The 57,457-nt window shown below is 71.6% G+C and carries 53 protein-coding genes (1 of these 53 running past the window's edge); 12 read left to right on the forward strand and 41 right to left on the reverse strand.

Annotated elements, in window-relative coordinates; translation table 11 throughout:
* Positions 1-599: pullulanase-associated domain-containing protein (locus ABD747_RS15115; protein WP_344805984.1), on the forward strand; the 599-nt coding region annotated here is incomplete at its 5' end.
* A 115-nt stretch (positions 600-714) separates the two neighbouring features.
* On the opposite strand, the gene mutM is transcribed toward ABD747_RS15115, so the two are convergent.
* The 9 genes from mutM to ABD747_RS15160 form a co-directional block, all read right to left on the reverse strand.
* A complete protein-coding gene (gene mutM, locus ABD747_RS15120) occupies positions 715-1,569 on the reverse strand; it encodes a bifunctional DNA-formamidopyrimidine glycosylase/DNA-(apurinic or apyrimidinic site) lyase (RefSeq protein ID WP_344805986.1) in 855 nt (284 codons plus the stop codon).
* Positions 1,570-1,594: 25 nt separating this feature from the next.
* Positions 1,595-2,323, reverse strand: a complete 729-nt coding sequence (gene rnc / locus ABD747_RS15125; RefSeq protein ID WP_344805988.1) for a ribonuclease III — start codon at positions 2,321-2,323, stop codon at positions 1,595-1,597.
* Between the two features lie 2 nt (positions 2,324-2,325).
* Positions 2,326-2,517: a 50S ribosomal protein L32 gene (gene rpmF / locus ABD747_RS15130; RefSeq protein WP_344805990.1), complete on the reverse strand. Its 192-nt coding sequence runs from the start codon at positions 2,515-2,517 to the stop codon at positions 2,326-2,328.
* A gap of 86 nt (positions 2,518-2,603) precedes the next feature.
* A complete protein-coding gene (locus ABD747_RS15135) occupies positions 2,604-3,140 on the reverse strand; it encodes a YceD family protein (RefSeq protein WP_344805992.1) in 537 nt (178 codons plus the stop codon).
* A gap of 219 nt (positions 3,141-3,359) precedes the next feature.
* Positions 3,360-3,836: a hypothetical protein gene (locus ABD747_RS15140; protein WP_344805994.1), complete on the reverse strand. Its 477-nt coding sequence runs from the start codon at positions 3,834-3,836 to the stop codon at positions 3,360-3,362.
* Positions 3,837-3,840: 4 nt separating this feature from the next.
* Entirely contained in the window at positions 3,841-4,353 is a 513-nt protein-coding gene (gene coaD, locus ABD747_RS15145) for a pantetheine-phosphate adenylyltransferase (protein WP_344805996.1), read from the reverse strand.
* A gap of 24 nt (positions 4,354-4,377) precedes the next feature.
* Entirely contained in the window at positions 4,378-4,998 is a 621-nt protein-coding gene (gene rsmD, locus ABD747_RS15150) for a 16S rRNA (guanine(966)-N(2))-methyltransferase RsmD (protein WP_344805998.1), read from the reverse strand.
* A gap of 150 nt (positions 4,999-5,148) precedes the next feature.
* Positions 5,149-7,437: an ATP-dependent DNA helicase RecG gene (locus ABD747_RS15155; protein WP_344806000.1), complete on the reverse strand. Its 2,289-nt coding sequence runs from the start codon at positions 7,435-7,437 to the stop codon at positions 5,149-5,151.
* Positions 7,434-9,146: a DAK2 domain-containing protein gene (locus tag ABD747_RS15160; RefSeq protein WP_344806002.1), complete on the reverse strand. Its 1,713-nt coding sequence runs from the start codon at positions 9,144-9,146 to the stop codon at positions 7,434-7,436. Before ABD747_RS15160 ends, ABD747_RS15155 begins: the two co-directional genes overlap by 4 nt.
* Positions 9,147-9,299: 153 nt before the next feature.
* Between ABD747_RS15160 and rpmB the strand changes: the two genes are divergently transcribed.
* A complete protein-coding gene (gene rpmB, locus ABD747_RS15165; RefSeq protein WP_344806004.1) occupies positions 9,300-9,485 on the forward strand; it encodes a 50S ribosomal protein L28 in 186 nt (61 codons plus the stop codon).
* Positions 9,486-9,697: 212 nt separating this feature from the next.
* On the opposite strand, the gene ABD747_RS15170 is transcribed toward rpmB, so the two are convergent.
* A complete protein-coding gene (locus tag ABD747_RS15170; protein WP_344806006.1) occupies positions 9,698-10,612 on the reverse strand; it encodes an NAD(P)-dependent oxidoreductase in 915 nt (304 codons plus the stop codon).
* Between the two features lie 151 nt (positions 10,613-10,763).
* Positions 10,764-12,446, reverse strand: a complete 1,683-nt coding sequence (locus ABD747_RS15175; RefSeq protein WP_344806008.1) for a ribonuclease J — start codon at positions 12,444-12,446, stop codon at positions 10,764-10,766.
* Between the two features lie 219 nt (positions 12,447-12,665).
* On the opposite strand from ABD747_RS15175, the gene ABD747_RS15180 reads away from it, so the two are divergent.
* Complete coding sequence (locus ABD747_RS15180; protein WP_344806010.1) at positions 12,666-13,241, forward strand: GNAT family N-acetyltransferase; 576 nt, start codon at positions 12,666-12,668, stop codon at positions 13,239-13,241.
* Between the two features lie 197 nt (positions 13,242-13,438).
* Here ABD747_RS15180 and ABD747_RS15185 read toward each other — a convergent pair whose 3' ends face one another.
* Together ABD747_RS15185 and dapB are read right to left on the reverse strand one after the other, a co-directional pair.
* Complete coding sequence (locus tag ABD747_RS15185) at positions 13,439-14,194, reverse strand: LmeA family phospholipid-binding protein (protein ID WP_344806012.1); 756 nt, start codon at positions 14,192-14,194, stop codon at positions 13,439-13,441.
* The gene (gene dapB, locus ABD747_RS15190; protein ID WP_344806014.1) at positions 14,181-14,921 is read right to left on the reverse strand and encodes a 4-hydroxy-tetrahydrodipicolinate reductase; all 741 of its coding nucleotides are present in this window, start codon (positions 14,919-14,921) and stop codon (positions 14,181-14,183) included. Before dapB ends, ABD747_RS15185 begins: the two co-directional genes overlap by 14 nt.
* A gap of 71 nt (positions 14,922-14,992) precedes the next feature.
* Between dapB and ABD747_RS15195 the strand changes: the two genes are divergently transcribed.
* Entirely contained in the window at positions 14,993-16,315 is a 1,323-nt protein-coding gene (locus ABD747_RS15195) for a sensor domain-containing phosphodiesterase (protein WP_344806016.1), read from the forward strand.
* Here ABD747_RS15195 and ABD747_RS15200 read toward each other — a convergent pair.
* Both ABD747_RS15200 and ABD747_RS15205 read right to left on the reverse strand, forming a co-directional pair.
* Positions 16,225-18,576: a putative bifunctional diguanylate cyclase/phosphodiesterase gene (locus ABD747_RS15200; protein ID WP_344806018.1), complete on the reverse strand. Its 2,352-nt coding sequence runs from the start codon at positions 18,574-18,576 to the stop codon at positions 16,225-16,227. The two genes, ABD747_RS15195 and ABD747_RS15200, sit on opposite strands and share 91 nt — an antisense overlap.
* A complete protein-coding gene (locus ABD747_RS15205; RefSeq protein ID WP_344806020.1) occupies positions 18,573-20,654 on the reverse strand; it encodes a glycosyltransferase in 2,082 nt (693 codons plus the stop codon). The genes ABD747_RS15200 and ABD747_RS15205 overlap by 4 nt, the downstream gene beginning before the upstream one ends.
* A 105-nt stretch (positions 20,655-20,759) precedes the next feature.
* Between ABD747_RS15205 and ABD747_RS15210 the strand changes: the two genes are divergently transcribed.
* Entirely contained in the window at positions 20,760-21,392 is a 633-nt protein-coding gene (locus tag ABD747_RS15210) for a class I SAM-dependent methyltransferase (protein ID WP_344806022.1), read from the forward strand.
* A gap of 262 nt (positions 21,393-21,654) precedes the next feature.
* On the opposite strand, the gene ABD747_RS15215 is transcribed toward ABD747_RS15210, so the two are convergent.
* The 4 genes from ABD747_RS15215 to ABD747_RS15230 all read right to left on the reverse strand — a co-directional run bounded on the left by ABD747_RS15215 (position 21,655) and on the right by ABD747_RS15230 (position 28,188).
* The gene (locus ABD747_RS15215; RefSeq protein WP_344806024.1) at positions 21,655-22,962 is read right to left on the reverse strand and encodes a M16 family metallopeptidase; all 1,308 of its coding nucleotides are present in this window, start codon (positions 22,960-22,962) and stop codon (positions 21,655-21,657) included.
* A 93-nt stretch (positions 22,963-23,055) separates the two neighbouring features.
* Positions 23,056-25,257 carry a polyribonucleotide nucleotidyltransferase gene (locus tag ABD747_RS15220; protein WP_344806026.1) on the reverse strand — a complete coding sequence of 734 codons (2,202 nt, stop codon included), beginning with the start codon at positions 25,255-25,257 and terminating at the stop codon, positions 23,056-23,058.
* 317 nt (positions 25,258-25,574) lie between these two features.
* Positions 25,575-25,838 (reverse strand): 30S ribosomal protein S15, encoded by a 264-nt coding sequence (gene rpsO, locus ABD747_RS15225; protein WP_344806674.1) that lies wholly within the window; start codon positions 25,836-25,838, stop codon positions 25,575-25,577.
* 322 nt (positions 25,839-26,160) lie between these two features.
* A complete protein-coding gene (locus tag ABD747_RS15230) occupies positions 26,161-28,188 on the reverse strand; it encodes a serine/threonine-protein kinase (RefSeq protein ID WP_344806028.1) in 2,028 nt (675 codons plus the stop codon).
* A 335-nt stretch (positions 28,189-28,523) separates the two neighbouring features.
* Here ABD747_RS15230 and ABD747_RS15235 point away from each other — a divergent pair, with 335 nt between their 5' ends.
* Both ABD747_RS15235 and ABD747_RS15240 read left to right on the forward strand, forming a co-directional pair.
* A complete protein-coding gene (locus ABD747_RS15235; protein WP_344806030.1) occupies positions 28,524-29,462 on the forward strand; it encodes a 1-phosphofructokinase family hexose kinase in 939 nt (312 codons plus the stop codon).
* A 236-nt stretch (positions 29,463-29,698) separates the two neighbouring features.
* Positions 29,699-31,210 carry a glycosyltransferase family 2 protein gene (locus ABD747_RS15240; protein ID WP_344806032.1) on the forward strand — a complete coding sequence of 504 codons (1,512 nt, stop codon included), beginning with the start codon at positions 29,699-29,701 and terminating at the stop codon, positions 31,208-31,210.
* A 131-nt stretch (positions 31,211-31,341) separates the two neighbouring features.
* On the opposite strand, the gene ABD747_RS15245 is transcribed toward ABD747_RS15240, so the two are convergent.
* Positions 31,342-32,235 carry a bifunctional riboflavin kinase/FAD synthetase gene (locus tag ABD747_RS15245; protein ID WP_344806035.1) on the reverse strand — a complete coding sequence of 298 codons (894 nt, stop codon included), beginning with the start codon at positions 32,233-32,235 and terminating at the stop codon, positions 31,342-31,344.
* A gap of 109 nt (positions 32,236-32,344) precedes the next feature.
* Here ABD747_RS15245 and ABD747_RS15250 point away from each other — a divergent pair, with 109 nt between their 5' ends.
* Complete coding sequence (locus ABD747_RS15250; protein WP_344806037.1) at positions 32,345-32,539, forward strand: hypothetical protein; 195 nt, start codon at positions 32,345-32,347, stop codon at positions 32,537-32,539.
* Here the strand turns inward: ABD747_RS15250 and ABD747_RS15255 are convergent.
* From ABD747_RS15255 to rimP, 11 genes are all read right to left on the reverse strand, one after another.
* Entirely contained in the window at positions 32,536-33,063 is a 528-nt protein-coding gene (locus ABD747_RS15255; protein ID WP_344806039.1) for a pyridoxamine 5'-phosphate oxidase family protein, read from the reverse strand. The genes ABD747_RS15250 and ABD747_RS15255 overlap by 4 nt on opposite strands.
* Before the next feature lie 156 nt (positions 33,064-33,219).
* Entirely contained in the window at positions 33,220-34,143 is a 924-nt protein-coding gene (gene truB, locus ABD747_RS15260) for a tRNA pseudouridine(55) synthase TruB (RefSeq protein ID WP_344806041.1), read from the reverse strand.
* Entirely contained in the window at positions 34,124-34,567 is a 444-nt protein-coding gene (gene rbfA / locus ABD747_RS15265; RefSeq protein ID WP_344806043.1) for a 30S ribosome-binding factor RbfA, read from the reverse strand. Before rbfA ends, truB begins: the two co-directional genes overlap by 20 nt.
* Positions 34,568-34,704: 137 nt before the next feature.
* The gene (gene infB, locus ABD747_RS15270) at positions 34,705-38,067 is read right to left on the reverse strand and encodes a translation initiation factor IF-2 (protein WP_344806046.1); all 3,363 of its coding nucleotides are present in this window, start codon (positions 38,065-38,067) and stop codon (positions 34,705-34,707) included.
* Between the two features lie 212 nt (positions 38,068-38,279).
* The gene (locus ABD747_RS15275; protein WP_344806048.1) at positions 38,280-38,540 is read right to left on the reverse strand and encodes a YlxR family protein; all 261 of its coding nucleotides are present in this window, start codon (positions 38,538-38,540) and stop codon (positions 38,280-38,282) included.
* A gap of 68 nt (positions 38,541-38,608) precedes the next feature.
* Positions 38,609-39,184 (reverse strand): OmpA family protein, encoded by a 576-nt coding sequence (locus ABD747_RS15280; protein ID WP_344806050.1) that lies wholly within the window; start codon positions 39,182-39,184, stop codon positions 38,609-38,611.
* Complete coding sequence (locus ABD747_RS15285; RefSeq protein WP_344806052.1) at positions 39,168-39,782, reverse strand: hypothetical protein; 615 nt, start codon at positions 39,780-39,782, stop codon at positions 39,168-39,170. The genes ABD747_RS15280 and ABD747_RS15285 overlap by 17 nt, the downstream gene beginning before the upstream one ends.
* Positions 39,783-39,869: 87 nt before the next feature.
* Positions 39,870-40,367, reverse strand: a complete 498-nt coding sequence (locus tag ABD747_RS15290; RefSeq protein ID WP_344806054.1) for an OmpA family protein — start codon at positions 40,365-40,367, stop codon at positions 39,870-39,872.
* Between the two features lie 141 nt (positions 40,368-40,508).
* Positions 40,509-41,165, reverse strand: coding sequence for a hypothetical protein (locus tag ABD747_RS15295; protein WP_344806056.1), 657 nt, complete (start codon positions 41,163-41,165; stop codon positions 40,509-40,511).
* Positions 41,166-41,295: 130 nt separating this feature from the next.
* The gene (nusA, locus tag ABD747_RS15300) at positions 41,296-42,288 is read right to left on the reverse strand and encodes a transcription termination factor NusA (protein WP_344806058.1); all 993 of its coding nucleotides are present in this window, start codon (positions 42,286-42,288) and stop codon (positions 41,296-41,298) included.
* 1 nt (position 42,289) lies between these two features.
* On the reverse strand, positions 42,290-42,772 hold the full coding sequence (rimP, locus tag ABD747_RS15305; RefSeq protein ID WP_344806060.1) for a ribosome maturation factor RimP: 483 nt from the start codon (positions 42,770-42,772) through the stop codon (positions 42,290-42,292).
* A 103-nt stretch (positions 42,773-42,875) separates the two neighbouring features.
* Here rimP and ABD747_RS15310 point away from each other — a divergent pair, with 103 nt between their 5' ends.
* The gene (locus ABD747_RS15310) at positions 42,876-43,922 is read left to right on the forward strand and encodes a DUF4439 domain-containing protein (RefSeq protein WP_344806062.1); all 1,047 of its coding nucleotides are present in this window, start codon (positions 42,876-42,878) and stop codon (positions 43,920-43,922) included.
* A gap of 105 nt (positions 43,923-44,027) precedes the next feature.
* On the opposite strand, the gene ABD747_RS15315 is transcribed toward ABD747_RS15310, so the two are convergent.
* The 4 genes from ABD747_RS15315 to ABD747_RS15330 all read right to left on the reverse strand — a co-directional run bounded on the left by ABD747_RS15315 (position 44,028) and on the right by ABD747_RS15330 (position 48,358).
* The gene (locus tag ABD747_RS15315; RefSeq protein WP_344806064.1) at positions 44,028-44,831 is read right to left on the reverse strand and encodes a sulfite exporter TauE/SafE family protein; all 804 of its coding nucleotides are present in this window, start codon (positions 44,829-44,831) and stop codon (positions 44,028-44,030) included.
* 91 nt (positions 44,832-44,922) lie between these two features.
* Positions 44,923-46,731, reverse strand: coding sequence for a proline--tRNA ligase (locus tag ABD747_RS15320; RefSeq protein ID WP_344806676.1), 1,809 nt, complete (start codon positions 46,729-46,731; stop codon positions 44,923-44,925).
* A gap of 82 nt (positions 46,732-46,813) precedes the next feature.
* Positions 46,814-47,467, reverse strand: a complete 654-nt coding sequence (locus ABD747_RS15325; RefSeq protein ID WP_344806066.1) for an SDR family oxidoreductase — start codon at positions 47,465-47,467, stop codon at positions 46,814-46,816.
* Between the two features lie 135 nt (positions 47,468-47,602).
* Entirely contained in the window at positions 47,603-48,358 is a 756-nt protein-coding gene (locus ABD747_RS15330; protein WP_344806068.1) for a VOC family protein, read from the reverse strand.
* A 65-nt stretch (positions 48,359-48,423) separates the two neighbouring features.
* On the opposite strand from ABD747_RS15330, the gene ABD747_RS15335 reads away from it, so the two are divergent.
* Positions 48,424-48,780, forward strand: a complete 357-nt coding sequence (locus tag ABD747_RS15335; RefSeq protein ID WP_344806070.1) for a hypothetical protein — start codon at positions 48,424-48,426, stop codon at positions 48,778-48,780.
* A gap of 16 nt (positions 48,781-48,796) precedes the next feature.
* Here the strand turns inward: ABD747_RS15335 and ABD747_RS15340 are convergent, their stop codons facing one another.
* Complete coding sequence (locus ABD747_RS15340; RefSeq protein WP_344806072.1) at positions 48,797-50,326, reverse strand: YfcC family protein; 1,530 nt, start codon at positions 50,324-50,326, stop codon at positions 48,797-48,799.
* Between the two features lie 18 nt (positions 50,327-50,344).
* Positions 50,345-51,688, reverse strand: a complete 1,344-nt coding sequence (locus tag ABD747_RS15345; RefSeq protein ID WP_344806074.1) for a M20/M25/M40 family metallo-hydrolase — start codon at positions 51,686-51,688, stop codon at positions 50,345-50,347.
* Positions 51,689-51,847: 159 nt separating this feature from the next.
* On the opposite strand from ABD747_RS15345, the gene ABD747_RS15350 reads away from it, so the two are divergent.
* A complete protein-coding gene (locus tag ABD747_RS15350) occupies positions 51,848-52,060 on the forward strand; it encodes a hypothetical protein (RefSeq protein WP_344806076.1) in 213 nt (70 codons plus the stop codon).
* Positions 52,061-52,482: 422 nt separating this feature from the next.
* Here ABD747_RS15350 and ABD747_RS15355 read toward each other — a convergent pair whose 3' ends face one another.
* Positions 52,483-53,361, reverse strand: coding sequence for a GNAT family N-acetyltransferase (locus ABD747_RS15355; protein ID WP_344806078.1), 879 nt, complete (start codon positions 53,359-53,361; stop codon positions 52,483-52,485).
* Positions 53,362-53,365: 4 nt separating this feature from the next.
* A complete protein-coding gene (gene ispG / locus ABD747_RS15360) occupies positions 53,366-54,520 on the reverse strand; it encodes a flavodoxin-dependent (E)-4-hydroxy-3-methylbut-2-enyl-diphosphate synthase (protein WP_344806080.1) in 1,155 nt (384 codons plus the stop codon).
* A 537-nt stretch (positions 54,521-55,057) separates the two neighbouring features.
* Between ispG and ABD747_RS15365 the strand changes: the two genes are divergently transcribed.
* The gene (locus ABD747_RS15365) at positions 55,058-55,468 is read left to right on the forward strand and encodes a (deoxy)nucleoside triphosphate pyrophosphohydrolase (RefSeq protein WP_344806082.1); all 411 of its coding nucleotides are present in this window, start codon (positions 55,058-55,060) and stop codon (positions 55,466-55,468) included.
* Between the two features lie 147 nt (positions 55,469-55,615).
* On the opposite strand, the gene ABD747_RS15370 is transcribed toward ABD747_RS15365, so the two are convergent.
* Both ABD747_RS15370 and ABD747_RS15375 read right to left on the reverse strand, forming a co-directional pair.
* Positions 55,616-56,440, reverse strand: coding sequence for an alpha/beta fold hydrolase (locus ABD747_RS15370; protein WP_344806084.1), 825 nt, complete (start codon positions 56,438-56,440; stop codon positions 55,616-55,618).
* A gap of 109 nt (positions 56,441-56,549) precedes the next feature.
* Positions 56,550-57,457, reverse strand: partial view of a M50 family metallopeptidase gene (locus tag ABD747_RS15375; RefSeq protein WP_344806086.1) — the 3' portion only. It continues 391 nt past the right edge of the window; 908 of the gene's 1,299 nt are visible here — the last part of the coding sequence; the start codon falls outside the window, past its right edge — the gene reads right to left on this strand; the stop codon is at positions 56,550-56,552.

Here is a 57,457-nt window from a genome sequence, read left to right on the forward strand (position 1 = left end):
GGCTGCAGGTGGCGACCGAGGTCAGTGGGCGGCCCGAGGTCGTCGCGTCCGTGTCGGGCGACTCGATCTACCAGGCGTCGTTCTATGCCGACGCCGGCGACGGCTGGCGGCTGCTGGGCACGGACGACAGCGCGCCGTACCGGGTCTTCCCCGATGTCGCCGGCTATCCGGCCGGCACCCGGCTCCGGCTGGCCGTGGTGGTGAAGGACGACGCCGGCACCGGGGGCAGCGCGCAGGGCACGACGACGGTCGTGGCGCCCGCGGCGAGCACGGCGACGACAGCGGTCGTCCACTATCGCCGGGCGGACGGGGACTACGCCGGCTGGGGGCTCCACGTCTGGGGCGACGGGGTCGCCGACGGCGCGGCCACCGACTGGGCCGCGCCGCGGGCGCCGAGCGGGCGCGACGACTTCGGTGACGTGTTCGAGGTGCCGCTGATCGACGCCACGCCGGCGCTGAGCTTCATCATCCACCAGCCGAACGGGTCGACCGTCCCGTCCAGCCAGGAACCCGGCGGGAACCAGGCGTTCGTGCCGGCGGAGCAGCGCGAGGTCTGGATCGTCAGCGGCGACCCGACCCTGCACACCACCCGCCCCTGACGCCCGACGTGCGCACCTCCGCCCCGGAAACTGTGCGCGTCCTGCGGCGACACGCCGGGCGGCACGGCAACAGCTGCACAGTTTCCGAACCCGGCGGGGCTGCCGGCGGGAGGCGTCAGAAGCGGGGGTGGCGAGGCGTGCGCTGGCAGCGCGGGCAGCGATAGGAGGAGCGGTTCATGAAGGGCTCGCGCCGGATCGGGGTGCCGCACCGCTCGCAGGGCAGGCCCTCGCGGCCGTACGCCTTCAGCGAGCGGTCGAAGTAGCCGCTGGAGCCGTTCACGTTGACATACAGCGAGTCGAAGGAGGTGCCGCCCTCGCCGAGCGCGTCGCGCATCACCACACCGGCCTGGTCGAGCAGGTCGGTGGCCGCCTTGCGGCTCAGCTCGTCGGTCGCCTTGGCATAGTGCAGCCGGGCCCGCCACAGGGCCTCGTCGGCGTAGATGTTGCCGATGCCGGAGACCAGCGTCTGGTCGAGCAGGGCCCGCTTGATGCCGGTGTGCTTGCGGCGCAGCCGGGCCACCGTGGCCGCCCGGTCGAACTCCGGATCGAACGGGTCCCGGGCGACGTGAGCGATCTCGGCCGGCAGCTCCGCGCCGCCGGGCGACAGCGACAGCCCGCCGAACATCCGCTGGTCCACGAACCGGACCTCGGGTCCCCCGTCGTCGAAGCTGAACCGGATCCGGGTGTTCCGCTGATCCGGCACGCCCGCGTCCGCGACCAGGAACTGACCGCTCATCCCGAGGTGGGCCAGGATCGCGTCACCGTCGGTGAGGGGCAGCCACAGGTACTTTCCGCGCCGGCGCGGTTCTGCGAACGTACGTCCGACCAGGGACGACGCGAAGTCGTCGGCACCGAGCAGGTGGCGCCGGACCGGCCGCGGGTGAAGCACGTCGACACCGGCGATCCGCCGGCCGGTCAGCGCGGTCGCCAGTCCGCGGCGGACGACCTCGACCTCGGGCAGCTCGGGCACGCGTCGTGTCGCTGGGTGTCGGCGATCAGTCCGGCGGGGTCGCCGACTGGGCGGTCTTCAGCGCGGCGAAGGCGGTCGCCGCCGCGTTCTGCTCGGCTTCCTTCTTGTTGCGGCCGGCACCCGGGCCGAACCGGCGGCCGTCGATCAGGACCATCGCCCGGAACGACTTGGCGTGGTCGGGACCGGACTCCTCGACCTCGTACATCGGCACGCCGAGGCCGGTGACCGAGGCGATCTCCTGCAGGCTGGTCTTCCAGTCCAGGCCGGCGCCGCGGGTGGCGACCTCGACCATCAGCTCGTCGAACAGGTGGTGGACGAAGACGCGGCCGGCGTCGATCCCGTGGGCCAAGAACACGGCGCCGATCACGGCCTCCATCGTGTCGGCCAGGATCGAGGACTTGTCCCGGCCGCCGGTGGTCTCCTCGCCACGACCGAGCCGGAGCATCGCGCCGAGGTCGAGACCGCGCGCGACGTCGGCGAGGGCGCGCGAGTTCACCACGGCGGCCCGCAGCTTGGCGAGCTGCCCCTCGGACAGCTCGGGATGGGTGACGAAGAGGTGCTCGGTGACCACCACGCCCAGCACCGAGTCCCCGAGGAACTCCAGCCGCTCGTTGGTCGGCAGCCCGCCCTGCTCGTACGCGTACGAGCGGTGCGTGAGCGAGAGCTCGAGCAGCTCGGGGGGCACGGCCAGCCCGAGCCGATCGAGCACCTCTACGACGGAGAGGCGAGGGATGCTCACCTCGGTGTCGGACATGGTCAGGAGGAGAGCACCTGACGGCGCTGGCCGCGCGGACCGTACTGTCCGCAGGACGGGCAGGCCGTGTGCGGCAGGTGCTTCTCGCGGCACGCCGGGTTGGCGCAGGTCACGAGGGCCGGCGCGGTCGTCTTCCACTGGGAACGGCGATGGCGCGTGTTGCTGCGCGACATCCGCCGCTTCGGTACTGCCACGATCTGTCTCCTACTCGTCTCCGGTCCCCCGGAGAGCCTCATTCTCACCTTGGGCGCGATGCCCAGGGTAAATCTCCCACACCTGCTCAGTCGAGCGTGGACAGCTTTGCCCACCGCGGGTCGATCGGCGCGTCGTGTCCGTGCTCCGGGTCGGCGTTGAGGTCCGCGCCGCACTCGCTGCACAGCCCTCGACAGTCCTCCCGGCACAACGGCTGGAACGGCAGATCCAGCACCACCGCGTCCCGGAGCAGCGGCTCGAGATCGATCAGATCGCCCTCCAGCCGGCCCGCTTCCTCCTCGTCCGCCTCACTGCCGGGATGGACGTACAGCTCGGTGAGGTCGACCACGATCTGGTCGGAGACCTCGGTCAGACATCGTACGCACTCCCCGCGCAGCTGCGCGGTCGCGGAGCCGGTCACCAGCACTCCCTCGACCACTGCTTCGAGCATCAGGTCGAGGTCGATCGGTGAGCCGGGTGGCACCGCGATCACCTCGATACCGAGATCGTCCGGAGCCCCGACGGTGCGCGCGAGCCGTCTCATCCCGCCCGCGCCGCGACCCAGCTCATGGGTGTCGATGACGAACCCAGAATGTGGATCGAGCGGGCGATGCGGCGACCTCATCGCAAACCCTCCAAGCCGAACGGTCCTGATGCCCAGATGACCGACCGACAAGCTTACCGGGTCGGTCTCGACGGACCAAAAGCCGTCCTCCCGGTGCCCGAAAACTGTGCAGCTGTTGCGGCTCTCGTCGGCGTGTCGCTGCACGACGCGCACAGTTTCCGCGCGGAGGGTGCGGCGCAGGAAGCGGGTGCGCGGCAGGTCAGTGGGTCAGGCGGCAGGTCAGTGGGTCAGGTCGAGGCCGGAGCGCTCGGCGAGCCGGGCTCGGGCCGTCTTGACCTGGCTGGTGGTCTTGTGCAGCACCGACTCGAAGCTGGCCATCCGCGCGTCGATGAAGACGTCGGTCTCCTTCCGCAGCGCGGCGGCCTCCTCCTCGGCCTCGGCCACGATCCGGGCCGCGCGCTCCTTCGCCACCCGGACGATCTCGGAGTCCTCGGCCAGCTCGGCGGCCTGCTCGCGGGCGTCGGCGACGATCTTCTCGGCCTCGGCCTCACCCTCGCTGACCTTGGCGCTGGTCGCGTCGATGACCTCCTGGGCCTCGGCGATCTCGTCCGGAAGGTGGTCGATGATGTCGTCGATGACGGTGAGGACGTCGCCTCGATTGATCACGCAGGACGCCGACATCGGCATCGAGCGTGCCGTCGCGATCACCTCGCGCAGGTGCTTGAGCTTGTCCTCGGCGCTCTCGCGCTCCACCATCCGGCTACTCCTTCTGCTCGCCCGGCGCCGCTCGTCCGGCTCGCTCGTGGGCCCGAGCAATCGTACGTTCGGCGATGCCCTCGGGCAGGAACTGGTCGACGTCGCCGCCGAGCAGCGCGACCTCGCGGACCAGGCTCGAGGACACGTACGACCACTGAGCCGCGGTCGGCAGGAACAGCGTGTCGACCCCGCTCAGCTGCGAGTTCATCTGCGCCATCTGCAACTCGTAGTCGAAATCGGAGACGAACCGCAGGCCCTTGACGATCGCGTCGGCCTCGACCTGGGCGCAGAAGTCGACCAGCAGCCCCGAGAACGTGGTCACCGTGACCCCGTCGAGCTCGGCGCACGCCTCGTTGAGCATTTCGACCCGCTCGTCGGGGGTGAACAGGGCGTTCTTGCTCATGTTCGTGCCGACCGCGACGACCACGTAGTCGAACAGCGCGGCCGACCGGTTGACGATGTCGAGGTGTCCGTGGGTGACCGGGTCGAACGAGCCTGGACAGACGGCACGGGACATCGAAGGCTCGCTTCCTCGCTCGGGTCAGTCCTCGGTCGCGCGCACGTCGGGCTCCGCATCACGCGCGCCGCCGAAGATCAGGGTCGTCTCACCGTAGTCGCGCCGCCAGCCCTCCTCGAACCCCGGTGGCCAGCTCAGCCCGGCGTCGCGCCGCGAGCGCTCCACCACCACCAGGCCGTCGGGTGCGACCCAGCCGCTGCCGACCACGCCGGCGAGGATGTCGGCGAGCGCCGCCTCCGCGAAGGCGTAGGGCGGATCGACGAAGACCACGTCGTACGTCCGTGCCGGCCGCGTACGCACCAGCCGCTCGACCCGTTCGATCCGGGCGGTCACCTGGCCCCCGAGGCCGAGCTCGGTGACGTTGCGGGCGATCACCGCCCCGGTGCGGGCCGACGACTCGACCAGCAGCACCGGGTCCGCTCCCCGGCTGGCCGCCTCCAGGCCGACCGCGCCAGATCCGGCGAAGAGGTCGGCGACCGCGAGCCCGCGCAGGCTCGCCTCGGCGCCCGCGTCCGCCGTGCCCGCCCAGGCGGCGATCGCCGAGAACAGGGCCTCCCGCACCCGGTCGGTGGTCGGCCGGGTGGCGTCGCCGGGCGGCACCGCGATCCGGCGGCCGCGCCGGCTGCCCGCGATGATCCTGGTCACGAGCGGAGCTTCTCGGGAGTGAAGAGCGATTCCGGTCGACATGCTGTTCCGTCGGCCGGAATCGGGACGAACGAGCGAGATCGCGCGGAGCTCGTGACCGCGGAGCGCGGAGCGCGACCATCGAACACGGTCACGGCTCCTTCCGCTCGCTCACGTGCGCTCCAGCCAGTCCCCCGCCGCCTGCCGCTCGACGTGGGTGACGATGTCGGACAGCCCGGGATCGATCAGTTCCGGGTCTGCGGCGACGCACGCCTCGGCGATCTCGCGTGCCTCGGCGATCAGGTCGGCATCGTCCAGCACCCGGAGCAGCCGCAGGCTCGATCGGCCGCCGCTTTGGCTGGCGCCGAGCACGTCGCCCTCCCGGCGCTGCTCGAGGTCGACGTCGGCCAGCACGAAGCCGTCCCGGGTGCTCGCCACCGCGTCGAGCCGGTCCCGCGCGGTCGTCCCGGCGGCGGTCTTGGTCAGCAGCAGGCAGACCCCCGGGTGCCCGCCGCGACCGATCCGGCCGCGGAGCTGGTGCAGCTGGGAGATCCCGAACCGGTCGGCGTCCAGGATCACCATCATCGAGGCGTTCGGCACATCCACGCCGACCTCGACCACGGTAGTCGCGACCAGGACGTCGGTCTCGCCGCTGGCGAACCGGCTCATGGCCGCGTCCTTCTCCTCGCTGCTCAGCTGCCCGTGCAGCAGATCGACCCGCAGGTCCTTCAGCGGTCCGCCGCTCAGCTCCGCATACACGTCGACCGCCGCCGCGGCCGGCTCGATGTCCTCCCCGCCCGGATCGGTGTCCAGGTCCTCGGCGTACGCGTCGGTGGACTTGCGCTTGGGCTGGCTGGAGATGCGGGCGCAGACGACATAGGCCTGTCGACCGGCGCCGACCTCCTCGATCACCCGCTGCCAGGCCCGCTCGACCCAGCCGGGATGGTTCTTCGCGTCGACCACGACGGTGCCGACGTCCGCACGGCCGGCCGGCACCTCCTTGAGCGTGGAGACCTCCAGATCGCCGAACACCGTCATCGCGACCGAGCGCGGGATCGGGGTCGCGGTCATCACCAGCACGTGCGGCTGCGCGGCGGCCTTGGCACTCAGCGCGGCCCGCTGCTCGACTCCGAACCGATGCTGCTCGTCCACCACGACCAGACCGAGATCGGCGAACTGCACGCCCTCGCCGAGCAGCGCGTGCGTACCGATCACGATGCCGGCCTCGCCGGCGGCGGCCTTCAGCTTGACGGCACGCTTCTGCGCGACCGGCATCGAGCCGGTCAGCAGGACGACGTCGGTGGACGGGCCGGCCCCGGCGAGCAGGCCACCGCCCGCGAGGTCGCCGAGCAGCTTCAGAACCGTCTGGTAGTGCTGGGTGGCGAGCACCTCGGTCGGCGCCAGCAGGGCGGCCTGACCGCCCGCGTCGACCACGGCCAGCATGGCCCGCAGTGCCACGATCGTCTTGCCCGAGCCGACCTCGCCCTGCAGCAGCCGCTGCATCGGCTGGGGCCGGGCGAGCTCGCTCATCAGCTGTTCGCTGACCTCGACCTGACCGGCGGTCAGGGTGAACGGCAGCCTCGCGTCGAACGCGGCGAGCAGTCCCCCGTCGCGCCGCACCCGCGGGATCGCGCCGTGGGCCTTGGCGTCGGCCCGGCGGCGAGCCATGGTCAGCTGCAGCGCAAACGCCTCGTCGAAGCGCAGCCGTTCGCGCCCGCCGTCGATCTCGTCCTTGGACTGCGGCTGATGCACCGCCCGATAGGCCTGTTCGAGCCCGATCACCCGAGCCTGCCGACGCACCGCCGCGGGCAGCGGGTCGGGCAGGCCGGCGAGCTGGTCGAGGGCGAGCCCGACCGACTGCGCGATGGTCCAGGTGCGCAGCTTGGCGGTGGCGGGATAGAGCCCGATCAGTGGTTGCCGGGTGACCTCGGCGAGCACGGCGTTGCGCTTCGCGCCGCCGACGATCTCGCCGTGGTCGCCGAGGATCACGAAGTCGGGATGGGTGAGCTGTCGGGTGCCGCGGAACTCGCCGACCTTGCCGGCGAAGATGCCGCGCGCGCCGGGGGTGAGCTGGCGCCGCCAGTAGTCCATCACCTGCGGCTTGCCGAAGAACGTCAACTCGAGCCGGCCGTGATCGTCGCTGATCACCGACGTCAGCCGGCTGTTCATCCCACCGCGGGCGCTGCGACCGCCGTGCCCCTGATGGACGTCGGTCCGCAGCACGCGGGCCAGCACAGCTACCTCCTCGCCCACCCGGAGCTGGCTCAGGTCGCTGAGCTCGGTGCCGGAGAAGTAGCGGCGCGGCACGTGCAGCATCAGGTCGCCGACCGTCCGCACCCGGAGCTTCTCGAACTCCTTTGCCGTCGCCCCCAGAACGCGATCGAGCCGCTCGTCCAGCCGGGCGAAGGTCTCGGTGCGCCAGCCGGCGCGACGGGCGGGTTCGGTCGAGGTGGTGCTCACTCGAGCCCGACCAGCACCAGATAGCGGCTCTGGCCCCCCTCGATCCGTTCGATCTCCAGGGTGCGACTCGCGGCGATGGCGCGGCGGGCCAGCTCGTCGACCAGCCCGACCGGGGCACGCTCGCCGCTGATCAGGGTGAGCAGCTCGCCACCGCCGGCCAGCAGCCGGCCGATCACCCGCGCGCCGACCTCGACCACCGAGTCGCCGATCTCGACGAAGTCGCCCTGGACCAGGCCGAGCACGTCACCCACCCGGCAGGGACCGGCCATCGTCATCGCCGGCCGCTCGGCGACGGTGACCGCGCCGTGCCGCGCATGCCCGGCGGCACTGCTCATCGCGACCACGGTGGCGTCGAAGTCCGACGACGGCTCGTGCACCGCCAGCGCGGCCAGTCCCTGGACCTGGGCGTTGGTCGGGATCACCGCGATCCGCCGGGTCTCCGTGCGCAGCTGACCGGCGAGCTTCCTCGACAGGGACAAGGTCGCCGGGTCGTTCGGCAGCACCACGACATCGCCGTGCGCAGCGGCCATCACCCGAGCCAGCTCGTCGGAGGAAACCGCCTCCGAGGGCCGATGGACGACCGGCACCGCCCCCATCGCGGCCGCGGACTCGGCCAGCCCCGGGCCGGCCACGACGGCGACCAGGGTGCGGCCGCCGACCGACGGCTCCTCGGGCAGCAGCGGGCCGAGCGCGGTGACCCGGATCCGGCTGAGCGCGCCGCGGTCGAGCGCGGCCTCGATCGCGGCGCCGGCGTCGACGAGATGGACGTGCACCTGAGCAACCGCCTCGTCCCCCACGACGACGACGCTACGACCGAGCACCGACAGTTCCCGGCGGAGCTCGTCGAGGGTCGCGGTCGGGGTGCCGCGCAGGGCGTACATCACCTCGTACTCCATCGGCGCGGCATCGCCCGCCGCCGGTGTGGCCGGCCGGCTCGACACGGTCAGCGGCTCGGCCGCCGGCCCGCCGAGCACCTCGACCAGGACGTCGACCAGCAGGACGAAGGCCTGTCCGCCCGCGTCCACGACGCCGGCGCGGCCGAGCACGTCGAGCTGCTCGGGCGTCCGGGCCAGCGCGTCGTGCGCCCCGTGCTGGGCGGCGATCGCGACCGCCAACGGATCGTTGCTCCGGGCCGGATCGCGCGCCGCTTGCGTCGCGGCGCTCGCCGCCTCGTCGGCTACGGTCAGGATGGTGCCGACCACCGGCTCGGCAACTGCCTGGTTGGCGGCGTCGGAGACGGTCCGCAGCAGGGCCGCCACCACGGCCCCGGGCGGCAGCACAGCCAGCTGCTCGGGCGTCCGGGCCAGCGCCCGGCAGACGCTGGTGAACATCTCCGCGACGATCGCGCCCGAGTTCCCGTGCGCGGACAGGATCGCCGCCTGGACGACGTCATCGAGGGTCCCCCGCTGGAAGCGGGTCACGCTGGACGCGATTCCACCGATGGTCAGCTCCAGGTTGGAGCCGGTGTCGGCGTCGGAGATGGGGAACACGTTCATCGCGTTCAGCGCGTCTGCGGAGTCGGAGATCACCCGGGCGGCGCGGCGGAGCCAGGCGTCACCCAGCAGCCACAGGCTGGGCGGGCGCTTGGGTCGGACTCGCGGGTCGGGGGCTGGTTCGGCGGTCGAACGTTCCTCGGGCGTACGCTCGTCCATCGGTCGGCCCTCAGCGCTGCGGGTCGGCGACGGGTTGCGCCGGGCGGGCGTGGGCACGTCGACCACCCTATCCAGGTGGCCGCCCCGGTCCGGGATCTGACGATTCGCCAGCGCAGACGCCGGTCGGGTATTCTGTTCCGGTTGCCCTCGCGGCGACCCCGTCTGTACCGAATGACCCGTGTGTTTCGATTTGTGTGGGAGTGACTTCCGATGGCTGCCGTGTGTGACATCTGCGCCAAGAGCCCCGGCTTCGGCCACAACGTGCCCTGGTCGAAGAAGAAGACCAAGCGCCGCTGGGACCCGAACATCCAGCGCGTGCACGCGAACGTGAACGGCACCTCGCGCCGGCTGAACGTCTGCACCTCCTGCATCAAGGCCGGCAAGGTCACCCGCTGACCTGACCGCGCGACTCGCGCAGGCCCGCTCCCGATCCGGGGGCGGGCCTTCTGCGTTGCTCTGCCCGGCCCGATCTCCCCGTGGACGGTGGGACATACGCCTGGCCCGGCCGACTCCGCACCCCGGCAGTCGACTCCGCACGCTGCGCGCAAGGTGCGGAGTGACCGTTCGCCGTGCGGAGTGAAGTTCGAGCGGCTCGGCGAGGAGGCTGCTCACGGCGAGACCGACCGGCACCGGGCCTGGATCGCGGCCAGCACGCCGACCATGTCGTCGCGGCCGTGGCCGAGTGCCTCCGCCTCCGCGAACAGGTCCCGGCTGACGTCCAGCAGCGGCGAAGCGATCCCCACCTCGCGCGCGCGGTCGGCGACAAGCCGGCTGTTGTAATGCACGTCGGCGATCGCGGCCTGCACGGTGAAGTCCCCGGCGACCAACTTGCCCAGCTTCAACCGCGAGATGTCGCTGGCCATCTGGCCGCCGTCCAGCACGGCCCGGAAGGCGGCCAGATCCAGTCCCGTCTCCGCCGCGAAGTGGTACGCCTCCGCGAGGCCGCTGACCAGCGTGATCAGGTACAGGTTCACCGCCAGCTTGGTGCCGAGCGCGTTCGGCACCGGTCCGCAAGCCACGACCTGCGCACACAGCGGCTCGATCAGCCGCGACACCTCGGCCACGTCGGCGTCGTCCCCGGCCACCATCGCGACCAGCCGTCCCGCCTCGGCCGGTGCGCGCGAACCGGACACGGGCGCCTCCACGAATCGGCCGCCGGCGGCCACCACCTCGCGGCCCAGCGCAACCGAGTACGCCGGGCTCGTGGTCCCCATCGTCACCACGGTGTGCCCGGCGACGCGGCGGGCGAACGCCGGCCCGCCACGACCCAGCACCTCGTCGACCGCCTCGCCGTTCGCGAGCATCAAGACGACGATCCGGGTCCGTGCGAACAGGTCGTCGATGTCGCTGGCAACCGCCGCCCCGGCCTGCCGCGCCGGCTCGGTCTTGTCGGCGGTCCGGCTCCACACCACCAGCGGCACCCCCGCCCGGACCAGATTGAGGGCCATCGGCCGGCCCATCACCCCGAGCCCGGCGAAGCCGACCGCAGCCCGCTGCGCTGTCTCTCCCGTCGCGTCGTCCACGCCGCAAGCGTGGCCGACGCATCCATCCGCTGCCAAGATCCGGATCCGCAGAACTGGACCCGAGCCCGCCGCGCCCACGCCGGGTCGGCTTCATCCCGCCCCGCCCAGAAAGCAGGAGCAGCGAGCCGGGCCGGCGAGCGCCGCCGAGAAGCTACGCCTGGATGACCAGGGGAATGATCATGGGCCGGCGACGGTGGGCGTCGCTCACCCAGCGGCCGATCCGGCGGCGGATGATCTGCTGCAGCTGGTAGCTGTCCTCCACCCCGTCGGCCAGGGCCGCCTCCAGGTCGGAGACGATCAACTTGATCACCGGGTCGAACACATGGTCGTCCTCGACGAACCCACGGGCGTGGATCTCCGGCCCGCTGACGATTTTGGCCGAGTGCGTGCTGATCACGGTGATGACCGAGATGAACCCTTCCTCACCCAGGATCCGCCGGTCTTTCAGCGACGCCTCGGAGATGTCGCCCACCGACGCACCGTCGACGAAGATGTAGCCGGCGTCGACGCTGCCGACCGTCCGAGCGCGACCCTGCTGGAGGTCCACCACGGTGCCGTCCTCGGCCAGGATGACGCGGTCCCGGGCGACCCCGGTCGCCACCGCCAGGTCGCCGCAGGCGATCAGGTGCCGCGACTCGCCGTGCACCGGCATCACGTTCCGCGGCCGGATCACGTTGAAGCAATAGAGCAGCTCGCCGGCGGCGGCGTGGCCGGAGACGTGCACCAGGGCGTTCCCCTTGTGCACCACCCGGGCGCCCTGCCGGCTGAGCCCGTTGATCACCCGATAGATCGCGCTCTCGTTTCCCGGGATCAGTGAACTGGCCAGGACGACGGTGTCGCCGGGCTCGAGCGCGATCACCGGATGCTCGCGGTTGGCCATCCGGGACAGCGCCGACAGCGGCTCGCCCTGGGAGCCGGTGGAGATGATCACCACGTCCTCGGGCCGGTAGTTCTCGATGTCGCGCAGTTCGATCAACGTGTCGCCGGGCACGTGCAGGAAGCCGAGGTCGCGCGCGACGCCCATGTTGCGGACCATCGATCGGCCGACGTACACCACCTTGCGACCGTGCGCCACGGCCGCGTCCAGCACCTGCTGGACGCGGTGCACGTGGGAGGCGAAGCAGGCCACGATGATGCGCTGCCGGCTGGTCGAGAAGACCCGGTCCAGGGCGGGTCCGATGTCGCGTTCCGGGGTGGTGAAGCCGCGTACCTCGGCATTGGTCGAATCGATCATCAACAGGTCCACGCCCTCCTCGCCCAGTCGGGCAAAGGCGCGCAGATCGGTGATCCTGCCGTCCAGCGGCAGCTGGTCCATCTTGAAGTCACCGGTGTGCAGCACGGTGCCGGCCGAGGTCCGGACGAAGACGGCGAGCGCGTCCGGGATGGAGTGGTTGACCGCGACGAACTCCAGGTCGAACCGGCCGACGTTCACTCGCTCGGAGTCGGCCACGGTGCGCAGCTGCGCGCCCCGGATCCGGTGCTCGCGGATCTTCTCCTGGACCAGCGCCAGGGTGAGCTTGGACCCGAACAGCGGTAGGTCCGGCCGCTGCCGCAGCAGATACGGCACCGCCCCGATGTGATCCTCGTGACCGTGGGTGAGCACCAGCCCGACGACGTCGTCGAGACGATCGGAGATGGCGTCGAAGCCGGGCAGGATCAGGTCGACGCCCGGGTGGTGGTCGTCCTCGGGAAACAGCACGCCGCAGTCGATCAGCAGCAGCTGGCCGCGATGCTCCAGCACGGCCATGTTGCGACCGATGTCGCCCAGACCGCCCAACGGGATCACCCGGAGCGCGTTGCCCGGTAAGGTCGGCGGCGTCCTCGTGGCTGACACGGCCGCCACCCTAACAAGGAGCTACGGACCGACCGCCCACCCGGTAGCGGCTCGGGCAATGAGAAAGTCCGTGATCGCCTGCTCGGGGGTTCAGGTAATCACGGACTTCGCGACAATCTTGACCGATCGTCGGCGACTCGTCAGCCGAAAATAGTGCGATCTCGGTCACAGTTTGGTGACGATCGGAGTGTCAGGCCGCGCCCACTACGATCGATCGACGTGACGGCGTTCCCGGCAAGTCCCGACTCGGTCCGGTTGGCGCTTCCGGCCGAGGCGCTCGCGATCGCCCAGATCCAGCGGCGAGCGTGGGAGCAGCGGCTCGCGCCCGAGGCGGCCGCGGTCCTCGGCGAGGTCGACCTCGACGCGATGACCGCCGCCTGGCATCGGGCCATCACCCGTCCGCCGGCCGCGCGCTTCCGGGTGCTCGTCGCCGTGGCCGCCGGGCTCGCCGGTGACCGCGATCGCGTCGTCGGGTTCGCCGCGACCGTGCCGAGCGACGACGCGGACGCCGAGCCGCAGGACGGCGCGATCGACGAGTTCGCCATCGACCCACCAGCGCAGCGGCAGGGTCACGGTTCGCGGCTGCTGCACGCCTGCGTCGACACCCTGAGGGCGGATGGCTTCACCCGCGCCAGCTGGTGGCTCGGCTCCGACGACGTGCTGCGGACGTTCGCGACGGCGGCCGGCTGGGCTCCGGACGGCGCCGCCCGCGAGCTCGGGGTCGATGACGACGAGCACCCGGACGTACGTCTGCAGCAGGTGCGGCTGCACGCCGACATCGCGCCTGAGACCTGAGCCCTCGGCCCTCTGGGGCCGGTCGGCGGGGGCGACCAGCGGACGGGACCTTCGGGTCTCGCCACGCCGCCCCGACCCCACTTCGCGCATCGAACCGCGACTTAGCGCACCGTCGACAGTGCGCGAACTCACACGGAGGTGAGCGAAGTGGGCGTGGGGCCCGACGCAAAGCCGGACCGGGACGATCGAGGCGGGAGTCAGCCGGTCAGGGCGACGTCGTCGCCAGCGACCTCGGCGGTCACGCCGGTGTCGTCGATGCTCACCGAGGTGAGCTTCAGTCCGAGCGGGATGCCGGTGATGTCCACCGGCTTGACCAGGGTCCGGATCAGCAGGTCGACCACGGTCTGCGGCAGCGTGACGTTGGCGACCTCGACCGAGGGATCGGCCAGGGTCAGGGTCTGGGCCGCGGCGTCGAGGCTCGGCCGGCCTGTGACCACCACCTGCAGCTGCTGTCCGAGCACCGAGGTGGTCCTGGTGAAGGACACCTTGCCGTCGCCGGCGGAGCTGACCTTCTCCCCGACCAGCTCGCTCAACGCGCTCAGGTCGATCAGCGCCGTGCCCTGCACGTGGTCGGCGGTCGAGGTCTGGAACCGGTCGTCGCTGTGGACCCCGGTTGCGGTCACGTCCAGCTGGCGGAGCTGCAGCTTCTCACCGGTGGTGACGCCGACGTCCTGGGCCTGCACCCGGACCGAGGAGACGTCGCCGCTCAGCGCCTGCGGAATGAACGGGAAGCTGCCGACGTCGACGGTCGGCAGGGTCGGCGTACCGAGCTTGGGCTGCAGCCGCTCGGCGACCTCGCTGTCGGCCCAGGCCCGGGCGGCGTAGTCGCCGCCGATCACCAGACCGACGCAGACCACGACCGCCAGCACCACCACTACGACGGAACGCACCGGCGAGCGTCGCGGCGCCGGCGGCTGGGCCGGCATCACGACGGTGGGCTCACCCGAGCTCAAGGATCGACTCCATCCCCACCGTCAGGCCGGGCCGCGACCCGACCGCCCGGACGCCCGCCAGCACGCCGGGCATGAACGACACCCGATCCAGCGAGTCGTGCCGGATGGTCAGCGTCTCGCCGGGATCTCCGAACAGCACCTCCTGGTGCGCGACCAGGCCGCGGAGTCGTACGCCGTGCACCCGGATCCCGTCGACCTGCGCCCCGCGGGCGCCGGCGAGCTCCTGGGTGGTCGCGTCCGGCGGCGTGCCGAGCCCCGCCGCCGACCGGGCGGCGGCCACCCGCCGCGCCGTTGCAGCGGCCGTACCGGAGGGTGCGTCGGCCTTGTTCGGGTGGTGCAGCTCGATGATCTCGACGCTCTCGTAGAAGCGGGCCGCCTGCTCGGCGAAGTGCATCATCAAGATCGCCCCGATGGAGAAGTTGGCCGCCACCAGCACCCCGACCCCCGGTCGCGCGGCCAGCGCCGCCCGCAGCTCGGCCAGCCGGTCGTCGGTGAAGCCGGTGGTGCCGACCACGGCGTCGATGCCGTGCTCGATGCACCACGCGAGGTTGTCCATCACGGCGTCCGGGTGGGTGAAGTCGACGGCAACCGAGCAGCCCTCGGCCGGCGTACGATCGTCGCCGACGTCCAGCGCGGCACCGAGCTCGAGGTCGTCGGCAGCCTCGACCGCCCGGCACACCTCGGCCCCCATCCGGCCGCGAGCGCCGAACACCGCCACCGTGATCATCGAGTCTCCCTCCATCGACGCGGCCGGGCAGGTCCCGGCGCCGCGTCAGGTCGAGGCTATAGCCTGCTGCGATGGTGGATCCCCCACACCACGCCCGCTCCGCGACCGGCTCGGCCGGCGCGCAGGCGGCCGGCGCTCGCCGGGGAAGCGCCACCGTCGGCGGATCGCCCAGCAGAGACCCGGTGCTCGGTCAGCTCGCCCACCTGGCGGCCGTCGCTCTCGATTTCGACCAGGGCCGGATCCTGCTCCGGGAACGCCGGGGGACCACCGAGCCGGCGACCGGTGGCGACCGGCCGACCGGCGGCGACAAGCCGGATCCGGGCCGGCCCGCCGGACCGTGGTCGCAGCTGGACGCGTTGGTCCGCGAGGGCGGGACGGCCGTGGTGCTCAACGACGTCGCCGCGGCGCCCGCCGAGTTCCCCCGGTCCCCGCTCCCCGGGGCGTACGTCGCCGTGCCGATCTGGGTGGGTGACGACGTGGAGGGCGTGCTCCGGCTGACCGATGCCGAGCCACGCTCCATCCCCGTCCGGCAGGTCCGCCTCCTGGTGGAGTTCAGCCGGACGATCGGGCTCTATCTCCGGCCGGGCGAGGTCGAGCACGAGATCGACCACGCCGCGGCAGACCTCGCCCGCGCCTTGAGCGACGGCGAGATCGTGCCGTGGTACCAGCCGATCGTCGAGCTGGCCGGCGGCCGGGTGATCGGCGTCGAGGCGCTGGCTCGGTGGCGGCGCCCGAACGGCCGGTTCGAGTCGCCGGCGTCGTTCATCCCGGTCGCCGAGCGATCCGACCTGATCATCGATCTCGATTTCGCCGTGATGCGGCAGGCCATGGCCGACCTCACCGGCTGGCAGCGGACCGCCCCCGACTTCCGGCTCAGCCTCAACCTCTCCGGCCGCCATCTCGACCAGTCCGACTGGCTGGACCGGCTGACCGACGCGACCACCGCCGCGGCGCTGGCGCCGGAAAGCATCGATCTCGAGCTGACCGAGACGGCGCGGCCGACCGACATCGAGCGTGGCTGGGTGATGATCGAGAAGCTCCGCGCCCTCGGCTACACGGTCTGGTTCGACGACTTCGGCGCGGGCTACTACGACCTCCAGGATCTGGTCCGGCTGCCGGTCGACGGCCTGAAGATCGACCGCTCGTTCGCCGACCAGCTCGACCAGCCGATCAACGACGCCCTGGTCAGTGCCCTGACGGCGGCCGCCGCGCGGGTCGGCATCAAGGTGACCATCGAGGGCATCGAGACGCCGCGCCAGGCCGAGCTCGCCCGCGCCCTGGGCTGCCACTTCGCCCAGGGCTTCTACTGGTCGCGGCCGGTTCCCACGGGCGAGGTGGCGCGTTGGCTGACCGCCACCGGCGGTATCGGCGCCCCGCCGGCCGCTCCCGGCTGATCGAGCGCCAGCGCCGGACCCTGACCCAGGTCGCAGCCGGCCTCGCGCAGCGCACGCAACTGGTCCTCATCGGCGATCTGGGCGGCCAGCACGCGGTAGCCGAAGGCGTGCGCCGTCTCCACCGTCAACCGGAGCAGGATCGGCCCGACACCGGCGCCGAGCAGCCGCTCGTCCAACCGGACATGGTCGAACGGGAGCTGCGCCCAGCGGTCCGTCGCCCCCGAACCGGCCCCGAACCCGTCCATGCACACCGACACACCCAGTCCCTGCAGCTGGGTCAGGTGGCCGAGCACCCTGAGATCGTCCAGTACGTCCACCGCCGGCACCAGCAGCATCAGCGACCCGGGACGTACGCCCATGGCCAGCGCGGACCGTACGTCGTCGACGATCCGGGGCTGGGACAGATGGCGAGCGGTGATCGGGACGACCCGGACGAGCTCGACGTCCGCGGCGACACCGGCGGTCGGACGTGGATCCGAGCCCGGGGAGGCGCCCAGCCGCAAGACCCAGGCATCCAGCTCGCACATCGACTCGGTGCCGTCGAGCACGTCGATGACCTCGGATCGCGCCAGCGACCCACCGTCGGGGTCGATCAGGACCGCCTCCAGCTGTGCCGCCACGACCGTCAGGTCCCCCAGATCCAGGATCGGGTCTCGGCGCAATGTCACCTCGTCGCCTCGGACGGCGTCGAGCACACCGCGCTCCATCGCTGCCCGGCGCGCCAGCTCGGCCCGCAACGAGGCGGCGAAGACCTCCACCCGCCCGCGCCCGTTGGCCTTCGCGAGATAGGCCGCCTGATCCGCTTCGTGCACCAGCCGGTCCGGGTCGACACCGCCGTCGGAATTGATGGCCACGCCGATGCTGGCCCCGATCCCAGCCTGCCGTCCGGAGGTCAGCGAGATCGGCTCGGCGATCGCTCGGACCAGCCGCTCGGCAACCCCTACGGCGGCCGGCTCGTCCACGACCGGTTCGAGCAGCACCACGAACTCGTCACCGCCCAGCCGAGCGACCACGTCGCCGGCACGGACCGCGGACTCCATCCGGCGAGCGGTGGTATGCAGCACCTCGTCACCGGCCCGGTGACCGAGTGTGTCGTTGACCCGTTTAAAGCCGTCGAGGTCGACGAACAACAGCCCGACGATCGCTCCCGAACGCTGGGCGCGAGCGAGGGCGCCGCGGATCAGCAGCATCGCCTGGGGTCGGTTGGCCAACCCGGTCAGCGCGTCGTGGCTGGCCTGCCGCGCCAGCTCCAGCTGGGCCTGCTGGCGCTCGGCGTCGACGGCCTTGATCTGGTGGATCGACAGGTTGATCCGGGCGATCACCAGCAGGAAGATCGTCACCGACCCGACCACCACCGCCCACACGTCCAGCCGGCCGCCGGTCAGCTGCTGCACGGCCAGGGTGCCGGGTGCGACCAGCACGGCGACGGTCAGTGCGACCAGCCGCCAGCGGCTGAACGTGGCGTCCGAGGCCGGGTCCGGCTCGGTGAGCTCCGTCATCGAGCGGTGCAGCGCCGCCGCCCCCCAGAGGGCATACGAGGCGAGCCAGAGCCAGTCGATCTGGTCGGTGGCGTCGAAGACGAGCATGTTGAACGCGCTGGCCGCGGTGTCGGCGACGATCAGGAGCGCCAGGGCGGCGACCAGCAGCCGGAACGCCGGCGTACGTCCGCCCGGCGTGGTCACCATCCGGATCAAGATCGCGGCCAGCACGATGTCGGCGACCGGGTACGCCACCGCGATCACCGCGGCCAGGACGGAGTCCTGGAACGTGACGATGGTCGGCCGGGCCAGCAGCACCCAGGACAGCACACCCAGCGCCGTGGTGAGGATGGCGCTGTCCAGCACGCCGGCCGTGTCCGCGCGCAGCTTCTTGCTCCGGATCAGCAGGATCAGCCCGGCGGCCACGAAGGGGTAGCCGATCAGGTACACCGGATCGGCCACCGAGGGGAAATCGTCGTTGCCCATCACGTCGGCATTCCAGCTGGCGACCGCGTCGCCGGCGGACCAGACCAGCATCCCGGCCGCCATCAGATACCACGGCAGCGGCCGGCGCGGTCGGTGCAACCGGGTCCCGACGACGATGCCGGCCGCTGAAGCCACACCGAACGCCTGATAGACGACGTCCCGCGGGAGGCCGGACGGCACCAGGTAGTACACGGCAATGCCCACGGCCCCGGCCGCGAGGAAGATCAGCCAGGCCTTTGTCGGCACCGGACGCCGCCCGCCGGGCGCAGCGGGACGCGCGATCGAGGTCTCGGTCATGGTGTGCCGTCGCCTTCGGCCCGATACTGCCGCGCCAGCGTCGGTCGCCCGGTCCGGCGCAGGTCGCGCCGCAGCGCCACCGCGGGAATGCCGTCGGGCAGCCCGTCGACCGCGCCGGCCGGGGTATGGAACAGCCACAGCGACAGCGACCGGTACGCCGCCCAGTCGCCGAACCGGACCCGCAGCGACGCGATCTCGCTGCCGCCGTCGCTCGATCGGATCCGGACCGTCTGGAGCAGGACCGGGTCGGCACCGCCGGGCAACGACAGCGCGATCTCGCCGGACGGCGCCAGCGAGCCCTTCGGCAGCCGGACCGCGGCACCGCCGACGGAGATGTCGACCAGCTCGCCCGGGATCTCCCCGAGCGTGACCGGCGCGCGGAGGACGACCCGATAGGCGTTGCGACGCGAGGTCGCGAACTCTGCAGCCTGGATCCGGCGGATCCCCATCACCAGCACCAGGCCGGCAAGGATCAGCCAGACTCCGGACGCGACCGTGGACGCCGCCGTGGTGTGCCAGGGGACGAGACCCGACAGGCCGAGGAGGGCGTACACCGCGACGAACGCCAGCACGGCGACGAGCCCCCACAGCACGCGGGGAGCCTGACCGCGGGCCCGCTGGTTCGCACCCGCCTTCGGCGTCACCTGGAACTGCAGCGTCCTGCGAGTGAGCAGCCAGAACAGGCACGACAGCCCGACCGGAACGCGCAGGATCCGCAACGCGAACGCGGTCGGCCAGTGCAGATGTAGCCGATACATCGCGCGCGAGCCCCACAACCGGATGGTGAACATCACCACGAACACGGCCAGGAACAGCCACGGGTTCGCGGTCGACACCTGTGCGCCGCTGACCAGCACGATCGCCGGGATCAAGAACGCGAACACGGTCCCCACGCCCTCCAGCCACCACAGCGTGCCGCTCAGGTATTCGTAGTAGTTGCGCCACGACAGCCAACGCTTCGCCGCCCAGAGCCGCTCCCGGACCAGGACCTGCATCGAGCCCATCCCCCACCGGCGGCGTTGCAGCAGGTATTGATCGGGGGTCGCCGGGGCCAGGCCGAGGGCGAGCACCTGGTGGTGGTATGCCGTCTTCCAGTCCTTGCGGAGCAGGTTCAGCGTGGTGTGCATGTCCTCCACGATCGTGTCGGTGGAGATGCCGCCGACCTCACGCAGTGCGCTCACCCTGATCAGCGACGTCGAACCGCACCAGAAGGGCCCTGCGCCGTCGTGGTTGCGGGCCGGCAGCAACACGTGGAAGAACATGCCCTGCTCGCCGGTGTCGCCGTCGTCGTCGAAGGCGCCCGAGTTGTAGTAAGTCTGTGGGGCCTGCACCAGGGCCAGCCGCTCGTCATGGAACCAGCCGAGGGTGGCGGTCAGGAAGTGCGGCAGCGGAACGTGGTCGCAGTCCAGCACGGCGACGACGTCGATCGGCTCGGCCCCGTCCTCGGTCTCGCGGTGCATCAGGTCGAGCGCGTGATTCATATTGCCGGCCTTGGCGTGGCTGTGCTCGTCGCGGCGGACGTACCTGGCGCCGAGGTCGCGGCACAGCTCGGCCACCCACGGCCGGTCGCCGTCGTCCAGCACCCAGGTCTGGTGGGCGGGCTCGAGCCGGCACGCCGCGGCGATGGTCGGCGCGATCACCTCGACCGGTTCGTTGTAGGTCGGGATGAAGACCGCCGACCGCAGGCCCGGCTCGGCGGTCGTCACCGGTTCCGGCCGGCGGCAGTCGATGTTCCACAAGGTGACCGCGCGGATCACCAGCCCGAACACGGGAAACAGCTCGAACGCGACGAGGACCAGCGCCACGGCGAGGTTCCAGCCGCCGGACGGCAGGGTGAACAGCACCCGCCAGCTGACGTACAACAGGAGGGCGATGATCGAGCCGAGGACGCCGGCGTGCGCGATCAGCCGGGACCTGGTCGTCTCGGTGCCGAGATAGTCGATGCCGGCGGCCCAGCCGGCAAGCGCGCCGTCCGCTCCCAACGCACCGCGCCGCACCCGGGCCGCGACGGGTCGGCCGGCGGGTAGCGATCCGGAGACGGACGGCGCAGGTCCGGACGCGAGTGGCTCGGCGGCCACCGGGGAATCCTGGGACTGGCTCGGGTGCACATGACCTCCTGTCAGACCCCCGAGTCGTGGTTATCGTATCGGGGCCCGCCGTCGAGGCCAGGTAGCCTTCGGATCATGCCGCACTCCTCCACCCGACAGGCTGACGAGCACCAGCCCGGCGGGCATCCCGGGCACGGTCACGGGCACCACCACGGCGTGATGCACGGCTTCGTCGTCCGGCCGTACGACCTCGTGGTGGGCGGCGTGCTGATGCGCGGGACGTACGCCGCGATCGCCGAGCTGCTCGCCACCACGATGCCCACGGACGGCACGGTGATCGACATCGGCACCGGGCCGGGCCGGGTGCCCGTCCTGGTCGGCCGGCGGCGTCACGACCTCGAGGTGATCGGAATCGACCCGTCGGCGGACATGCTGCAACGCGCGCGGAAGCGCGCAGCGGGGATCGCGAACGTGGCCTTCGTCGAAGCCGGCTCCGAGGACCTGCCGCTGGAGTCCAACTCGGTCGACGCGGTGATCTCCAGCCTCAGCTCCCACCACTGGGCCGACGTGAAGGCCGCGGTGGCCGAACAGACGCGGGTGCTGAAGTTTGGCGGCCGGCTCTGGCTGATCGACATGAACCGGCACATCGCCGACGACCTCCGGGCCACCGTCGCCCGGGCCGGCCTCAGCCTGCTGGACGAGCCGAACCCGCTGCCGCGGGGAGCCCGCCGCCGGTTCACGGTGATCGCCGCCCTCAAGCCGGGCTGACGCGGCTCTGCCGCCACCCTTCCTGCCCGGAAACTGTGCAGCTGTTGCAGCTTTCGCCAGCCTCCCGGCACGGAAACTGTGCGGCTGTTGCAGCCTCGCCAGCCTCCCGGCCCGGAAACTGTGCGGCTGTTGCAGTCTCGGCCGGCGTGTCGCTGCAGGAGCTGAACACTTTCCGGTCGGGGACGGGGCGCGCGCGGTCGGTCGGGGAGGCGCGGGCGGAGGGCGAGAGGGAGCGAGGGAGAGGGAAGGGGCGGAGGGCGGGTCAGCGGGCCAGCAGGCGGTCGACCTTGCGCCGGTCGAAGCGGGGGCCGACGACGGCGAGCAGCGCCGGCTGCCCGAACAGCTCGGCCGCCTCACGCTGCAGATCCTCGGCGCCGACCGCCTCGTACCGCGACAGCACCTCGGTCAGCGTCCGCTCGTCGCCCATCAGGGCCGTGGTGCCGAGCCGGCCCATCCGGGCGGAGGGGTTCTCGTACGCGAGCACGGTCTGCCCGCGCAGCTGGCCCTTGGCGCGGGTCAGCTCCTCGTCGGTGACGCCGCGCGCGGCGACGTCGTCGAGCACACCGCGGACCACGGCCACGATCTCCGGCAGCGCCTCGGGCGAGCACTGCCACTCGATGGTCCACAGGCCGGCATCGGAGTAGCTGGTCTCCCCCGCGTCGATGCCGTAGGTCAGTCCACGCCGCTCGCGGACCTCGACGAACAGCCGCGAGGACATCCCGCCGCCGACGATCGCCGACAGCAGGCCGACCGGATAGCGACGGTCGTCGAAGACCGCCGGCCCGGGCAGGGCGAGCACCACGCTGCACTGCTCGGTGCCGCGCCGCCGGCTGACCACCTGGCCGGTATCGCGGGTGGCCGTGCGAGTTGGTCGTGGTCCGCGGGCGGCCCGCGCCGCCGGCAGGGCCAGCGTCGAGAGCCGCTCGACGAGGCGCTCGTGCGACACGTTCCCGGCGGCCGCGACGACGGTGCTGGTCGGACCGTAGTGGCGGCGCCAGTGCCCGACGACCTGGCGCCGGTCGAGGGCGGAGACGGACTCCGGCGAGCCGATCACGGGACGGCCGAGGCCGTGCTCACCGAACATGCCGGCCGCCATCAGCTCTTGAACCGACTCCGCGGGGTCGTCGGCATGCATCGCGATCTCGTCCAGGATCACCGCGCGCTCCGACTCCACGTCGATCGCCCTGATCAGCGACGAGCCGATCATGTCGGTGAGCACGTCGACCGCAAGCTCGGCGTCCACGTCGAGCACCCGGGCATAGAAGCCGGTGTGCTCCTTGGCGGTGTAGGCGTTCAGGTCACCGCCGACGGCATCGATCGCGGCCGAGATCTGCTCGGCGCTGCGCGACGGGGTGCCCTTGAACAGTACGTGCTCGAGGAAGTGCGACGCCCCGTGCAGGCCGGGGCTCTCGTTGCGCGAGCCGACCCCGACGTACGCGCCGACGCTGAAGGTCCGGCTACCGGTCATCTTCTCGGTGACGACCCGCAACCCGCCGGGCAGCACGGTGCTGCGGATCTCCCCCGAGCGGTACGCGACCCGCCGGCGCCGCTGCGCCGGTCCCGCCGTCACGGCGCTGCTCCCGCCCCCTGATCGGAAACTGTGCAGCTGTTGCACCGACGCGCCGGCGCCGGATGCAACAGCTGCACAGTTTCTCCGAGCCGATCAGGCGTTTGCCGGCTCCTGCTCCTCGATCACCGGCACCAGCGACAGCTTGCCGCGGTCGTCGATGTCGGAGATCTCGACCTGGAGCTTCTGGCCGACGCTGACCACGTCCTCGACGTTCTCCACCCGCGAGCCGCCGGCCAGCGGGCGCAGCTTGGAGATGTGCAGCAGGCCGTCCTTGCCGGGCAGCAGCGACACGAACGCGCCGAAGTTGGTGATCTTGACGATCGTGCCGAGGTAGCGCTCGCCCTTCTCCGGCATGGTCGGGTTGGCGATCGCGTTGATCATCGCCCGGGCCGCCTCGGCCTTGTCGCCGGCGTCGGCGCCGACATAGATCGTGCCGTCGTCCTCGATGCTGATCTGGGCGCCGGTGTCGTCCTGGATCTGGTTGATCACCTTGCCCTTGGGCCCGATCACCTCGCCGATCTTGTCGACCGGGATGTGGATCGTGATGATCCGCGGCGCGAACAGGCTCATCTCGTCCGGCCGGTCGATCGCCTCGCCCATCACCTCGAGCAGCGTCGTCCGGGCGTCCTTGGCCTGATTCAGCGCGCCGGCCAGCACCTCGGCGGGGATGCCGTCGAGCTTGGTGTCCAGCTGCAGCGCGGTGATGTACTCCGAGGTGCCGGCGACCTTGAAGTCCATGTCGCCGAACGCGTCCTCGGCACCCAGGATGTCGGTCAGCGCGACGTAGCGGGTCTCGCCGTCGACGGTGTCGGAGACCAGGCCCATGGCGATGCCGGCAACCGGGGCGCGCAGCGGCACACCGGCGTTCAGCAGCGACAGGGTCGAGGCGCAGACAGAGCCCATCGAGGTCGAGCCGTTGGACCCGAGGGCCTCCGACACCTGCCGGATCGCGTACGGGAACTCCTCGCGGGTCGGCAGCACGGGGATCAGCGCCCGCTCGGCAAGCGCGCCGTGGCCGATCTCGCGCCGCTTCGGCGATCCCACCCGGCCGGTCTCACCGGTCGAGTACGGCGGGAAGTTGTAGTTGTGCATGTAGCGCTTGGTGGTCTCCGGAGCCAGCGTGTCGAGCTTCTGCTCCATGCTCAGCATGTTCAGCGTGGAGACGCCCAGGATCTGGGTCTCGCCGCGCTGGAACAGGGCCGAGCCGTGCACCCGCGGCAGCACCGCGACCTCGGCCGACAGCGTCCGGATGTCGGTCAGCCCGCGGCCGTCGATCCGCACCTTCTCGGTGAGGATCTTCTGCCGGACGAGCTTCTTGGTCAGCGCCCGGTAGGCACCGGTGATCTCCTTCTCGCGGCCCTCGAAGTCGCCGGCGAGCTGAGCCTTGATCTTGTCCTTGAGCACCTCGGTCTCGGTCTCCCGGGTGTGCTTGTCGGCGATCGACATCACCTGCGACAGCTCGGCCGTGGCGGCCTCGGCCACCGCGGCGTAGACGTCGTCTTGGTAGTCCAGGAAGATCGGGAACTCGGCGGTGTCCTTCGGGAACTTCGCCACCAGTTCGGCCTGCGCGTCGCACAGGGCCTTGATGAACGGCTTCGCCGCCTCCAGGCCCGCGGCCACGATCTCCTCGGTCGGGGCGGTCTTGCCGCCGCGGACCAGGTCCCAGGTCTGCTCGGTGGCCTCGGCCTCGACCATCATGATCGCGACGTCGCCGTTCGCGACGACCCGGCCGGCGACGACCATGTCGAACGCCGCCTCCTCGAGCTGGTCGACATCGGGGAAGCCGACCCACTGATCGCCGATCAGGGCCACCCGGACGCCGCCGATCGGGCCGGTGAACGGCAGCCCGCCGAGCGTGGTGGACAGCGACGCGGCGTTGATGGCGACCACGTCGTACAGCTTGTTCGGGTTCAGCGCCATCACCGTGACGACGACCTGGACCTCGTTCCGCAGGCCCTTGACGAAGCAGGGCCGCAGCGGCCGGTCGATCAGCCGGCAGGTGAGGATCGCGCCCTCGCTCGGGCGGCCCTCGCGGCGGAAGAACGAGCCGGGGATCCGGCCCAGGGCGTACATCCGCTCCTCGACGTCCACCGTCAGCGGGAAGAAGTCGATGGCGTCACGCGGCTTGTTCTGCGCCGTCGTCGCCGACAGCAGCATGGTGTCGTCGTCGAGATAGACGGTCGCCGAGCCGGCGGCCTGGCGGGCCAGCAGGCCCGTCTCGAAGCGGACGACGTGCTTGCCCAGCGGGCCGTTGTCGATCACGGCCTCGCTGAACTGAAGGTCTGGTCCCTCCACAGGGATTCTCCTGATTCTCGACCTCGCGACGAAGCGCGAGGCCGGTTACGGATTGCATCCGCACACCAGTTCCACCCCGGGGACACCCTGGACCGGATCGTTGCCGGTCTTCGATCGAGGTTCGCGGGCGAGGTTCCGTCGGAACGTCCCGAAAACCACTACCGAGGACCGAACTGCGCCGGATCCGTACGGAAGTCGCGAGTCCGTGGGCTCGTGGGTGGGATGCAATCTCACTGGTGGTTTAGACGTGTGAAGTTGTGGGTAAAGCGGAGATGCGGCCCGCTGGGAGCAGAGCTCTCAGGCGGGCCGCACCATGGTCAGCGCCGAAGGCCGAGGCGCTCGATCAGCGATCGGTAGCGCTCGATGTCGGTCTTCGCGACGTAGTTGAGGAGCCGACGCCGCTGACCGACCAGGAGCATGAGGCCCCGGCGGCTGTGGTGGTCGTGCTTGTGCTCCTTGAGGTGCTCGGTCAGGTGGGCGATCCGCTTGGTCAGGATCGCGACCTGGACCTCCGGAGAACCGGTGTCACCTTCGTGGGTCGCGTATTCGGCGATGATCTTCTCTTTGGCTGCAGCGTCGATCGACACGCAGTTCTCCTCTCGGTTTCCCGCTGCGCGGCGCCCCCTGCCCGGCTCCGGAAGCTCGTTCCGGAGGGGATTCACCTGGTGTGAGCGGGAGCTCTTGGGTGTCCGCGGCCGCATGCACGGCTCCTCAACGCTACCAGCGAGTCCTCCGAGCACCCAATTCGCACCCTCACGCCCCCGGAAACTGTGCGGTTGTCGCAGCCTCCGCCGGCGTGTCGCTGCATCAACGGCACACTTTCCGGGGGCGCAGGGACGGGCCGCGGGCCGGGGGCGGGGGGACGGGTCGGGACGGGGAAGTCGGTGGCAGCTAAGACCGCAGCTACAGGGCGAGGGTGGCGTCGGCGACCGGAAGCCCGAGCGCACGGGCGGGACTCGGCCAGCGGGTGCCGCCCGGGAGGCGGGTGAGCAGCGCCGAGCCGTTGAACGGGCGGCGGGTCGGGTCCACCTCGGTCGCGGCCCAGACCAGGTCGGCCAGCTGCGGGCTGATCCGGCGGATGGCCTCCATCGCGGCCGGGTTGCGCCGGCCGTTGAGGATGGCGTACGTCACCGGCTCCCACTCCTCCCCCGGGAACAGCCGCTGCCCGCTGGCCGCGTAGGCGAGGCAGCACCCCCACGACCACACGTCGGCGGCGGCCATCGTGCCGCGGCCGAGGATGGTCTCCGGCGCGACGTAGCCCAGCGTGGCGAAGCCGGTGCTGCCGGGCATGGTGGCGGTCACGTCCGCCAGCTTGGCGATGCCGAGGTCGACGATGACCGGCCCGTGGTCGGTGAGCATCACGTTCGCGGGCTTCAGGTCGCGGTGGGTGACCGCCCTGGCGTGGAAGTCGGCCAGGCCGGCGGCCAGCACGACCGCGAGATGGGTCAGCGCGGCCGGGTCGCTGATCGGTCCCGAGCGGTGCACGAAGTCCCACAGGTTCGGGCCGAACAGCCGGTCCATCACCAGGAAGTGGCCGACGCCGCCGTGGTCGGTGCTGGCGTGTCCGACGGTGACGATCTTCACCGTGTACGGCCCGGTGGCCTGGGCGAGCGCCTCCATCTCCCGGAGCAGCCGGACCTGGGCGTCGGCGTCGTCCAGCACGTCGCGCATCACCTTGATCGCGACGTCGCGGCGGTCGGTCCGGTGCCGGCCCGCGTACACCACGCTCATCCCGCCGACGCCGAGCCGGCCCAGCAGGGCGTACGACCCGATCCGGCGCGGATCATGCGGTTTCAGCGGCGCCAGCGCGGGGGCGTACGCGGCCCAGGAGTTGGTCTCCGCCCCCGGCATCACCGCGGTCGGCCGGGGACCGGCGGACGCCGCTCCGGCCGGCATGTCCGGAGCGGACACGACGCGCGCCGGAGCGGCCGGCCGACCCGGCCCGCGCAGCCGGCCTGAGCCGGCCGGGTCAGGTCGGGCGAAGAGCCGCCGGTACTTCGCCGCCGGCCGCTCGGGCGCGGCGACCGCACCGGCTGACGCTGCCTCTGCGCCCGGTGCGGAAGCCGGAGCCGGCTGGGAACCGGTCCCGGGTCGCTCCTGGGGTGACTCGACGGGCCGCCACGGCAGCCCCAGGCTGCGCGGCCGGTCGCGCACCGGCCGCTCGGACTTCGCCGGGGTCGAGAGCTCGCCGACCCAGCCCGGCTCGGCGACGGCCTCCAGCCGTACGGTCCGGACCAGCACCGCGCTGAGCGCGACCTCGGCGCCGATCCCGATCAACAGCGCCACCCGCGACCACACCATCAGGTCGCCGATGATCAGCGCCAGGATGCCGGCCGAGAAGCCGATCACGAAACGCGGGTCGGCATACCACGGCGCGACGGCGCGTCCGCGGGCCCCGGTGACGGCAGCGTGCACCATCCGGAACCGGCGGCCGAGCAGGATCGGGGTGAGGATGAAGGTCAGCGCGAAGACGAGCAGCACGGCGTGGTCGCTGTCCACCGACCAGTGCACGGACGGGGTCAGCGGGACCCCGAACATCACCGGACGCCGCTGGCCGAGGTCGGCCCGCACGCCGGCTGTGTCGAAGCCGTCGATCACGGCCAGCCACCACCACAGGCTGAGGCCGGTCGCCGCGAGCCAGACCAGCCCGGCGGTGACGGGGTTGGCCCTGGTGTCCTCGACCAGCCGGACGGCGGACTCGGCGGCGGTCCGCGGCCGGCGCCGCTGCACCTTCCAGATCCGGCGGAACGCGAACCGGAGGCTGGTCAGCCGGTAGCTGTGGATCAGCGAGAGCCGGCGCAGCAGGAACAGCACCGGGACGGGCACCAAGGCGTAGACGAGCAGCGCGAGAAGCAGCCTGCGGCTCGGATCGACGACGAACGAGAACAGCGCGAACAGCTGGCTCAGCACGTCCTGCGGGATGCCGAACACGCCTCTGCCTCCGCTCGCATGGTCCAGACCCCGGGCGGAGCCGTCCCATCGAGGGTAGACGACCGCTGGCTCCGACGGCAGATGCTCCGTCGTGGCCGCGAGTTGATCTTGCCCCGCGGCGACTGGCGTGGCCCGTCACGACGAGGGAGCAACCGTCGTCGTGAGTGGCGGTCGGACCTGGCCGTGGCCGCCGGCAACCCCGTCCTGTCAGCTCGGCTCCAGGGCGAGAAACGTCCCGGACCCTCGCGATTTTGGTCGCTGAGAACATAACGAAACGATGGGTCGTCCGGAGCGGTTCGTCCGACGGCGAGGCCCGTGGGTGATAAGCAGATGCGATGATCACGGTCGCCGGCCTGACGCCCTCGCTCGACCTCACCTACCTCGTCGACGACCTCCGGCTCGGGGAGATCCACCGCCCGACGCAACTCCTCGCCTGCGCCGGCGGCAAGTCGCTGAACATGGCCCGGGTCGCCCACCGGCTGGGCGCGGACGTGCGGGTGATCGCGGTGCTCGGCGGCCCGACCGGCGACAACGTGGCGGCCCGGCTGTCAGTCGACGGGGTCGCCTTCGACGTGGTGGGCTCCCCGGTCGAGACCCGCACCTGCGTGTCGATCGCGTCGGCCGGCCACGACGAGCTGACCGAGGTCTATCAGTACGCCCCGCCGATGCCGAGCGAGGTCTGGCGCCGGTTCCTCGCCACCGCCGACGTGGATCTCACCAGGCGCCCCGGTTGGCTGGCGATCAGCGGCGCACCCCCGGCCGAGCTGCCCGACGACGCACTCGCCGACCTGATCCGCCTCGCGCACGCCCGCGGCGTCCGGGCCGCCGTCGATACCCATGGTCCTGCGCTGTCCGCCGCCATCGACGTCGGTCCCGAGCTGGTCAAGGTGAACCGGGCGGAGGCGGCCGAGCTGGTCGGAGTGCCCGCCGACCAGGCCGACCTGGCCGACCTCGCCGCCCGGATCCGCGCCCGGTCCGGCGGGATCGTGGTGATCACCGACGGCCGGGCCGGCGCGCTCGGGCTGACCGGCGACCAGATCCTGCGAGTCCGACCGCCGAGCCGGATCGGTCGCTTCCCGGTCGGCAGCGGCGACGCGTTCCTCGGCGCTCTGGTGGCCGGGCTGGATCGTGGCCGGGCCGTCGCCGACGCTCTGCGCGACGCCGCCGCGGCCGGCACCGCCAACGCTTTGCTACCCGGGCCCGGCACGCTGGACCCGCGGACGGTGGCCGAGATCGCCGCGACGACAGAGGTCAGTGAGGTTGCCACCGGCTGATTCCTCAGCTTCATGACAGCGTTGTCAGCGGCCGCGGACCGTAGCTCAAGGGAATCTTGCGGAAGCCAAGGAAAGCCTCAAGACGGGCCGAAACCTCCAGATCAAGTCAGTTGAAGGTTTGACCAACTCCTGATTGAGTGCGAAGAGTTGAATGATCAATTGTCGAGGTCGATCGATCAGGATTGCGGCATCAGCCCAACCGGGCAGGAAATCATCCCCCAGGAGCCACGATTCCGATGAGCATCACCGATCTCGATCTCGATAGCGTCATCAACGGCACCGGCGTGGACAGCGCCCGGCCGGCCGATCACACCGCGCAGGGCACCGGCGCCGCGGACAGCCTGGCCTCGTACCTGCGTCAGCACCAGGAGGACCTGGACTCGCTGCCGACGTACCGGCCGGTGATCGGCGCCATCATCCCGGCGTACAACGAGGCCGAGACCATCGCCGCGGTGCTGAAGTCGCTGCTCAAGCAGACCCGGCTGCCGGACCAGATCCACGTGATCGTCAACAACACCAAGGACGACACGTTCGAGATCGCGGCCAAGTTCGCCGGCCCGCACACCGGCAAGAAGCTCTTCAAGGGTGCCAAGGAGCGGCAGACCACCGAGGTGTTCGTGCACGACATCGGCGCGAACCCCGACAAGAAGGTCGGCGCGCTGAACTACGGCTTCGAGCAGATCCCGCACGCCGACTACCTGCTCGGCGTCGACGGCGACACCGTGCTGGCCCGCGACGCCGTGGCCAGGCTCGAGGCCGAGGCCACGTCCGACACCCGGATCGGCGGCATCTCCGCGATCTACTCGATCGACGACACGCCTCGGCGCGGTCTGCTCGGGCAGCTCCTGATCGCCGGCCAGCGGGCCCAGTTCGCCGCCTTCAACATGCAGAACATGCTGCGCGGCCGCAACATGGCGGTGCTCGGCGGCCAGTGCTCGATCTTCTCGATGCGGGCGCTGCGCGACGTGATGAAGGCCAACCGGCAGCAGACCCCGTGGGTGAACGACTCCGAGGTCGAGGACAGCCTGCTCAGCCTGCAGATCAAGAGCGCCGGCTACCTGACCAAGATCTCGGCCACCGCCCGCGCCGACGTCGGCGGGATGACCACCATCCGCTCGCTGGACGGCCAGCAGGTCAAGTGGAACTACGGCGCCATCGACCTGATGTGGCCGGGCCAGCGCGGCGACACCAAGGGCCAGCCGTTCCACCCGAACCTGCGGCTGCGCTGGGCGGAGAACCTGGGCATGGCGACCAACATCTTCACCCGGATCGCGTTCGTCCTGCTGCTCGCCGGTGCCCTGTCGATCCACGCGTTCGAGTTCAGCCCGCTCTGGCTGATTCCGCCGGTCGTTGCGATCCTGCTGAACGTCCGGATCGCGATGTCGATGAAGAACCGGACCTGGCGCGACGTCGTGTTCGCGGCCACCGGCCTGCCGGCCGAGCTCTACATGTGGCTGCGCGCCGGGCACTTCGTCCGGGCCTGGGTGAAGTTCCTGTCCCGGGTCAAGACCGACAACTGGGCCGAGCAGGCCAAGGCCGAGCGTGGCTCGGGCAACGCGTACCTGACGCCGCTGATCGTGCTGGTCGTCACCTTCATCGCGCTGGGCATCACCTGGTTCCGGCTGCCGATCATGATCCAGTCCTCGATCCTGTGGCTCGGCTGGCCGGTGCTGTACGTCGTCACCATCGCCCAGACCGTCGTGATGATCGGCAAGCTGCTCCGCCGCCAGCACGGCTATAAGGTCTGATCTGCTCCGTGCCCTGAGCCTGTCGAAAGGCATCCGTTGCCCTTCGACAGGCTCAGGACACACGACCGAGAACTCCCGAGCCCCCGGCGGCCACCGCCCCGGGGGCTCGGTGAGCGTCCGGGCGTAAGGGATCAGGCGCCGTGCAGGATGTGCCGGACCTGCTCGACATCGTGCTGCATCTGCTCGATCAGCGCGGCCCGGCCGCGGTACTTCACCTGGCCGCGCAGCCGGGCATAGAACTCGATCGCGATCTCCACCCCGTAGAGCTCGAGATCGTCGCGGTCGAGGACGTACGCCTCCACCCGGCGCTCGACGCCGCCGAAGGTCGGGTTGGTGCCGACCGAGATCGCCGCCGGCCAGCGCGGCTCCCGGCCGTCCAGCCGCCGGACCCAGCCCGCGTACACCCCGTCGGCGGGGACCGCGAAGCCGGGCTGCACCGGCACGTTGGCCGTCGGGAAGCCCAGCTCGCGGCCGCGCTGATCGCCCTTGACCACGACCCCGGTGAAGCGGAACACCTGGTCGCTGAGCTCGCGGACCCGGCCGAAGTCGCCGTCCAGCACGGCGTGCCGGATCAGCGTCGACGAGCTCGGCGTGGTGCCGTCGGTGACCAGGCCGAGCGGTTCGACCACGAACTCGTCCCCGCCCAGCTCGGCCAGGGTGTGGACGTCCCCCGCCGCCCGGAAGCCGAAGCGGAAGTTCTCCCCCACCACGATCCGGGCCGGCCGCAGCGGGCGCAGCACCCGGTCGACGAACTCGGCCGGGCTCCAGCTCGCCACCTCGGGGGTGAAGTCCACCACCACCACCTCGTCCACCCCGCCCTCGAGCAGCAGCTCCCGGCGATGCTCGAGCGTGCACAGCAGCGGCGGCGCCTGGTCGGGGCGGACGACCGACATCGGGTGCGGCCAGAAGGTCACCGCGACGAGCCGCGGGTCCGGCTCGGACGCCTTCGCGTGCCGGAGCAGCTCGACGTGACCGCGGTGCACGCCGTCGAAGTTGCCGATCACGACCACCGTGCGCGGGCTCATCGGCCTCCCTCTGGATCGTCCCTGGACAAACAGCGTCAGTTAACCACGCTGGACCGATGGGCCCGTGGGTTGTCAGAATCTCAGCAGCGGCGGTTCTGGGGGTGAGTGCGTGGCGGCGACGACGGTGACCAGCATCCTGCTCGCCCTGTTCGGCACGGCGCTGGTCGGCTTCGCGGTGCGCAACCTCTTCGGCAACTGGGAGCCGATCGTCAAGCGGACGCCCGAGCAGCTCCGCGAGGCCGAGGTGCAGCGGGCCATCCGCCGGCTGCGGGCCGAGATCGACCGGTTCGAGCGGGGCGGCTAGTCCGACCGCTCCACCACCCGGCCCCAGCTGTACCGGGTGTGGCTGTACGGCTCCTTGCCGAACGCGTACGCGACCGCGGGCTCGATCCGGAACACCAACACCCCGGGTCGGCCGCCCTGCAGGAAGCCGCCGACGCCCACGTCGAAGTGCCAGTCCGGTCCGTACTTGGCCTCCCAGGCGTCTGACAGCTGCCGCAGCCGGGCCGGGTCGGCCACCGGCTCGGCGCGGCCCTCGAGCACCAGGTCCATCCCGCCGGTCAGGTCGTTGCGCCCGGTGGTCACCGCGACCGAGCGGTTGGCGGCAATGTTGCGCGCCTTCTGCTCGGTGTCGCCGGTGCACAGGTGCAGCGCGCCGCCGGTCCAGACCGCGATCAGCGGCGTGACGTGCGGCCGGCCGTCGGCTCGGACGGTGGTCAGCCAGTACAGTTCGGCGGCCGCCAGCCGCGCCTCGGCCACCGGCCACGGGGTCGCCTCCGCTCCCGCCTCGCCGTAGCGCTCGTCCAGGGTGGTCTGCGGTTGGTGCATACGGGTATCGACGGGCCCGGCGGCCCGGACTCATCGGCCCGGACTCATCGGCCCGGACTCATCGGCCCGGACTCATCGGCCCGGACTCATCGGCCCGGACTCATCGGCCCGGGCCTCATCGACGGGCCGGAGGCGACCCGCCCGACCGGCCGGCGGTCAGCCGACGAACACCGCCTCGGGAACCGCGTCGGCGCCGTCGGGGCGGTAGAGCGCGAGGAACCGGCCGTCCGGATCGAACACGGCGGTCAGCCCGGCGGGCAGCGCGGTGTCGGCGAGCCGCCGGCCGACCCGGACCGCCGCCGCGCGACCGGCGTCCAGGTCGAGCGCGGGAAAGCAGCGGCGGGCCACCACGGAGATCTCGGTGACCGTCAGCGCGTCGCCGTCCAGCGACTGTGCCTCGACAAGGGTGAACGGGCCGACCCGGGTACGCCGCAGCGCCGTCAAGTGTCCTCCGGTGCCGAGCGCCGCTCCCAGATCGCGGGCCAGCGCGCGGACATAGGTTCCGGAGCTGCACTCGACGGCGACGTCCAGGTCGGCGACCGGCAGCGCCCGGTCCGGCGGCTCGCCGGCCGGCCCGGTGATCGTGGCGTCCCGCCTGGCCAGCACCTCGAACCGGGACACGGTGACCGGCCGGGCAGCCAGCTCGACCTCGGCGCCCGAGCGCACCCGGGCGTACGACCGCACGCCGCCGACCTTGATCGCCGACACCGCGGACGGGACCTGTTCGATCCCGCCGCGCAGCCCCGCGAGCGCCTCCTCGATCGAAGCCTGGCTCAGCCCGCGCGCACCGGCCGCGGCGGTGGTCTCGCCCTCGGCGTCGTCGGTCAGCGTCGCCTGGCCGAGCCTGATCGTCGCCTGGTACGCCTTGTCGGTCAGGCTCAGCTGGCCGAGCAGCCGGGTCGCCCGGCCGACGCCGAGCACCAGGACCCCGGTTGCCATCGGGTCGAGCGTGCCGGCATGGCCGACCTTGCGGGTGCCGAGCTGCCGGCGGGCCCGGCCGACCACCTGATGTGAGGTGAGACCGGCCGGCTTGTCGACGACCACGATCCCCGCGGGCGGCTCAGACCTCGTGGTCGTCATCGTCGTCGGCCGGGTCCGCCTTGTACGGATCCGCCTCGCCGGCGTAGCTCGCGCCGGCCGCCCGCTCGGCGACCAGCGCGTCCTCGGATCGGGCCTGCGCCAGCAGCTCCTCGATCTGGCGGGCGTTCTCCGGGACGGCGTCGGCGACGAAGGTGATCGTCGGGGTGAACCGCAGCCCGAGCTGCTTGCCGACCTCGGAGCGGATCAGCCCGGTCGCGGACTGCAGCGCGACCGACGTCCCGGCCTGGTCGGTGTCGGTGCCCAGCACCGTATAGAAGACGGTGGCGTCACGGGCGTCGCCGGTCAGCCGGACATCGGTGACCGTGACGAAGCCCAGCCGAGGGTCCTTCACCCGTCGCTCCAGCATCTGGGCAACGATCACCTTGATCTGATCGGCCAGTTTCGGTACGCGTGGCGACGTCATGGGCGCAGCCTTTCAACAGTGAGGAGGACATTGTGCGGACCACCCCGCCTCCGCGGAAAACTGTGCGCGTCTTGCAGTGACACGCCGATCGAGTCTGCAAGACGTGCACAGTTTCCGTGGCAGGGAGCGGGTCGCGCCTACGTACGGGCCTTCTCGCGGAGCTCGTAGGTCTCCACGATGTCACCGATCCTGATGTCGGAGTAGTTCGCGACGGTCAGACCGCACTCGTACCCCTCGCGAACCTCGGTGACGTCGTCCTTCTCCCGCCGCAGCGACGCGACGCTGGAGTCGGTGATCACGACGCCCTCGCGGAGCAGACGCGCCTTGGCGTTGCGCCGGATGATGCCGTCGAGGACCATACAGCCGGCGATGATGCCCACCTTCGAGGAGCGGAAGATCTCGCGGATCTCCGCCTGGCCGAGGGTGACCTCCTCGTAGATCGGCTTCAGCATGCCCTTCAGCGCGGCCTCGATCTCGTCGATCGCGGCGTAGATCACCGAGTAGTAGCGGATGTCGACGCCCTCGCGGTCGGCCAGCTCCGTCGCCTTGCCCTGCGGACGGACGTTGAAGCCGATGATGACCGCATCGGAGGCCGCCGCCAGCGAGACGTTCGTCTCGGTGATCGCGCCGACACCGCGGTCGATGACCCGCAGGCTGACCTCGTCGCCGACGTCGATCTTGGACAGCGCGTCCTCCAACGCCTCGACCGAACCGGCACCGTCGCCCTTGAGGATGAGCCGCAGTTCCTGCGTCTCCCCCTTCTCCAGCTGCTCGAACAGCTGGTCGAGCGTCTTGCGCTTGGTGCTGGCCGCCTGAGCCGCCATCCGCAGCCGGGCCGCGCGGCGCTCGGCGATCTGCCGGGCCATCCGATCGTCCTCGACCACCAGGAACGAGTCGCCCGCACCCGGCACCGCGGTCAGGCCGAGCACCTGGACCGGCATCGACGGCGGAGCCTCGGTGACGTTCTCGCCCTTGTCGTCGAGCAGCGCCCGGACCCGGCCGTGAGCCGGACCCGCCACGATCGAGTCGCCCACGTGCAGGGTTCCGCGCTGGACCAGGACCGTCGCCACCGGGCCTCGGCCCTTGTCCAGGTGCGCCTCGATGGCGACACCCTGGGCGTCCATGTCCGGATTGGCCCGCAGGTCCAGTGCCGCATCGGCGGTCAGGATGATCGCCTCGAGCAGGTCGTCCAGACCCTGCCCGGTGATCGCGGAGACGTCGACGAACATGGTGTCGCCGCCGTACTCCTCCGGCACCAGGCCGTACTCGGTCAGCTGACCGCGGACCTTGGTCGGGTCGGCGCCTTCCTTGTCCACCTTGTTCACCGCGACCACGATCGGTACGTCGGCGGCGAGCGCGTGGTTCAGCGCCTCGATCGTCTGCGGCATCACACCGTCGTCGGCGGCCACCACCAGCACGGCGATGTCGGTCGACTTCGCACCGCGGGCACGCATGGCGGTGAACGCCTCGTGACCCGGGGTGTCGATGAAGGTGATCTTCCGCTCGTCGCCGTCGACCTCGGCAGCGACCTGGTAGGCACCGATGGACTGGGTGATGCCGCCGGCCTCCCGGGCCACCACGTTGGTCTTCCGGATCGCGTCCAGCAGCTTCGTCTTGCCGTGGTCGACGTGACCCATCACGGTGACCACCGGCGGACGCTGGGCCAGATCTTCCTCGCCGCCCTCGTTCTCACCGAACTCGATGTCGAAGCTCTCCAGCAGCTCGCGGTCCTCGTCCTCGGGCGAGACGACCTCGATGTCGTAGTTGAGCTCCGAGCCGAGCACCTTGAGGGTCTCGTCGGAGACCGACTGGGTCGCGGTCACCATCTCGCCCAGGTGGAACAGCACCTGGACCAGGGCGGAGACGTCGACGCCGATCTTCTCGCTGAGGTCGGTCAGGCTCGCGCCGCGAGCCAGCCGGACCTTCTGGCCGTCGCCCTGCCGGACGCGGACGCCGCCGATCTCCGGCGCCTGCATCTGGTCGAACTCTTGCCGACGCTGCTTCTTCGACTTGCGCCCACGACGGGCCGGACCGCCGGCCCGGCCGAACGCACCCTGGGTGCCGCCGCGACCGCGACGACCGCCACGACCGCTCGGAGCGCCGCCGCCGGAGGGCCCACCGGGGCCTCCGCGGCCGGGAGCACCGCCGCCGGGACGGCCGCGGCCGCCGGGAGCGCCGGGGCGACCGCGGGTGCCGGCGGCAACGGGACCGCCGAGCGCCGACTGCTTGGGCATCATCGCCGGGTTCGGGCGCGGCATGCCGGGCACGCCACCGGGACGAGGACCACCCGGGGCGCCGCCGGTGCGGCCGGCCGGCGGACGAGGTCCGCCCGGACGAGCCGCATCCTGTCCGGGGCGCGGGGCGCGGGACTGGCCCATTCCCTGGGACGACGCGAACGGGTTGTTGCCGGGCCGCGGGGCGCCGCTCGGGTTCCGGCGCGGTCCGGGCACGGCGCCCGGCAGACCGCCGGTGGAGCCGGGCCGGGGACGCTGGCCGCCCGGAGTGGGCGCGCCGCCGGGACGGTCGGAACGAGCCGCCTGCTCACGCTGCCCGGGGGCACCCGGGCGCGGCGGCTGACCCGGTCCGGGCCGGCGCTGGTCCGGACGGGCCGGTGTGCCCGGCGCCGCCTGACCGGCTCCGCCGCCCGGAGCCTGACCACCTGCGCCCTGCGCACCCTGACCGCCCGCACCCTGACCATCCGTACGGCCGGTGGGGCGGGCGGGCTGCCCGGCTCCGGGGGCCGGCGTACGCGGCCCGGGAACGGGCTGACCCGGAATCCTCGGTACGGCGCCGCCCGTCGGCCTGGCTGCCGGTGCGGATCCGCCGCCGCGGCCGTCGGCCGGCGCGGTCCGGGCCGCGGGGGTCTCGACCGGAGCGCCGGCGGCGGTCTCGGCCGTCGGAGCCGCGGTGGGTGCTGCGGGGGCCGGTGCACTCGCGGCCGGAGTCGCCGGCGTCACCGTCGGCGGCGTGCCGGTCGGGCGGCCGGCGGATGGCGTTCCGCCCGACGGAGCTCCGGCGGACGGGCTACCTGCGGCTGGCGCTTCCGCAGACGTGCGGCCGGCGGGCGTGCTGCCCGCGGACGTGCTTCCGGCCGACGGGGCCCCCGCAGACGTGCTGCCTGCGGACGTGCTGCCTGCGGACGGGCTGCCTGCGGACGGGGCTCCGGCGGACGGGGCTCCGGCGGACGGGGCGGGGCCGGGCCGGCCGGCCACGGACGGTACCGCTCCCGGCGAGGTCGCGCCGGATGGGCGCGGAGCCGGTGCAGGCCGGTTCGGCGCCGCCGACGGTGCTGCCGCACGATTCTGGGCGCCCGCAGGAACGGGCCGCTTGGCGGTGTCGCCACCACCCGACAGCTTCTCTCTCAACCGTCTGACAACGGGAGCTTCCAATGTGGAGGACGCCGATCGGACGAACTCTCCCATGTCCTTCGCCTCGGCGAGGACGGTCTTGCTTTCGACTCCGAGCTCCTTCGCAAGCTCGTAGACACGGACCTTGGCCACTGCTCTCCTTGTTGCGGTCCGGTCGAGGAGTCGCCGGACCAGTTAGTTGTCGTTCATGCTCACTGAGGGGTTCTCATCGAGTGGTCATGAGCGCTAGCCCACCTTCTGGTTTCGGGCGGCCGCGCTGGTCGGCGCGGACGCTTGCCGGTAGACCGTCCGGGTGGTCCCGAACGGCACAATGTAGAACTCTATGCCCCAACGTGCGGGTTCGTCTAAGCGCGTCGGCCGATCTGGACCCGGAGGGCCGCCTCGACCTGACCTGCATCGACGGTGGTACGCAGCGCTCGTCCGATCGCTCGTCGCCTGAGCGCCTTGTCCAGGCACTCCACCGCAGGATGGAGATAGGCGCCGCGGCCGGGAAGGACCTGTCTCGGGTCCGGCTCGACCGCACCGTCGCGCGCCACCACGCGAAGAAGCTCGTGCTTGTCGCCCCGTTTCCGGCAGCCGGTGCAGGTGCGGACCGGGCGACTCACCCCCCGAGATTAGCGCGGGGACCAAGCGCCCGCGGTGCCCGGAAGGCGCCCCCGCGCCGGCCGGACCCTTACGCCGGCTGATAGGTGACCACGACGCGGCGGTTGATCCTTCGGTTCTTCTCAGAGGTGTTCGGCACTGCGGGATCCGCCTCACCCCGGCCCAGCACGGTGAAGCGGTAGCTCGACGCCGGCAGGCGCGGGCGCAACACGGCTGCCACGGCTCGCGCACGGCGTCGGCTCAGATCCAGACCACGGGCGGCGGATCCGAGATCGTCGGTGTAGCCGACGATTCGCACCGCGCCCGGCCCGCGGGTCTGGAGCTCGGTGGCGATCTCGACGAGCCGGCCGGCGGCAGCAGGGCGGATCTTCGCGCTGTCCTTGCCGAACAGCACGGTCGCATCCAGGGTGACGGTGACCCTGGACGGCAGCTGCTCGACTCTGGCCGCGCGGCCGAGGTCGGACGTGGACGTCGCGAGGTCGAGCACCGGCGCGACGATGCCGAACGCCGGCGTACGCACGTCGAGCACCGATCCACCCGGCTCCGGCGCTGCCGCAGCCACCGACGGCGTCAGGAGGCACCCGAGGACCAGCACGAGGGCCAGGCAGCCGCGCCGGGACGGCCGGGTGTCAGCCGATCGGGACATCGCGGAACGTGCCGAAGTTGGGGATCTGGACGTCGACGCTCGTGATGGTCGGCGGCAGCACGGCGAAGCTAGCCGAGACCACGAACGGCACCTCGGGGTCCAGGTTCACCCCGAGCAGGCTCGTGCACACGCAGTGCCCGGCGCTGTCCGCCGCGACCAGGTAGAGCTTCTTACCGGTGCCGTCGACCAGCCGGATGCCGTCCGCGACGAACGGCGACCGAGCGCTGGAGGAGGAGTCGTCGTCGGACAGCAGCTGGGCCGCCACGGTGTTCTCGTCCGGACTCGTCAGGGTCAGATCGATGCTGCTCAGGGAGCCGGCGCGCCGAACCTGGTAGAGGGTGAGCTGGACCTTCGATCGGTGGTAGGAGACCGTACGGGTCGCGACCACCGACCCGAGCGCGGCGTCGCCGGCCGTCGCATCCGCAGACCCCGGGCTCGGCGAGCCGGGCGCGGTGGCCGAGGCCGGGCCAGCGCTGCCCGTCGCCGACGCGGGCGCGGGACTGCTCGCGCCCTCGTCCGGCGCCGGGCCCGAACAGCCGACCACGCAGGTCAGCACAGCCACCAGGATCGCGCCGGCCCACGGCTTGGATGCAGACATGCGCCAGACCCTAGGGGACCCCGGGGGGCCACAACGCGGATCCACGGGCCCACTCGGCTCGGCGCAGTCGTGCGCTGCGACGGTGCCTCAGCCCACCTGATAGCTGACCACCACCCGTCGATTCAGTCGCCGGTTCGCCTCCGACGTGTTCGGCACCCGGGGGTCGGCCTCGCCCCGGCCCAGCACGATGAACGGGTACGTCCGCGCCGGCAGGTCGCTCCGCAGCACGGCGCCAACCGCCCGTGCCCTGCGCCGGCTGAGATCGAGCCCGTGGGCGGCGGAGCCGAGGTCGTCGGTGTAGCCGACGATTCGCACCCGACCCGGGCCACGCGCGCGCAGCGTCGCCGTCACCTCGTGCAGCCGCCCTCGCGCCTGGCGCCGAAGGGTGGCGCTGTCCCGGCCGAACAGCACGGTCGCATCCAGGGTGACCCGGACCGACGTCCGCGACTGTTCCACCCGAGCCACGCCACCGAGGTCGGAGCTGGAGGTGACGATGTCGACCACTGGCGCGACGATGACCTCGACCGGCGCGGTCGGGTCCGGCGCCGCCATCGCCGGGCCGGGCAGAGCGAGTGCGAACAGCACGACGCCCGGCGCAACCGCCAGCAGGCGCCGTCGTCCGCTCCCCCGGATCCGCGCTTCCCCCGCCCGACCCCACCGGATCGGAAGCTGCCGGACCGCTCGGTCTCCTGCGCGCCACGTCATCACGGCCGGCGCCCCGCCCGGTCAGACGACCGGGACACGTGCGAACACCCCGAAGTGCGGCACCTGGACGCCCAGTTCGGTCACCCCGGCGGGCGGCGCGGCGAACGCCGCCGTGATGACCGTCGGCTGCGCGCCGAGCGTCACCTGGCCGAGGTCGCTGCAGATGCACTCACCGGCGTCCCCGGTGCCGTGCGTGGCGCTCAGATAGAGCCGCTTGTGCGCCGCATCGACCAAGGTGATCCCGTTCGCGGTGTACGACGCGCTGCCCGGTGCGGAGAGCATGCCGCCCGCGATGACCTCGTCCGGTGAGCGTGCCGTCAGGGTCACGTACGCCAGATTCCCGGTCCGCACGATCCGGTAGAGATCGATCGTCACTTCGCCGCCCTGGTACGCGCTCGTTCGGGATCCGACGATCGGCCCGAGTGCACCCAGGTCCGGCGGCCCCGACCCGCCGGCCGACCCGGTCGGCGGCGCGTTCGCGGCCGGGCTGGTCGGGCCGCCGGTGGCGTCGGCGGCGGGCGGTCCGGAGCCGGTTCCGCCGCCGGAGCCGGACGGCGCTGCCGGCAATCCGGGCGTCGAGCCGGCCGAACCGGGCAGCGAGACAGGCAACGAACAGCCCGGCAGTCCGAGCAGGAGCACCGTCGCGATGAGAGGGAGCAGGAGCACAGGTCGCTTCACGACAAGACGCTAAGGATCCGCGCGCGGATCGTTCACCCCACGACGGAACCTGTGGACAACCTTCAGGCGGCCCGTTCGCTGTGGATAACTCGGGGCCGGAGACAGCCGCCACCGGCGGCGGCTCGCAGCTTCAGCGGGTGCTGTCGGGTCCGGCCGGGGGCGCGGTGTCGGAGCGAATATCGATCCGCCAACCGGTCAGCCGGGCAGCGAGCCGGGCGTTCTGGCCCTCCCGCCCGATGGCCAGCGACAGTTGATAATCCGGGACGACCACCCGGGCGGCCCGCAGACCCTCGTCGACGACGGTGACCGATGACACCTTGGCCGGCGACAGCGCGTTCCCGACGAACGTCGCCGGATCGCCCGACCAGTCGATGATGTCGATCTTTTCCTCGTTCAGCTCGTGCATCACCGCCCGCACCCGCTGCCCCATCGGCCCGATGCAGGCGCCCTTGGCGCTCACATCCTTGTTCTGGCTCACCACCGCGATCTTCGACCGGTGACCCGCCTCGCGCGCCACCGCCTTGATCTCGACCGTGCCGTCGGCGATCTCGGGCACCTCCAGGGCGAACAGCTTCTCCACCAGACCCGGATGTGTGCGCGACACGACCACCTGGGGTCCGCGCGGCTCGCGCCGGACGGCGACGACGTACACCTTGATCCGGGTGCCGTGCTGATAACGCTCGCCGGGCACCTGCTCGGCGGCCGGCATGATCGCCTCGATCTTCCCCAGATCGACCAGCACCGTCCGCGCATCGTGGCCCTGCTGGATCACGCCCGACACGATGTCGCCCTCGACGCCGGCGAAGTGGCCGTACTTCTGCTCGTCCTCGGCGTCGCGCAGCCGCTGCATGATGACCTGCCGCGCGGTCGACGCCGCCACCCGGCCGAAGCCCTCGGGCGTGCCGTCGTACTCGCCGACGAGGTTGCCGGCGTCGTCCAGCTCGGGCACCATCACCATCGCGTGGCCGCTCTTCCGGTTGAGATCGACCCGCGCGCCGGGCACGGCCCCGTCGGTCTTCTCGTAGGCGGTCAGCAGCGCCTCCTCGATCGCGCTGATCAGCACGTCGAAGGGAATGTCCTTCTCCCGCTCCAGCAGCCGGAGTACGGAGATGTCGATGTCCATATCAGTCGTCCTCGCTTTCCGCGCCGGGGCGGTTGAACTCGATCTGCACCAGCGCTTTCGACACCTCGCCGAGATCGATCTCGCGCTCGACGCCGTCGACGTCGAGGCTGACCGTGGAACCCTCCACCGCGACCACCCGACCGGTGAGCTGCTCGCCGGACGTGAGCGACACCGCCACCAGCCGGCCACGATTGCGCCGCCAGTGCGGCGCTCGCTCCAGCGGTCGGCTGACCCCGCGGGTGCTGACCTCGAGGGTGTAGGGCGCGCTGCCGGTGACGTCGCTGTCGTCCAGGGCCGCCGAGATGGCCTGGGTTGCGGCCGCGATCTCGTCCAGCGTGGGCCCGGCGCCCTTCGGACCGTCGCCGTCCACGGTGACCCGGACCAGCCGCCGCTTGCCCGCCGGCACGATCTCGATCGCCTCGAGCTCCAGCTCGCATCGAGCGACCACCGGCGTCAGCAGATCGGTCAACTGCGTGGTGTTCATGGCGGGTGGTCCTTCGATTCCGATTGGGCCGAGCAGTTGTGCCCTCCGACGCGTACGGCCGGAGAGACCCGACATTCTTCCACGCCCACGGTACGTTCTCTGCGTGGCCCCGACCCCGTCCCGCGCTCCCGCGCCGGTCACCCGTCGTGCGCTGCTGCGCGCGGCCGGCCTGCTCGGTCTCGCAGCGACGGCCGGCTGCAGCGTGTCCGATCCTCGGATCCAGGGTGGGTCGGACCGGACCGCGTCGCCCGGCCGGTCGGCGTCGCCGAACGAACCGCTGGCGAGCCCGACCCCGAGCGCGCCGCCGACCATGCCGGGAGCCGCGGCCGGTGCGCAGGCGGAGGAAGCCGTCGCCACCCTCGCCGCGGCGCTGCTGGGCTCGAAGGCCGACCTGGATCCGGGCCGGCGCCGGCTGATCGCCGCGGTCCGGGACGCGCATCGGTTGCACGCGGCGGTGCTGCGATCACCCGACCCGACGGCACGATCGGCCGCCGGCGCCACCCCGGGGCCGACGCCGGCCAAGCCGGCGAAGGTCAGCCTGGACGCCCTGATCGCGGCCGAGAAGTCCTTGGCCGCCCGGCACGCGAAGCTGGTGCCGGCGGCGCGGGGGCTCACCGCACTGCTGTTCGGCTCGCTCAGCGTGGCCGCGTCGACGTACGCCTCGGCGCTCGGCAGCACGACGAACGTACCGATCGCCGCCACCTCCGCGAACCCGGCGCAGCCGGAGGTCCTCGACGACGTGGCCGGAATGCAGGCCGTGCTCGCCCAGCTGCACGCGGTGGTCTACGGCTATCAGCTCGCGATCGGCCGGCTGGCCGTCGGTAGCGCGGCCCGCACCCGGGCGGTGAACGGGCTCACCGGGCGGCGCGCGCTGCGCGACCAGCTGACCACGATCCTGCTGTCGCGGAAGGCCTCGGTGCCGGCCGCGGAGCCCGCCTACGTTCCGTCGGTGAAGGTGGTCAACGCCTCCTCCGCCGGCCGGCTGATCGCGACGATGGAGACCGCATTCGTGCCGTTCACCGGCCAGTGGCTCGCCGCGGCCGCCCAGCCGGCCGACCAGGCGCTGGCCTGGGCGTCCATGCGACAGGCCGCATCGCTCGCCCGCACCTGGGGTGGCCCGGTAAGTGCCTGGCCCGGCTGGCCGTCTTGACCGTGGGCTCGCGCCCGCTCCGCGCCTAGTGACGCCGACTTTCTCCCTCAGCTCACAGCCGCGGCCCAGCACCGCTGCCGCCGACCAGCACGGCCCCGCCGCGGCTCAGCCCCGCGATGTCAGCAGGCCGGTGACGACGTCCCAGGCGAGCTTGCAGGCCAGCGCCGCGACCACGATCAGGAACACCTTGCGAACGAAGGAGTTCCCGCCGCGGATGGCCATATGCGCGCCGATGAAGCCGCCCGCCAGATTCGCCGCACCCATGCACAGCCCCACCACCCACAGCACCGAGCCGTGGGCGGCGAAGACCACGATCGCGGCCAGGTTGGTGACCAGGTTGGCGATCTTGGCCTTCGCACTGGCCTCCAGGAACCCGTAGCCCAGCACGGTCACCAGCAAGATCACGAAGAACGATCCGGTGCCGGGCCCCAGGAGGCCGTCGTACGCCCCCACGCCGAGCCCGATCGCCGTCGTCAGCAGGTAGTGCTTGCGGCCGTCGTGCTTGCGGGCGGAGTGCAGGCCGAGCTCGGGCCGTCGCCAGGTGTAGACACCGACCACGATCAGGGCGACCAGCACGATCGGGGTGAAGTACTGCTTGGGCAGGAACCGTGCCGCCTGGGCGCCGAGCGCCGATCCGACGGCCGAGCCGGCGACCAGCGGCAGCACGGTCCGCCAGTCGGGTCTGAGCTTGAGCGCGTACGTGATCGAGCTCGTCGCCGTGCCCCAGACCGAGGACAGCTTGTTGGTGCCCAGGATCGACGCCGGTGGGGTGTCGGCCGGCAGGGCGATCAGCAGTGCGGGCAGCTGGATCAGCCCTCCGCCGCCCACCACCGCGTCCACCCAGCCGGCGACGAACGCCGCGAGCACCAGCAGTCCCAGCGTCCAGAGCGAGATCTCCAGGCCGGTCATCGGCACTCAAGCCGCGGAAACTGTGCAGCTCCTGCAGGCTCCGCCGGCGTGTCGCTGCAACAACCGCACAGTTTCCCGGGACGGGGCGGTCTCACTCGGCGACGGGCTCGACCAGGTCCGGCTCGCCCAGGTCCGGCATCCCGTGCACGACCGCCAGCAGGTGGCCCAGGGCGTCGTCGACGGCCACCTCGGTCCGCTCGCCGGACGCGCGGTCGCGGACCTCGATCAGACCGTCGGCCAGCGACCGGCCGACCACCACGATCGTCGGCATGCCCATGATCTCGGCGTCGGCGAACTTCACCCCGGGGCTGGCCTTGCGGTCGTCCAGCACGACGGCGATGCCCGCCTCGTCCAGCTTGCGGCCCAGGTCGGCCGCCCACTCCAACGCGGCCGCGTCCTTCCCGGCCACGACGACATGGACGTCGAACGGTGCCACCTCCCGCGGCCAGCACAGTCCCTTCTCGTCGCAGGTGCCCTCGACCACCGCGGCCACGGCCCGCGAGACACCCACGCCGTACGACCCCATCGTCACCGTGACGAGCTTGCCGTTCTGGTCCAGCACCTTCAGCCCGAGCGCCTCGGCATACTTCCGGCCGAGCTGGAAGATGTGACCCATCTCGATCCCGCGAGCGAGCTCCAGCGGTCCGGAGCCGTCCGGCGCCGGGTCACCGGCGCGGACCTCGGCGGCCTCGATCGTCCCGTCCGGGGTGAAGTCGCGACCGGCCACAAGGTCGAACACGTGCCGGCCCGGCTCGTTCGCACCGGTCAGCCAGCGGCTGCCGGAGACGACCCGCGGATCGACCAGGAAACGCACCGTGCTGGCCGACTCCTCGCCCAGACCGGCGCCGCCGGGGGTCCGGGCCGGCCCGATGTAGCCCTTGACCAGGCCCGGGTTGGCCGCGAAGTCCTCCTCGGTGAACACCTCCGCCTCGGCCGGCTCCAGCTGCGCGGCGAGCCGCTTCAGGTCGACCTCGCGGTCACCGGGCACGCCGACGGCCAGCGGAGCGCGCGTCCCGTCCGGCTCGGTGACCATGAAGACGACGTTCTTCAGCGTGTCGGCGCCCGTCCAGGGCCGGTCCTCGCGCGGGAAGCGGTCGTTGGCCAGCGCCACCAGGGTCTCGATGGTCGGCGTGTCGGGGGTGTCCTCCACGTGCGCGGCCGGCGCGTCCTCAAACGGGATCGGCTCGGGCGCGGCCGTGTGCACCGCCTCGACGTTCGCGGCATAGCCGCCCGGCGAACGGACGAAGGTGTCCTCACCGTTCTCGGCGATCGCCAGGAACTCCTCGCTGGCCGATCCGCCCATCGCGCCGGACATGGCCTGCACGATCGCGTAGTCGAAGCCGAGCCGGTCGAAGATCCTGACGTAGGCGCTGCGATGCAGGTCGTACGCCTTCTGCAGTCCGGCGTCGTCGATGTCGAAGGAGTACGAGTCCTTCATCACGAACTCGCGACCGCGCAGGATGCCGGCTCGGGGTCTCGCCTCGTCACGGTACTTGGTCTGGATCTGGTACAGGTTGAGCGGCAGATCCTTGTAGGAGGAGCACAAGTCCTTGACCAGCAGGGTGAACATCTCCTCGTGCGTCGGCCCGAGCAGATAGTCGCCGTCCTTGCGGTCCTTCAACCGGAAGATGTTCGGGCCGTACTCGGTCCAGCGGCCGGTGGCCTCGTACGGCTCGCGCGGCAGCAGCGCCGGGAAGTGCACCTCCTGCGCGCCGATCGCGTCCATCTCCTGCCGGACGATCTGCTCGATCTTCCGGAGCACCCGGTAGCCCAGCGGGAGCCAGCTGTAGATGCCCGGCGCCGCCCGCCGGATGTAACCGGCCCGGACCAGCCAGCGGTGGCTCGGGACCTCTGCGTCGGCGGGGTCCTCGCGCAGCGTGCGGACGAACAGCTCCGACATTCGGGTGATCACGGCGTGCCTTCCTTCGTACGAGTGCCCTGAGCACCCTACTCGGCGGACGGCGCCTCGCTCGCGCCAAGCGTCAGGACGGGAGCAGCGCCTCCGCGATCGGGGTGTCGCCGTCGTTGAAGGCGATCACCCGGCGGCCGACGCTCGCCGGCTCGGCCGCGATCACCTGCCGGATCACGGCGGCGACGTTCGCCCGCGACACCGAGCCGGCGGCGCGGGCGCCGGCGTCGATCCGGCCGGTCGGCTCGTCCAGAGTCAGCCGGCTCGGCCGCAGGATGGTCCAATCCAGCGCGGAGTCCTGCAAATAGGCGTCGGCCGCTGACTTGGCGTCGGCGTAGGCGAAGAAACCGTCGTCGGCGGGGACCCCGTGGTCCGGTCCGGCGCCGAAATAGCTCACCATCACGTAGCGCGAGATCCCGGCCGCGCGGGCCGCGTCCATCGAGCGGATGGCCGCATCCCGGTCCACCGCATACGTCCGAGCCGGGCTTCCCCCGCCGGCGCCGGCGGACCAGACGACGACGTCGTGCCCGGTCAGCAGCGCGGTCAAGCCGTCGGTGTCGAGGTTCTCGACGTCGGCGACCACCGGGTCCGCGCCGCGGGCGGCGATGTCCTCGGCGTGAGCCGGGTTCCGGACGACGGCCGAGACCTCGTGGCCGTCGGCGACGAGCAGTGGCTCGGCCAGCAGCGCGACCTTGCCGTGGCCGCCGATCAGCGCGATGCGAGACATCCGCCGAGCCTAGCGTCGCCCGCCGCACGGCCGAGAACCCGTCCGTGGCCGGAAACTCGGGGCGCCTGGGCGGCGAACGACCACCAAATTCCGGCCATGGCGGGAATTTGGCGTGCCGGGACGGTCACCGGCGGGTCAGATCGTCGGGTGGACCTCCACTCGCTGACCGTCTGGGTCGGCGACCTCGACCGCGATCCCGGCCTCGCCGTCGGTCACCCGCGCGTCCGCGTACCCGGCCGCGACGAGCCGGGCGGCGAGGGCGTCGAGCGGCTCGCTGGTCTCGAAGCCGAGCTGGACCAGGGCCGGTCCGGCTCCCCCGGCCGCGGGACCGCCGCCGCCGGTGCCGTGCAGCCCGATCACGCCGCCTCGCCGCCGGGCCGCCCGCAGGTCGCACCACCACGGGTTGTCCAGCGAGCCGAACGGCTCGAACCCGAACGCGCCGAAGAACGCGGCGTCGGCGGTGAAGTCGTCGCTGTACCAGACCGCGACCACGTCCAGCGACGCCGCGATGCGTTGGCCGCCGTCCACCTCACCGCCCCGGCTCGGGATCGCGTTCAGCCCGATCAGCCGGCCGGCCGGGCCGGTCACGACGCCCTGCCGGCCGTACGGCTCGTCCCGGACCCGGGTCGGCCATCCAGCGGCGGCGAGTCGATCCGCTTCGACGTCGACGTCGGCGACCGCGACGTTCAGGGTCGTCTGCCCGGGCGATGCCCCGGACCCGGCCGGCTCCGCCGGGTGCACCGCGAGCAACCCGGAGGCGGCCGCGAACTCCGCATAACCGCCGCTCGCACCGTCGAGCTGGCGGAGCCCGAGCGTGCGCCAGAACTCGATCAGCGGCGCGGGATCGGCACTGAACCTCATCGGAAACACGGCGTACGCGGGTTCGGTCACGAACGACAGTCTGGTCCGCGCCGCCGCGCCGCGGAAGGCGGCCGTCGCCGTGACACACTGCCGAGATGGCCTCGTACGACGTGAATCCCGATGCCGTCCGCCGCGCCGAGCAACTGATCGACGCCCGGCAGTACGTCCTCGACAGCGACTGGGGCGACGTCCAGCCGAACGCCGAGAGCCAGAACGCCTACCTGCGATCGCACAGCTGGGGCGACTACGCGGCGTGGCACCTCGGGCTCACGGTCGGAGCGAACGACGAGACCAAGGCCCGGTACGCCTTCGTCTACGGCGACTTTCGCCGGATCCACCGCAGCGGCCTGATCGCGTGCGTCTACCGGGCGGCGGAGTGGCGGCACAAGGCCGTCGAACGGGCGGCGTACGACCTGCTGCAGCGGCTGGACGAACGCGCCGGGATCGGCTGAGGATCGCCCCGCCGGATCAGCTCAGCAGGGCGCCCGCGGTGAGGAAGGCGCAGACGCCGACGAACAAGATGCCGAGCAGCGGAGCGATGAACCGCAGATAGGTGTTGTAGCCGACCTTGGCCAGCGACAGCCCGCCCATCACCACCGCGGTGGTCGGCACCCACAGGTTCATCCAGCCGGAGGCCGCGGCCCAGGCCGTGATCACCAACGATCGCGGTACGCCGGCGAAGTCGCCGAGCGGCGCCATGATCGGCATCGCCAGGGTGGCATGGCCGGAGGTGGAGGGGATCAGGAACGCCAGCGGCAGGTTCACCACGAACACCAAGATCGCGAACAGGGCCGAGCCGGCGTGCGAGACCGCACCCTCCATCGCGTGCAGCACGGTGTCGGTGATCTGGGTGTTGTTCATGATCGCGGCGACCCCGCGGGCGAGGACGATCACCAGCCCGGCGGAGATGAAGTCGCCGGCGCCCTGGCTGATGGTGGCGCTGAGCTTCTGCTCCCCCAGCCCGCCGATCAGTCCGACCACGATCGCGGAGACCAGGAACCAGGCGGCCAGCTGGCCGAACCCCCAGCCGAGTTCCCAGGGGTAAGGGTCCGATCCGGAGCCCTTGATGATGTCGGACCACGGGATGATGCCGAAGATCATCACCACGAAGGTGAAGACCACCCAGATCAGCACGGCGATCTGGCGCCGGGTCAGCGGCGGCGGCAGCGGCGCGTCGTGCGCGTCCTCGTCGCCCGGCAGGAAGCCGACCCGGGAGCTCGCCGGGTCCGCCTTCACCTTCCTGGCATAGCGCAGCACGAAGAGCACGGTGACCGCGGTCAGCACCAGCCACATGATCAGCCGGAGCCCGATCCCGTCACTGATCGGGACGCCGGCCGCGCTTGAGGCGACCCCGATGGCGAACGGGTTCAAGGTAGAGGCGAGGCAGCCGATGCCGGCGCCGAGGATGATCGCGCCGACCGCGACCAGCCGGTCGTAGCCCAGCGCCAGCATCAGCGGGATGATCAACCCGTAGAAGCCGAGCGTCTCCTCGGCGAAGCCCTCGATGCTGCCGAGCAGGCTGAACAAGACCATGATCCCGACGATCAGCAGCCAACCGCGGTTGGACAGCCGGGCGGCCAGCCGGCCGATGCCCCGCTCCAGCGCCCCGGTCGCCATCATCATGGTCACGAAGATGCCGATCGCCAGCACGAAGAAGAACACCGCGACGCTGCCGAACAGGTCGCCGCTGTTGTCCGGGCTGACGAATCCGGTGGTGTCCTGGATGCCGTACAGGCCGTTCACCGGCGAGACGAACAGATCCTGCAGCCGCTGGCCGAAGTCCTCCGGCGAGGCGACCCGCTGGTAGGTCCCCTCGATCGGCTGGCCGTCGTCGTTGCGCTGGTAGGTCCCGGCCGGGATGACGAAGGCGAGCAGCCAGACGAACACCGTGACGATCGCCAGCACCGTGTAGGCGCTGGGGAAGTACTTGGTCGTGGCGGTCGGTGGCGCCTCAGGCGCCTGCGGGTCGGGTGTGGTCTGGTCGGGTGCGCTGGTCATCGGCTCACTCCCGGTCGGTCAGGACTGTTGCCCGGCGGCGTAGCGGTGGAAGAACTCCACCATGGCGATCACCGTCCGCCGGATCTCGTCGATCACCACCCGCTCGTTCGGGGCGTGCAGGTTGCACTGCATGTCCTCGGCACCGAACAGCAGGATCTCCGCGGTCGGGACCGCGTCGTGCAGCCCGCTGACCAGCGGGATCGCGCCGCCGCTGCCGACCTCGATCGGCTCCGCGCCCCAGGCTCGGCGCAGGGCCTCGCGGGCGGCGACGTACGCAGGGCCGGTCGTGGTGGCCTCGAACCCGTTGCCCGCGTCGCTGCGCTCGACGGTGAGCTCCAGTCCGAACGGTTTGATCGACTCCAGGTGCGCGACGACGGCGTCCTGCGCCTCGGCGGCGCTCTGCAGCGGGTGCACCCGGATGTTGATCATCGCCCGGGCGTACGGGTTGACCGCCAGCACGGCCCCGTCCACCTTGGGTACGTCCATGCCCACCACGGTGATCGCCGGGCCGGACCAGAGCCGGTCGGCGATCGTGCCGTCGCCGAACAGCGGCGTGCCGGGCGCGATCCCGGCCATCCGCCGGAACTCGTCGTCGTCGATGGGGGCGGCACCGGTCCAGGTGTCGTCGCGCAGGCCGGCGACGGCCACGTTGCCCCGGTCGTCGTGCAGCGTGGCCAGCGCGTGGATCAGCGCGATCAGCGCGTCCGGCGCCGGGCCGCCGAACTCACCGCTGTGCTTCGGCTCCGGCAAGGTCCGGAGCGAGACGGTCACCTCGGTGTCGCCGCGCAACGCGGTGGTGAACGTCGGCCGGCCGGGCTCGATGTTGCCCATGTCCGCGATCACCATCGCATCGCAGGCGAAGAAGCCGGGATCGGTGACCGGGTAGCCGTCGAACGGGCTACCCCACTCCTCCTGGCCCTCGAAGACGATCTTGAGGGTGACCGGTGGCCGGCCGTCCATCGCCCGCAGCGCGCCGATATGGGCGATCACGTTGGACTTGTCGTCGGCGGCGCCCCGGCCGTGGACGACGCCGTCGATCTCGGTCGGGGTGAACGGTGGGGTCTGCCACAGCGCCTCGTCGCCGGCCGGCTGGACGTCGTAGTGCGCATAGAGCAGGACGGTCGGCGCACCCGGCGGGCCCGGCACGGTGGCGGTGATGATCGGCGCGGTGTCAGGCAGCTCGAGCCGGCCGACGTCGGCCACACCGGCGTCGCGGAGCAACTCGACGATCAGGTCGTGCGCCGCCAGCACCGGCGCCCGGTCGAACCCCTCGAACGCGATCGAGGGAATCGCGACCAGCCGCTTCAGATCCTCGACGAGCCGCGGCATCAGCGCGTCCACCCGATCGGTGAGCTCGGACATCGGCGGGCCTCCCGGACGTACGCAATCGATCATGGTCTCGACTGGTCAGCACCCTAGACGACCGGCCCGTTCGTTGCCAGACGGTCGAAGCCGCCCGGGCCGGTGCTCGGCAACCACCATGGTCCCGATCAGGGGGACCGACCGGGTGGCGGTGGGGCCGTGACCTCGCACGGCGCGGAGCTGGCCGCGTTCGTCGCCGGACTGCGCTGGGCGGACGTGTCGCCCGGAGGTCGGAGCCTGGTAGGCGACCGCGTGCTGGACACCCTCGGCTGCATGCTCGCCGCGGTCGGTGGTCCGAGCTGGGCCGTCGTGTTCGAGGACAATGCCGGCGCAGCCTCGGCGCAGCGGACGTGGCGGCGCTTCGGAACCTGATCGCCGGCCTGCCCGACGCAGCTGATCTCGCCGCGGTCGGTGCCGCGCTTCGCGCCGCGAGGGCGAACCCGGCGTGAGGCCTCCTGCCTCGCTCGGATGCGTCGCGTTCGCTCGGCGCGCAGCTCGCTCGGTGCGCAGCTCGCGCGGCGAGCAGCTCGCGCGGTGAGCAGCTCGCGCGGTGAGCAGCTCGCGCGGCGGGGCGCGTCCTCGGCTGCCGGCGCCCAAATCCACCCGTGGCCGGAAAATCGGGACCGAACCCGGGCCGCCGGGGCACAAAATCCCGCCACGGGTGGAATCTGCGGCCTGGCCCGAACGGGCGGGCGGGGCCGAACGGGCGGGCGGGCCGGCGCGCCGGGCGTCAGGGCGCACTCATTGCGGCCCGCGTCGTAGGCCGGCCGGGCGGACACGATCGGGGCGAGGTGTCAGTAGTGCACGGTGGCGAACTCGCCCACGTCGCGGAAGCCGACCCGCGCGTACGTCGCCCGGGCGGGCAGGTTGAAGTCGTTGACGTACAGGGTGACGACCGGCGCGACGGTGCGCGCGAGCCGGACGGCGGCGGCCATCGCCGGTGCGGCCAGACCGCGGCCGCGCATCGCGGGGTCGAGCCAGACGCCCTGCACCTGGCAGACGTTGCCGGAAACCGAACCGAGGTCGGCCTTGAAGACGACCCGCCCGCGGTGCACCAGCCCGAACGCGCGGCCCGACGTGATCAGCTGCCGGACGTAGAACCGGTAGCCGGCCGGGTTGCCCTGCAGGGGCGAGACGCCGACCTCCTCGGTGTACATCTTCACCGCGGCCTCGTAGTAGGGGTCCCAGTGCTCCAGGCTGATCCGGTGCACGTCCGGGTTGAACGGCACGGCCGGATCGTGGTCGATCGACATCACGGGCTGCCGCGGCCGGATGTTGCGCACCTCGGTCCAGTCCGATCCCCACAGCTCGCCGAGCCGTCGCCACAGCGCCATCGCGACCCCAGACGGGCCGATGATCGAGGCGCACGCGCGGTGCCGGCCGGCCACCCGCGCCCAGGCGTCGATGGCGTCCGCGTCGGCGTTCACCGGCACCAGGTTCGACCCGGCGTGGAACAGCGCCCGCAGGCCCCCGTCTCGCTCGTAGCCCCACAACGGGCAGCCGAGCCCGGTCTGGTCCAGCCCGGAGGAGCGCACCCGGGCGGCCACGAACACGTTCTCGATCGGGTTGGCCGACAGCAGCGCGACCGTTGCCGCCAGGTCGTCGCGACCCAGCACCCGGACCGACCCCCGGCCGTTGCCGGGCGGTGCGGCGTGCACGGCCGTGGTGCCCATCGGGCTAGGAGACGCTCACCTGGGCGCCGCCGGCGCCGACCGCCTCCGGACCCAGCTCGTCGGCGATCCGCATCGCCTCCTCGATCAGGGTCTCGACGATCTCGCTCTCCTTGACCGTCTTGATCACCTCGCCCTTGACGAAGATCTGGCCCTTGCCGTTGCCGGAGGCCACCCCGAGATCGGCCTCGCGCGCCTCGCCCGGACCGTTCACCACACAGCCCATCACGGCCACCCGGAGCGGGACCTCCAGTCCCTCCAGCCCCGCCGTCACCTCGTCGGCCAGCTTGTAGACATCCACCTGCGCCCGGCCGCACGACGGGCAGGAAACGATCTCGAGGTGACGGGGCCGTAGGTTCAGCGACTCGAGGATCTTGATCCCGACCTTCACCTCCTCCACCGGCGGCGCGGACAGCGACACCCGGATGGTGTCGCCGATCCCCCGGCTGAGCAGCGAGCCGAACGCCACCGCGGACTTGATCGTGCCCTGGAACGCCGGCCCGGCCTCGGTCACCCCGAGGTGCAACGGATAGTCACAGGCGTCGCTGAGCAGCTCGTACGCCCGGACCATCACCACCGGGTCGTTGTGCTTGACGCTGATCTTGAAGTCCCGGAAGCCGTGCTCCTCGAACAGGCTGGCCTCCCACAGCGCCGACTCGACCAGCGCCTCCGGAGTGGCCTTGCCGTACTTCGCCAGCAGCCGCTTGTCCAGCGAGCCGGCGTTCACCCCGATCCGGATCGAGGTGCCGTGGTCGGTCGCGGCGGCGGCGATCTCCTTGACCTGGTCGTCGAACGCCCGGATGTTGCCCGGATTGACCCGGACGGCGGCGCAGCCGGCCTCGATGGCGGCGAAGACGTACTTCGGCTGGAAGTGGATGTCCGCGATCACCGGGATCTGCGACTTCTTCGCGATCGCCGGCAGCGCGTCCGCGTCGTCCTGGCTCGGCACGGCGACCCGGACGATGTCGCAGCCGGTCGCGGTCAGCTCCGCGATCTGCTGCAGGGTCGCGTTGATGTCGGAGGTGAGCGTGGTCGTCATCGACTGGACGCTGATCGGGGCGTCGCCGCCGACCTCCACCTTGCCGACCTTGATCTTGCGCGTCTTGCGGCGCGGCGCCAGCACGGGCGGTGGAAGGGCGGGCAGGCCGAGATCGATACTCATCGGTGACATTCTGTCGAGGGACGCGCGGACGGTGCCAGCGTAGTCGGCACAGGCCCGGCGGGCGTACGACCCGGCTGTGAGAGGTCGGTCCGATCGGAGATTCCGGCCGTGGCTGGAATTTCGGGCCCTATCGAGCCCGGATCGGCCCGAAATTCCAGCCACGGACGGAGTTTCGGATACCGCGTACGTCCCGGGCCTCGGCCTCGGTCCGATCGGAGATTCCGGCCATGGCTGGATTTTCGGGCCCCACTCGGCCCGGATCGGCCCGAAATTCCAGCCACGGGTGGACTTTGGGGCGCCGCGTACGCCTCGGGGCCACAACCTCGCCCGGAGTGGCCCGCGCGGGCGGAATTCCGGCCGCGGCGGGCTTCTGGGCCCCAATCCCGGCCGAACCGGCCCCAATTTCCGGCCACGGGTGGATTTTGGTTCATCCGGCGGAGCGGCATCCCGGGGAAGCGGCATCTCCGGCGGCGCGGCGAGCCGGGGACCGCGACGGCGTGCGGGGCGGCGACGAGCAGATGCGGCAGGATGCCGGCCATGGTCTTGGTCGTCGCCGCGGTGCTGGTCGATGCGCTCGAGGCGCCGACCCGGCTGCTGGCGGCGCGCCGCACGGGACCACCGCGGCTCGCCGGCGGCTGGGAGTTCCCGGGCGGCAAGGTCGAGCCCGGCGAGACCCCGATCCAGGCGCTGCATCGCGAGCTGGCCGAGGAACTCGGCGTGACGATCACGGTCGGGCCCGAGGTCCCGCCGCCGGCCGGCCCCGCCTGGCCGATCGCCGCGGAGCTCGAGATGCGGGTCTGGCTGGCGGCGGTCGCCGGCGGCGAGCCCGTCGCGACGGCCAGCCACGACCGGCTGCGCTGGCTGACGGCGGCGGAGCTGTTCGATGTCGCCTGGCTGCCGGCCGATGTCGCCCTGATCCACCGGCTGGCACGCCTGCTCGGTCGGTGACCGCCCCCGTCGCGTGAGCCGGGCCTCGAACCCGCGACTTCGCTCGGCGGTGTGCGACTTCGCTCACCGCCGCCGATGCGCGAAGTGGCGGTTCGGCGAGCGAAGTCGCGGCTCGACGCTGGCCGGAGGTGGCCGGGAGGATGCCGGTCAGGGCCGCAGCCACTCCAACAGGTCGGCGTTGATCGTCTCGGCCTGGGTCGTCGGCATCCCGTGCGGGAAGCCGGGGTATGTCTTCAGCGTCCCGTTCTGGACCAGCGCCGCCGACAGCGGCCCGGAGTCGGCGTAGGGCACCACCTGGTCGTCGTCACCGTGCATCACCAGCACCGGAACGCTGATCTTCTTCAGATCCTCGGTGAAGTCGGTCTGCGAGAACGCGACGATCCCGTCGTAGTGCGCCTTGGCGCCGCCCATCATGCCCTGCCGCCACCAGTTCTGAATGATGGCTTCGGAGCTCTCGACCCCGGGCCGGTTGAACCCGTAGAACGGCCCGGACGGCAGCGCTCGATAGAACTCCGACCGATTCGCCGCGACCTGGGCCTGCAGGTCGTCGAAGACACTCTTGGGCAGTCCGCCCGGATTGGTCTCGGTCTGCACCATGATCGGCGGTACAGCGCTGATCAGGATCGCCCGCGCCACCCGGTCCTCGCCGTACTGGCCGATGTAGTGCGCCACCTCGCCACCGCCGGTCGAGTGTCCGACATGGATCGCGTCGTGGAGATCGAGATGCTCGGTCAGGGCCGCCAGGTCGGCGGCGTAGTGGTCCATGTCGTGGCCGTCGCCGGTCTGGGTCGAGCGGCCGTGGCCGCGCCGGTCGTGGGCGATCACCCGATAGCCGTGCTGCAGGAAGAACAGCAGCTGCGTGTCCCAGTCGTCCGCCGACAGCGGCCAGCCGTGGCTGAACACGATGGGCTGCCCTGAGCCCCAGTCCTTGTAGTAGATCTCGACGCCGTCGCTCGTGATGATCGTGCCCATGGGGGTGTCCTCCGGGTGGGGCTGCGGTGGGTTCCAGCCCAGTATGGGTAGCCGCCATCCTGCCCGCGCGACCGGGGGCCGGGTGGGCCGCCGACCACGCGGGACGCGATCAGAAGAGCCGGATCGGATCGATCAGGTCGGCCAGGATCAGCACCACGCCGGAGAGCATGATGACGGCACCGACGGCGTACGCGATCGGCATCATCCGGGCCGTGTCGACGTAGCCGGGGTCGGGCCGGCCGCGCAGCTTCGCCAGCCCGCGACGGAGCGCCTCGTAGAGCGCACCCGCGATGTGGCCGCCGTCCAGCGGCAGCAGCGGGATGAAGTTGAACAGGGCCACGAACAGGTTCACCGAGCCGAGCAGGGTGAACATCACCGCGACCTTGTCGCCCGCGGTCAACTGGTTCGTCGAGGCGACCTCGCCGGCCGCCCGGCTGGCGCCGACGATGCTCATCGGGCCGTAGATGTCGCGCGGCTTGCCGGTGATCAGGTTGTAGGCGGTGTAGTAGACCTTCACCGGGAAGCCGATCAGCGCGTGCGCGGTCTGCTGCGTCATCGTCCACATGTCGCCGAGCACCCCGACTGGGCCGGTGCGTTCCCGAACGGTCAGCGGCTCGATCCCGAAGAAGCCGGCCGCGACCCGCTTGGACGGGTCCCAGCGGTCGGCCACGCCGTTGATCACCGTGTTCACCGTGGTGAGCTGGATCGTCTCGCCGTTGCGTTCGACGGTCAGCGTCACCGGCTTGTCCATGTTGGCCCGGATCAGTTCGGAGATGTCGTCCCAGGAGCTCACCGGCTGGCCGTTGAACGCGACGATCCGGTCGTTCACCTGGATTCCGGACAGCGCCGCGGGCGTCTCCGGGTTGCCGTCGCAGTTCTTGTCGGTGGCGTCGGCGGCGACGATGCACTCCTGCACGCCCTTCACCACCGGCTGGGTCTGGTAGGTCCCGTAGGTCATCCCGACCCCGAGCAGGATCACGAACGCAAGGATCAGGTTCATCGTCGGCCCGCCGGCCA

The sequence above is a fragment of the Microlunatus ginsengisoli genome (assembly GCF_039537205.1).
Lineage (GTDB): Bacteria > Actinomycetota > Actinomycetes > Propionibacteriales > Propionibacteriaceae > Microlunatus > Microlunatus ginsengisoli.

Bases quoted from the DNA above. Each gene is read 5' to 3' on its own strand.
- rnc (WP_344805988.1), bottom strand. From the start codon at position 2,323: ATGTCCGACACCGAGGTGAGCATCCCTCGCCTCTCCGTCGTAGAGGTG.
- ABD747_RS15135 (WP_344805992.1), bottom strand. From the start codon at position 3,140: ATGAGGTCGCCGCATCGCCCGCTCGATCCACATTCTGGGTTCGTCATC.
- ABD747_RS15140 (WP_344805994.1), bottom strand. From the start codon at position 3,836: ATGGTGGAGCGCGAGAGCGCCGAGGACAAGCTCAAGCACCTGCGCGAG.
- coaD (WP_344805996.1), bottom strand. From the start codon at position 4,353: ATGTCCCGTGCCGTCTGTCCAGGCTCGTTCGACCCGGTCACCCACGGA.
- rpmB (WP_344806004.1), top strand. From the start codon at position 9,300: ATGGCTGCCGTGTGTGACATCTGCGCCAAGAGCCCCGGCTTCGGCCAC.
- dapB (WP_344806014.1), bottom strand. From the start codon at position 14,921: ATGATCACGGTGGCGGTGTTCGGCGCTCGCGGCCGGATGGGGGCCGAG.
- ABD747_RS15195 (WP_344806016.1), top strand. From the start codon at position 14,993: ATGGTGGATCCCCCACACCACGCCCGCTCCGCGACCGGCTCGGCCGGC.
- ABD747_RS15200 (WP_344806018.1), bottom strand. From the start codon at position 18,576: ATGACCGAGACCTCGATCGCGCGTCCCGCTGCGCCCGGCGGGCGGCGT.
- ABD747_RS15210 (WP_344806022.1), top strand. From the start codon at position 20,760: ATGCCGCACTCCTCCACCCGACAGGCTGACGAGCACCAGCCCGGCGGG.
- ABD747_RS15235 (WP_344806030.1), top strand. From the start codon at position 28,524: ATGATCACGGTCGCCGGCCTGACGCCCTCGCTCGACCTCACCTACCTC.
- ABD747_RS15240 (WP_344806032.1), top strand. From the start codon at position 29,699: ATGAGCATCACCGATCTCGATCTCGATAGCGTCATCAACGGCACCGGC.
- ABD747_RS15245 (WP_344806035.1), bottom strand. From the start codon at position 32,235: ATGAGCCCGCGCACGGTGGTCGTGATCGGCAACTTCGACGGCGTGCAC.
- ABD747_RS15255 (WP_344806039.1), bottom strand. From the start codon at position 33,063: ATGCACCAACCGCAGACCACCCTGGACGAGCGCTACGGCGAGGCGGGA.
- truB (WP_344806041.1), bottom strand. From the start codon at position 34,143: ATGACGACCACGAGGTCTGAGCCGCCCGCGGGGATCGTGGTCGTCGAC.
- rbfA (WP_344806043.1), bottom strand. From the start codon at position 34,567: ATGACGTCGCCACGCGTACCGAAACTGGCCGATCAGATCAAGGTGATC.
- ABD747_RS15280 (WP_344806050.1), bottom strand. From the start codon at position 39,184: ATGTCCCGATCGGCTGACACCCGGCCGTCCCGGCGCGGCTGCCTGGCC.
- ABD747_RS15285 (WP_344806052.1), bottom strand. From the start codon at position 39,782: ATGTCTGCATCCAAGCCGTGGGCCGGCGCGATCCTGGTGGCTGTGCTG.
- nusA (WP_344806058.1), bottom strand. From the start codon at position 42,288: ATGGACATCGACATCTCCGTACTCCGGCTGCTGGAGCGGGAGAAGGAC.
- rimP (WP_344806060.1), bottom strand. From the start codon at position 42,772: ATGAACACCACGCAGTTGACCGATCTGCTGACGCCGGTGGTCGCTCGA.
- ABD747_RS15315 (WP_344806064.1), bottom strand. From the start codon at position 44,831: ATGACCGGCCTGGAGATCTCGCTCTGGACGCTGGGACTGCTGGTGCTC.
- ABD747_RS15320 (WP_344806676.1), bottom strand. From the start codon at position 46,731: ATGTCGGAGCTGTTCGTCCGCACGCTGCGCGAGGACCCCGCCGACGCA.
- ABD747_RS15325 (WP_344806066.1), bottom strand. From the start codon at position 47,467: ATGTCTCGCATCGCGCTGATCGGCGGCCACGGCAAGGTCGCGCTGCTG.
- ABD747_RS15335 (WP_344806070.1), top strand. From the start codon at position 48,424: ATGGCCTCGTACGACGTGAATCCCGATGCCGTCCGCCGCGCCGAGCAA.
- ABD747_RS15340 (WP_344806072.1), bottom strand. From the start codon at position 50,326: ATGACCAGCGCACCCGACCAGACCACACCCGACCCGCAGGCGCCTGAG.
- ABD747_RS15345 (WP_344806074.1), bottom strand. From the start codon at position 51,688: ATGTCCGAGCTCACCGATCGGGTGGACGCGCTGATGCCGCGGCTCGTC.
- ABD747_RS15355 (WP_344806078.1), bottom strand. From the start codon at position 53,361: ATGGGCACCACGGCCGTGCACGCCGCACCGCCCGGCAACGGCCGGGGG.
- ispG (WP_344806080.1), bottom strand. From the start codon at position 54,520: ATGAGTATCGATCTCGGCCTGCCCGCCCTTCCACCGCCCGTGCTGGCG.
- ABD747_RS15365 (WP_344806082.1), top strand. From the start codon at position 55,058: ATGGTCTTGGTCGTCGCCGCGGTGCTGGTCGATGCGCTCGAGGCGCCG.
- ABD747_RS15370 (WP_344806084.1), bottom strand. From the start codon at position 56,440: ATGGGCACGATCATCACGAGCGACGGCGTCGAGATCTACTACAAGGAC.